The sequence below is a fragment of the Streptomyces sp. NPDC022910 genome (assembly GCF_055561075.1).
Genome location: NZ_JBVHHL010000025.1, coordinates 1 through 54,317, shown reverse-complemented (window position 1 = coordinate 54,317; position 54,317 = coordinate 1). Strand labels below are relative to the sequence as shown.

Sequence of the window (54,317 nt, the reverse complement as noted above, 5' to 3'; positions counted from 1 at the left end):
CAGCGGCAGCTCGAAGCCCGGCGGCAGGGCGTCGCGCGAGGGCCCGATGATTCCACCGCCGCACGTCTTGTATCGGGGCAGCTCCGCCTTCTCCAGCAGCAGCACGCTGCGTCCAACGACCGCCGCCGCGTATGCTGCCGAGGCTCCCGCGGGTCCCGCGCCCACCACGACGACATCCCACACCCGCTGCACGCCGTCCGCCGAAGAGTTCTCGCTGCTCACGATGGTCTACTGCTCCCGATCAAGCCGCTTGCCGCACCTGTCTCCCGCATCCTACGGCGGCGTCGTCGCAGGCCGCTGTGGGAGGATCGGCAGCGTATGCGCACTGCACACCAGTACGCGCCTACGCAAATCCGTACAGGAAGTACTCATCGGTACAACGTCGCACCTACAAGGAGCGTGCCCATGTTGTCGAATCCGGTCGCCGAGGCCGTCGCCTCGCTGATGCCCAGGGCGAAGGAGGAGCTCACCGAACTGGTGGCCTTCAAGTCGGTGGCGGACTTCGACCAGTTCTCGAAGAGCGAGAGCGAGGGCGCCGCGCGGTGGGTCGCCGACGCGCTGCACGCCGAGGGCTTCCAGAACGTGGCGCTGCTCGACACCCCGGACGGCACGCAGTCGGTGTACGGCTTCCTGCCCGGACCCGAGGGTGCGAAGACGGTCCTGCTGTACGCGCACTACGACGTGCAGCCGCCGCTCGACGAGGCCGGCTGGACCACCCCGCCCTTCGAGCTGACGGAGCGCGACGGCCGCTGGTACGGCCGCGGCACCGCCGACTGCAAGGGCGGTGTCATCATGCATCTTCTGGCGCTGCGGGCGCTGAAGGCGAACGGTGGCGTGCCCGTGCACGTCAAGGTCATCGCCGAGGGCTCGGAGGAGCAGGGCACGGGCGGTCTCGAGCGGTACGCCGAGGAGCACCCGGACCTCCTCGCCGCCGACACGATCGTCATCGGCGACGCGGGCAACTTCCGCGTCGGCCTGCCCACGGTCACCTCGACGCTGCGCGGCATGACCCTGGTCCGCGTCCAGGTCGACACGCTCGAGGGGAACCTGCACTCGGGCCAGTTCGGCGGGGCCGCGCCCGACGCGCTGGCCGCGCTCATCCGCGTCCTGGACTCGCTGCGGGCGCAGGACGGTTCGACGACCGTCGAAGGGCTGACCTCCGAGAACCGGTGGGACGGCGTCGAGTACGCCGAGGAGCAGTTCCGCAAGGACGCCAAGGTGCTCGACGGCGTGCAGCTGATCGGCTCGGGATCGGTCTCCGACCGCATCTGGGCACGTCCGGCCGTGACCGTTCTCGGCATCGACTGCCCGCCGGTCGTGGGCGCGACCCCGTCGGTCCAGGCGAGCGCCCGCGCGCTGATCAGCCTGCGGGTGCCGCCGGGCGTGGACGCGGCCGAGGCGACGAAGCTGCTCCAGGCCCATATCGAGGAGCACACACCGTGGGGTGCACGGGTGCGGACGGAACAGATCGGACAGGGGCAGGCATTCCGGGCGGACACCTCCAGCCCGGCGTACGCGGCGATGGCCGAGGCGATGGCGGTCGCCTACCCGGGCCGGGAGATGCAGTACGCGGGCCAGGGCGGCTCCATCCCGCTGTGCAACACCCTCGCATCGCTCTATCCGCAGGCCGAGATCCTGCTCATCGGCCTGAGCGAGCCGGAGGCACAGATCCACGCGGTCGACGAGAGCGTGTCTCCTGAGGAGTTGGAGCACCTGTCGGTCGCTGAGGCGCTGTTCCTGCGCAACTACGCGACGAGCTGAGCGGCTCCACGCACAGCAAGGGCCCTCGCCTGCGGGCGGGGACCCTTCCAGTGGCTGTACCGTCCCTGCGCGGTGACAGGCGGCCGGCTCCCCTCCGCCCCGGTCGATCCGCTCCAGGAGCTGCCCGACGCAGGACGTACTCCCGCTCCCGTCAGCCGATGGGCGACCGTTCAGCCCACCGGGACGCCCGCCTCCAGATAGAGCGCCGCGCCGCGTTCGCGCGCCCGCAGCGCCCAGCGCAGCCTTTCGTAGCGCACAGGCGGTAGCAGATCGGCCGCTTCCGTCTCCGTGACGAACCGCCAGTCGCGCAACTCGGGTCCGGGCAGCAGGAGACGGCCGGCTTCGGTGCTGTCGAGGCGGCCGCCGTCGAAGAGGAGGCGCAGCCCGCCGTAGCCGGGCGGCGCGGGGGGCTCCCAGTCCACGACCAGTAGCCGGGGGACCTCGTCGAGTGTGATGCCGGTCTCTTCGGCGACCTCGCGTATACCGGCGCGGGCGGGGGCCTCGCCGGGCTCGACGACGCCGCCGGGGAACTCCCAGCCGGCCTTGTAGGTGGGATCCACGAGCAGTACGCGGTCCTGCTCGTCGAAGAGGAGCACCCCTGCGGCGAGGGTCTCGGCGGTCGGCTCGGGGGTCTGCACGATGTCGCACACGGGCGCGGCATCGTTACGGACCGCCTCGGCGATCCGCAGAGCGGCCTCGTACGAGGTGAGGGCACTGGTGTCGACGGGGTAAGCGTCGGCGGTGAGCCAGGCGGCCAGGGCGGCACGGTAGGGCTCGATGTGGTCGTACGACCACTGGCGGACCCGCATCTCGCCGTCGGGGAGGTCTAGTGGAACCTCACGACCGGCTATTCGCTCGCGCAGGATCGTTTCGGCCGGGGCGAGGAGGACATGGCGTACGGGGATGCGCCGGGCGGCGAGGCCTCCGAAGATCTCGTCGCGGTACTCCTGGCGCAGCAGGGTCATCGGGACCACGAGCACGCCGCCGAGCTCGGCGAGCATCGCGGCCGCCGTGTCGATCACGAGCCGCCGCCAGATCGGCAGGTCCTGGAAGTCGCCGACCTCGGCGAGGTGTTTCGGCGGCAGCAGGTGCGTGAGCGCTCCACCGATGACCTCGGGGTCGAGGAGCGTGCTGTTCGGGATCAGTTCGATCAGTTCCCGTGCGGTAGTGGTCTTCCCCGCACCGAACGCACCGTTGATCCAGACGATCACGGTTCCCCCTCTTCTGTTTGGCCCCCTGTGGCTTGCCCGCTCAACCCTGCCACGGAAACCCGGCGCTGATGAGGGCGCGTCCGGCCGCCGGTGTGCCACGGCGCCGGTCCCCCGGCCTCCGGGGGCGCCGACGCCGCGGTGCGGGCTCCCCGTCAGCCGTTCTGCCCCAGGGCGTCCTCGTCCACGGCGAGACCGTCGTGGCTGATGGTGTGGTCGACGGTGCCGATCGTGTCCTTGACGTTGAGATCGCCGAGTGCGTCGTGGCCGGCGGCGTGCGACGGGGTGACGGCGGCCACGACGAATCCGGTGGCAAGGGAGGCGATGGCGAGCATGCTGCGCTTGTTCATGCCCGGTTCAACTACGGAATGAATCAGGGGTCACGCACCGGCTGATGGGCAGGCTCACGCGCCGAGGCGGCCCGCCGTGTCCGGCGGCGGGCCGCCATGCCCCTAGCCCTTCGTCGACCCCAGCGTGAGCCCTGCGATGAAGTGCCGCTTGGTGAACAGGTTCTTGTAGTTGTCCGTCCCGACCCAGTGGATGTCGCCGATGCCGTCCCAGGCGGTGAAGGAGAGCCCGATGGAGGCGAGGGTCGGACCCCAGACGATGGCGATGTCCAGCAGGACGGGAATGCCGAGGAGCACGCCGAGGACGACGACGTCGCGGCGGGTGAACCGCCGCAGCCGTCGCCGTCCGGCGCGCCGTGGGATGTTGAGCGCCACGGAACGTGTCCCCAGTGATCAGCCGACGGGCTGCGAGAAGATCGTCTTCTTCTGCCGTTCGATCTTGTTGCACAGCCCGTCGACGTCGTTCGGGTTGCCGATGAAGTCCTGGATCGCCTGGATCATCGCGGTGGAGGCGAAGTCGGGCCGGGTGTCGCGGTGCATGAACTGCGAGATCTGCTTGGCGCTGGAGACCAGCTGGGCGGACTTCTTCTGCAGGGCGCTGTACTTGGAGGTGTCGGCTCCGGAGTTGACCGCCACGTTGTTGGGGTCGTACTGCAGATAGATGTCCTCGGCCTTGGGTGTGCCGAGCCATTTCAGCAGGTCCTTGGCGCCGGAGACGTTCTTCGACTTCCTGGCGATCAGGAATCCGTCGATGAGCGCCTCGACGGCGTCTGACCGTACTGCGCGTCGATCTCGGGGAAGGCGAAGAAGTCGATGTCGTCGCGTTCGTTCTCGGGGAAATGGGTGCCAGGGTGCGGCATGCCGAAGACACGCCTCGTCGCCCGCCATCAGGGACTTGTGGAAGTCGTACCCGTTGAGGCGCATGTTGATGTAGTCGAAGGTGCCCATGGCGGGCCAGCCCTCCTTGTCACAGAAGGCGACCGGAGTGCCGTCCTTGGACATCCGTTTGGCGAGAGCGACGAACTGGTCCCAGGTCCTGGGCTGCTGATAGTCCTTCTGCTGGAAGAGGCTCTTCCGGTGGAAGACGGCCCACGGATAGTAGTAGTACGGCACGAAGTACTGCTTGTCCGCGTGCGTCGACTGCGCCTTGAGGGCGTCGTACTTCCTTCTTGTTACCGCCCGGTCCGCTCCCGCAGGCGGTCAGCAGGCCGGGCAGCGTGACCGCGCCGGCCCCGACGGCCGCACCACGTAAGAGATGCCGTCGGGACATCCGATGTCCTGGCACGTTGCCGGAGGCACCAAGACCCTTCAACGATGACTGTGCCATGGCCCCTCCTCGGGGCGCCATCCCACACAACCGAACGCGAGGCTTGGATCTCACTCCCATGTGGGGCCGGAGTCAAGGGATCTGACGGGTTATCGAACCACCGTCACCCGTTCTCTTCCACCACAGTCCAACACGGCCTACCGTAAGCGCACATGATTGACGCGCGCATGCAGACATCCTATCTTTAGCGAGGGACGGAGGAACGTAACGATGCGTCACCTTCTCACCCGCACGACCCGCCGAAGAGTGGTCGGAGCGCTCACCGCGGGCCTTTTGTGTACGACCGGGCTCGCAGTGCCGGCCCTGGCCGCACCCGGCGCGGAACCGGTCTCGCCCACGCTCGCGGACGGCCTCGCCCTCACGCCGCCCATGGGCTTCAACAACTGGAACTCCACGCACTGCCGCGCCGAGTTCAACGAGTCCATGGTCAAGGGGATCGCGGACCTGTTCGTGGACAAGGGCCTCAAGGACGCCGGATACCAGTACGTCAACCTCGACGACTGCTGGGCGCTGCCCTCGCGGGACGCGGACGGCAAACTCGTACCGGACCCGGTGCGGTTCCCGAACGGAATCAGGGCCGTTTCGGACTACGTGCACTCCAAGGGACTCAAGCTCGGGATCTACACGAGCGCGGGCACGAAGACGTGCAACAGCGCCGGCTTCCCGGGCGCGCTCGGCCACGAGTACAGCGACGCACAGCAGTTCGCCGACTGGGGCGTGGACTACCTCAAGTACGACAACTGCAACAACCAGGGCGTGGACGCCAAGCTGCGTTACACGACCATGCGTGACGCGCTCAAAGCCACCGGCCGCCCCATCGTCTACAGCATCTGCGAGTGGGGCCAGAACAAGCCATGGGAATGGGCGTCGGACGTCGGGCATCTGTGGCGCACCACCGGCGACATCAGTGACAACTGGGGCTCTATGCTGTCGATCCTCAAGAAGAACCTGCCGCTGACGCCGTACGCGGGTCCCGGACACTGGAACGACCCGGACATGCTGGAGGTCGGCAACGGCGGCATGACCGACACCGAGTACCGCACCCACTTCTCCATGTGGTCGGTGATGGCCGCTCCTCTGCTCATCGGCTCCGATCTGCGCAAGGCCTCCCAGGCGACCTTCGACATCCTCGACAACAAGGAGGTCATCGCCGTCGACCAGGACCCGCTGGGCAAGCAGGGCACGGTGGTCTCCTCCGAGGGCGGGCGCTGGGTGATCGCCAAGGAGATGCAGGACGGCAGCCGGGCCGTGGCCCTCTTCAACGAGACGAGCAGCGCCCAGCGGATCGCCACGACCGCCGCAGCCGTCGGTCTGCCGCAGGCGAGCGCGTACACGCAGCGCGACCTGTGGCAGCACCGCAGCTACAACACCGCCGGCACCATCTCGGCGACGGTGCCCGCACACGGCACGGTCCTCGTGCGCGTCACGGCGGACCGGCACTGGGCGCAGTACCCGCCCGCCGTCGAACTCGGCCTGGACGGGACCCCGTTGGTCGAGGCGGGCAAGACGGCGGCGTTCCGGTCCACGGTCACCGACCTCGGCCGTACTCTCGCGAGGCAGGTGTGGGTGTCGCTGAGCGGGCCCGCGGGGTGGACGGTCCGGGCGACGTCCGGGACGACCGCGCGCACGCTGCCGACCGGCCGTTCACTGCGCACGTCGTGGCAGGTGACGCCGCCTCCGGGCACGGCGACGGGGTCGTACGACCTGACGCTGAGGACGGCCTACCAGTCGCCGACGGGCGTGCGGGCACAGAGCACGGCGCCGATCACGACGACCGTGGTGGTGCCGCCGCCCTCCGGGGTCTCGTACTTGAGCGATCTTCCGTGGCTGTCGACGGCCAACGGATACGGACCGGTCGAGCGTGACACCAGCAACGGGGAGAGCGCCGCGAAGGACGGCCATCCGATCACGATCGGCGGGGTCGTGTACGCCAAGGGCCTCGGTGCGCACGCCGAGAGCGACGTGGCCTACTACACGGGCGGGGCCTGCAAGACGGTCACGGCCGACGTCGGCGTGGACGACGAGAAGGGCAGCAAGGGCACGGTCGCCTTCGCGATCAAGGCCGACGACACCACGGTCGCCTCGACCGGGGTGCTGACCAACGCGATGGCCGCCCAGCCGCTCACCGCGGACGTGACGGGCGCTCAGGTGGTCCACCTCGTCGTCACCGACGGCGGCGACGGCATCGACTCGGACCACGCGGACTGGGCGGACGCGAAGCTCAGTTGCTGAGCACGGCGCTGCGGCGTCCCCGGCGCGGGCCGCGCCGGGGACGCCTCCTCGACCCGCACGGACGACGACAGCGAACCCGCGCGCCATTGCGTCACCAGCCCCCTGCCGACCCCGTCACGCACGCATAGCGGCTCACCCTGACGGGCCGGCACACCGCGCCCCGTCGGCTGCGCTCCGCTCCGTCGCCATGAGGAGGGGAGGGCGGCGGGCACGTGCCGAGCACTGCCCGCGATCGCTGCCCCGACCCACGCGCCACAACCTGCCCGCGGCGGCCCGGCCCGCGATCAGGTCGCGAGGCCCACCGTCGGCGCGTTCTCCCGGCCGCGCAGGGCAGCCGCGGCCGCGCCCACAAGGCCCGCGTCCGTGCCCATCAGCGCGGGCGTCACGGTCAGGCGCTGTACGAAGGACAGCGTGGCGTAGTCGGCCAGCGCCTTGCGCAGAGGGCTGAAGAGGACGTCGCCGGCCTTGCCCACTCCCCCGCCGATGACGGCGATGTCGATCTCGACGAGCGTCGCGGTCGCGGCGATGCCCGCGGCAAGCGCCTGGGCGGCCCGCTCGAAGGATGCCACGGCCACCGGGTTGCCCGCCCGGGCAGCGGCGGCCACCGCGGCGGCAGAGGTGTCCCCGTCGGGACCCGGCTGCCAGCCGCCCTCCAGGGCGCGACGCGCGATGTTCGGCCCGCTCGCGATCCGCTCCACGCAGCCCCGCGACCCGCACGGGCACGGATCGCCGTCGAGGTCGACGCTGATGTGCCCGATGTGACCCGCGTTTCCGGTCGGGCCCGGGTGCAGGCGTCCGCCCAGCACCAGTCCGCCGCCGACGCCCGTCGACACCACCATGCACAGCGCGTTGTCGTGCCCGCGCGCCGCGCCCTGCCAGTGCTCGGCGGCGGTGATGGCCACACCGTCGCCGATCAGCTCGACGGGCAGGCCGCCCGTCGCGGCACGGACCCGCTCGACCAGCGGATAGTCGCGCCAGCCCGGTACGTTGACAGGGCTCACCGTACCCGCGGAGGCGTCCACCGGACCGGCACTGCCGATGCCGACGGCGTGCGCCCTGTCCCAGAACGAGGAGTCCGTCAGCTCTCCGAGGACGTCCTCCACGGCCCTCATCACGGTGTCGCCGTCCTCCTGCGCGGGCGTCGCACGCTGCGCGCGCAGCAGGATCCGGCCGTGGCCGTCCACCAGCGCTCCGGCGATCTTGGTGCCGCCGATGTCGAGCGCGGCCACGAGGTCGGTGTGCATCAGTGTCAGGTCTCCCAATGCTTCGGTCGTACCGGCCAGGCGAGCGGCGGCCGCCGCCACGGGTCCGGTTTTCCCCCGGCCGGGCACAGGCAGGAAGCGCCCCTGGGGGAAGCGCAGGCCGGAGATTGCGGTGGACAGTGTCCCCCGCATCTGACAACGTTGTCCAGGCCCTATGCTCGACGCCACATCCACATACAACCCCATGGACCGACGCACCCCCGTGGACGACAGGACAGGACAGCGCATCGTGCCCGACACCGCCCGCCGACCCGAGAACCGCTACGGCAACCGTCCGACCATGAAGGACGTGGCAGCGCGGGCCGGAGTCGGCCTGAAGACGGTCTCGCGCGTGGTCAACGGCGAGCCCGGGGTCACCCCGGACACCGAACGCCGCGTCCAGGAGGCCATCGAGGCGCTCGGCTTCCGCCGCAACGACAGCGCGCGGGTGTTGCGCAAGGGCCGCACCGCGAGCATCGGCCTGGTCCTGGAGGACCTCGCGGACCCGTTCTACGGGCCGCTGAGCCGCGCGGTCGAGGAGGTCGCCCGGGCCCACGGCGCGCTGCTGATCAACGGCTCCAGCGCGGAGGACCCGGACCGCGAGCAGGAGCTGGTGCTGGCGCTGTGCGCGCGCCGCGTGGACGGACTGGTCGTCATCCCCGCCGGTGACGACCACCGCTATCTGGAGCCCGAGATCAAGGCGGGTGTCGCCACGGTGTTCGTGGACCGCCCCGCCGGCAGGATCGACGCCGACGTGGTGCTGTCCGACAGCTTCGGCGGCGCCCGCGACGGAGTCGCCCACCTCATCGCGCACGGCCACCGCCGGATCGGCTTCATCGGCGACATGCCGCGCATCCACACCGCGGCGGAGCGCCTGCGCGGCTACCGGGCCGCCATGGAGGACGCGGAGATACCCGTCGAGCGCTCCTGGATGTCCCTCGGTGTCACCGACCCCGAGCGGGTGCGACGGGCCGCCGAGGAGATGCTGTCGGGTCCCGCCCCCGTCACCGCGATCTTCGCGGGCAACAACCGCGTGACGGTCACCGTCGTCCGTGTCCTCGCCGAGCACAGCCGCCCGGTCGCCCTCGTCGGCTTCGACGACTTCGAGCTGGCCGACCTCCTCGAGCCGGGTGTCACGGTCGTCGCCCAGGACGCCGCCGCCCTCGGCCGCACGGCCGCCGAGCGCCTCTTCCGCCAGCTCGACGGCACCCTCATCGCCCCCGAACGCATCGAACTCCCCACCCGGCTGATCACCCGCGGCTCGGGCGAACTGCCGCCCGCCGACTGAAGAGTGGCGCTCCGCCGGGCCGACGGGAACCGTGCGGGGCGTCAAGCGCCATGGAGGGGCGGGTCGTTAAGGGCGCCGTTACTCACCCGAGATCGTGAGATCTCCCCGCCGCGGTGCCGCAAAGCCTTCCAGTTCCGCTCGGGTCAGGCCGCTGGCCTCCGCCACCTCCTCGATGTCCAGCGCGCCGCAGTCCAGCCCCCGCAGCAGATAGCCGCTCAGCGCCTTGGCGGTCGCGGGCTCGTCCATCACATCGCCGCCGGTGCGGTTGGCGTAGCGGGCCAGGCGTGCCGCGGCCTGTTCGAAGCCCTCGCGGTAGAACGCGAAGACGGCGGCGTACCGGGTCGGGAGGTGGCCGGGGTGCATGTCCCAGCCTTGGTAGTAGGCGCGGGCCAGCGCCCGCCGGGTGAGGCCGTAGTGCAGCCGCCAGGCGTCGTGCACCTTGTCGGTCGGGCCGACCGGCAGGACGTTCGTGGAGCCGTCGCAGACTCGTACCCCGGTGCCGGCGGCCGCGACCTGCATGACCGCCTTGGCGTGGTCGGCGGCCGGGTGGTCACTGGCCTGATAGGCCGCGGACACGCCGAGGCAGGCGCTGTAGTCGAAGGTGCCGTAGTGCAGTCCGGTGGCGCGGCCCTCGGCGGCCTGGATCATACGGGCGACCGTCGCGGTGCCGTCTGCGGCGAGGATGGCCTGGCTGGTCTCGATCTGGATCTCGAAACCGATGCGCCGGGGCTCGAGCCCGCGCGCCTTCTCGAAGGCCTCCAGCAGCCGCACCATGGCGGCCACCTGCTCGGCATACGTCACCTTGGGCAGCGTGAGCACAAGCCCGTACGGCAGACCACCGACCTCCATCAGGCCCGTCAGGAAGATGTCGAGCGTGCGGATGCCGCGGTTGCGGACCGGCGCCTCCATGCACTTCATGCGGATGCCCATGTACGGAGCGGCCGTGCCGTTCCGGTAGGCCTCGGCCACCAGCCGGGCCGTGCGCGCGGCGGCCTCGTCCTCCTCGGCGTCCGGGCGCGGCCCGTAGCCGTCCTCGAAGTCCACGCGCAGGTCTTCGATCGGCTCACGCTCCAGCTTCGCGCGCACGCGGTCGTGGACGGGCCCGGCGAGGTCGTCGGCGAGACCCAGGACGGCGGCCAACGAGGCGGCGTCCGGGGCGTGTTCGTCGAGGGAGGCGAGGGCCGCATCGCCCCAGGAGCGGATGGTGCCGGCGGCGAAGACGTCACCGGGGACGTAGACGGTGTGGACGGGCTGACGGGTGCCGGGGTCGCCGGGGTAGCGGCGCTCCAGTTCGCGGTCGACCGGGGCGAGAGAGGCGCTGATCTCCTCGCTGATGGCGCCCGCGAGGCTCGTCGCCACCCGCTCCTGCTGCCCCTGACGCATCCCACAGCCTCCCGTTTTCCGCTTTATGGAATCAACAATCCGTAGAGCGAAGCTATCCGTGGATCTTGTCGCCGGTCAACACCCTCTTGCATGCCGGGCACTCGTCGATTTCCATGGGAGACACGCCCACCTTTGCCATGTTCACGCCCACCTCATACGGCTCTGTCACACTACGGTGCGCCCGGCTCGTCCGGCACCCGCCACCCAAGGAGCCCCTCGTGCCCCACCACAGCCGAGTCACGCGCCGCCTGGGCCTCAAGACCGCCGTGGCAGCCGCGGTCACCCTCCCCCTCTCCAGTACAGCACTGTCCCTGCAACACGCCTCGGCGTCGGACCTGCACGACCGTCATCTGGAGGTCATGTCGTTCAACCTCCGCTTCGCGAGCACCGCCGAACCCAACAGCTGGGCGGTCCGCCGCCCGGTGATGCGCACGCTCCTGCGCCGGGAGCGGCCGCACGTCATCGGCACCCAGGAAGGCATCTACCATCAGGTCCGCGACATCGCGGCCGACCTCGGAGCGGACTACGCGTGGATCGGTACGGGACGCGCGGGCGGCAGTCGCGACGAGTTCGTCACCGTGTTCTACGACGCGGGCCGGCTCGCCCCGGTGGAGTACGACCACTTCTGGCTCTCCGCAACCCCCGAAGTGATCGGCTCCAACACATGGGGCGGCGCCTGCATCCGGATGGCCACCTGGGCCCGCTTCCGTGATCTGCATTACGACGGGCGGGAGTTCTACGTCCTCAACACCCACCTGGACAACGCGAGCCAGTACGCACGCACCCATGCCGCCTCCCTCATCGCCGACCGCGTCGCCGGACTCGACCGCTCCCTTCCGCTCGTCATGACCGGCGACTTCAACGCGGTGGCCCGCAGGAACCCCGTCTACGACACACTCATCGGCGCAGGTCTCGTCGACACATGGGACACGGCCGCCGAGCGCACCGCCCTGTACGGCACCTTCCACGGCTACCGGCCACTGAGACCGAACGGCGACCGCATCGACTGGATCCTGGCCACGCCTGGAGTGACGGCGCATTGGGCGTCGATCAACACCTTCTCGCACGAGGGCCGGTTCCCCAGCGACCACCTGCCCGTGCAGGCGTCGCTGACCCTGGGATGAACGAGGCCCCCGCGACCGCGGCGCGGTCGCGGGGGCCTCGTCCCCGTGGAGTCGCTCAGCCCTTGCGGGACTTGATCTCCTCGGTCAACTGCGGGACGACGTCGAAGAGGTCGCCCACCACGCCGTAGTCGACCAGGTCGAAGATCGGCGCCTCGGCGTCCTTGTTGATCGCCACGATCGTCTTCGAGGTCTGCATACCGGCGCGGTGCTGGATCGCACCCGAGATGCCCGAGGCGATGTACAGCTGCGGCGAAACGCTCTTGCCGGTCTGGCCGACCTGGTTGGTGTGCGGGTACCAGCCCGCGTCCACCGCGGCGCGCGAGGCACCGACGGCCGCACCGAGGGAGTCGGCGAGCGCCTCGATGAGCGGGAAGTTCTCCGCGCCGCCCACACCACGGCCACCGGAGACCACGATCGCGGCCTCGGTCAGCTCCGGACGGCCCGTCGACTCACGCGGCGTACGTCCGGTGACCTTCGTGCCGGTCGCCTTCTCGGAGAACGTGACCGACAGGGCCTCCACCGCGCCCGCGGCCGGGGCGGCCTCGACCGCCGCGCTGTTGGGCTTGACGGTGATGACCGGGGTGCCCTTGATGACACGGGACTTGGTGGTGAACGAGGCGGCGAACACCGACTGGGTGGCCACCGGGCCCTCGGCGCCGGCCTCGAGGTCGACAGCGTCGGTGATGATGCCCGAGCCGATGCGGACCGCGAGGCGGGCGGCGATCTCCTTGCCCTCGGCGGAGGACGGCACCAGAACGGCGGCCGGGGACACGGCCTCGTAGGCGGCCTGCAGGGCGTCCACCTTGGGCACGACCAGGTAGTCGGCGTACTCGGCGGCGTCGTGCGTGAGGACCTTCACCGCGCCGTGCTCGGCGAGCGTGGAGGCGGTGTTCTCCGCGCCTGCGCCGAGGGCGACGGCGACCGGCTCGCCGATGCGGCGGGCCAGCGTGAGCAGCTCCAGGGTGGGCTTGCGGACGGCACCGTCCACGTGGTCGACGTAGACGAGAACTTCAGCCATGGGAATGGATCTCCTTGCGGATTGCGAAGTCTTCAGGGGCGGTCAGGCTGAGGAGCCTTAGATGAACTTCTGGCTCGCGAGGAACTCAGCGAGCTGCTTGCCGCCCTCGCCCTCGTCCTTGACGATCGTGCCCGCGGTGCGCGCCGGACGCTCGGCAGCGGACGCGACCTTCGTCCAGGCACCGTCGAGGCCGACCTCCTCGGCCTCGATGTCCAGGTCGGACAGGTCCCAGGACTGAACCGGCTTCTTCTTGGCCGCCATGATGCCCTTGAAGGACGGGTAGCGCGCTTCACCCGACTGGTCGGTGACCGACACGACCGCGGGGAGCTGCGCCTGGAGCTGCTCGGAGGCGGTGTCGCCATCACGGCGGCCCGTGACGACGCCGTCCTCGACCGAGACCTCGGACAGCAGGGTGACCTGCGGGACGCCCAGGCGTTCGGCCAGCAGCGCGGGGACCACACCGGCCGTGCCGTCGGTGGACGCCATACCGGAGATCACCAGGTCGTAGCCGGCCTTCTCGATCGCCTTGGCGAGCACCAGCGAGGTACCGATGATGTCGGTGCCGTGCAGGTCGTCGTCCTCCACGTGGATCGCCTTGTCGGCACCCATGGACAGGGCCTTGCGCAGCGCGTCCTTGGCGTCCTCCGGGCCCACCGTCAGCACGGTGACCTCGGCGTCGTCGGCGTCCTCCGCGATCTGCAGCGCCTGCTCGACCGCGTACTCGTCGAGCTCGGAGAGGAGACCGTCCACGTCGTCCCGGTCGACGGTCAGGTCATCGGCGAAGTGCCGGTCGCCAGTGGCGTCGGGCACGTACTTCACAGTGACAACGATCCTCAAGCTCACGCCGGCTCTCCTACTGCATCGTCATTTCTGGGCTGCCTTCTTGCAGGCAGCATAGGCGCCTGAAGCGGCCGATCCCGGTCGGGGCGACCCCGCGCTCCGAACGAAATATTACTCGCCAGTACACCCAGTACATGCCCACTGAGCAAGCGCTTTGAACTGTGACCTTGACAACGCTGTGTAACCGGCCGGGAGACCTGCCCGGAGGCCGACGGAGCCGACTCAGTCACGCAGGCCGTTGAAGCGTCCTTGGTGATAGAGCAGCGGGCGCCCCGCCCCGGAGGGATCGCCGAGGACCACCTCGGCGAGGACGATGCGGTGGTCCCCCGCGGGCACCCGCGCCACCACGCGGCACACAAGCCAGGCGAGCACGTCGTGCAGCACGGGAACCCCCTGGGGACCCTCGCGCCAGCTGGTGGGCGCGCCGAAGCGGTCGGCACCGCTCTGGGCGAAGGTGTCGGCCAAGGCCTCCTGGTGTTCGCCGAGTATGTGTACGCCGACGTGGTCGGCCTCGGAGATGACGGGCCAACTCGATGCGCCGACCCCGATGCCGAACGAGACGAGCGGGGGTTCGGCGGAGACGGAGGTGACGGAGGTGGCGGTGAAGCCCACCGGCCTGCCGCCGCCTTGGGCGGTGATCACGGCGACTCCCGCCGCGTGCCGCCGGAAGACGGAACGCAGCAGGTCCGGGGAAGCGAGCTGAGGGGTGCCGAGGTCGGGCGTGGCCGTCATGGAGTTGTCCTTCTGCGAGAGGTCGTGGGGGCCCGTGACTGCTCAGCAGGCCGGACAGCGCGCACTCGCGGTGCGGGCCAGGTCCACGTGGACACGCTCGAAGAGAAGGAGTTCCGGAGGCATACGGTCAGGCTGACGATAGATGGTGGGCACAGTCAAGTGTGTTCCGGCATCTGGGAGATCCGTCATCGGCTGCCTCACGGTCACCTCACAGTTTTCAGGAGGGCCCGGCCGTGTCGGCCGAGGGGGCGTCAGACGGCCTCGCCGAGCGCGGCGATCACGTCCGCCTTGCGGGGCTGCCCCGTCGCCCGCCGTACGATTTGTCCGTCCGCGTCGAGGACGAGCACGGTCGGCGTTTTCAGGATGTCCAGGGCACGGACGAGTTCGAGCCGCTGCTCGGCGTCGATCTCCACATGGGTGACGCCGGGCACCATTGCGGCCACCTCGGTGAGGATCCGTCGCGTCGCCCGGCACGGGGCGCAGAAGGCGCTGGAGAACTGGACCAGCGTCGCCCGCTCGCCGAGCCCCTGTCCCAACTCGGCGGCGCCGAGCCGCTTTCCGTCGTCCCGCCCGCGCACTCTCACTCTCCCGCTCCGCCGCCGGTGCAGCACTCCGTACGCGCTCGCCAGCGCAAGCACGGTCACGCACACCATCAATCCCGTCATCGTCCGCTCCAGCGTTCATGAGACTGCAAAGATTCCCGACTCCACGAATCGTTTCCGCTGCGGAATGCTTGATTCATGGACATCGACGTGAGAGGGCCCCGCTTCGGGGCGGCCGTGACGACCGTAGTGCTGGCCGTCGTCCTGGTCACCGGCAGTGCCTGGCTGCTGGCTTGGCAGCTCCTGGCATTCGCCCTCGGCGCGGCCGGAGGCGTGGCGCGCTCACCCTACGGCTGGTTGTTCCGGATGCTCGTCCGGCCGCGGATCGGGCCGCCGACGGAGTTCGAGGCGCCGCAGCCACCGCAGTTCGCGCAGGCGGTCGGCCTCGTCTTCGCCGTCCTCGGACTCGCGGGCTACACCGCGGGACCACAGTGGCTCGGGCTCGCTGCAACGGCAGCCGCGCTGGCGGCCGCCTTCCTCAACGCCGCTTTCGGGTACTGCCTGGGGTGCGAGTTGTACCTGCTCGTACGGCGGGTGGCGGTACGCGCGGAGTAAGGAGAGATCCACGAGGCGGTGCAGACGGGTGACGTGACGAGGATCTCGCCGCTCACCGGCACCAGGACTGGCCCCGCGTCCGTTCTTCGGGCACGATCTGCGAGATGCCGTAACCCTACGGCTGCGTAACTTCCGCTGGGAGCCCCTTCCCAGACAGACAGAAGGGTCGTCCCGTCCATGGCTGAGCTTGTCTACCGTCCCGTCATCGGTCTCGCCCTCACGATGTTCAAGGCGTGGGACCTGCGGATCGACTGCAAGGGGTCGGAGAACATCCCACGCTCGGGCGGTGCGGTGCTGGTGAGCAACCACATCAGCTATCTGGACTTCATCTTCAACGGACTTGCGGCGCTCCCGCAGAAGCGTCTGGTGCGCTTCATGGCCAAGGAGTCCGTCTTCCGGCACAAGGTCTCCGGCCCGCTGATGCGCGCCATGAAGCACATCCCGGTAGACCGCAAGCAGGGTGAGGCGGCGTACGCGCACGCGCTGGACTCGCTGAAGTCGGGTGAGGTCATCGGGGTCTTCCCGGAGGCCACGATCTCGCAGTCGTTCACCCTGAAGGGCTTCAAGTCGGGTGCCGTACGCCTGGCGCAGGAGGCCGGCGTCCCGCTGGTCCCGATGGCTCTGTGGGGCACGCAGCGGCTGTGGACCAAGGGACACCCGCGCAACTTCCGGCGCAGCCACACCCCGATCACGATCCGGGTCGGCGAGGCGGTCGAGGCCTCGCGCGACACCTACGCCGGCGCGCTCACGCGCCAGCTGCGCGAGCGGGTCCAGGAACTGCTGGAGGCCGCGCAGCGTGCGTACCCCGTGCGTCCCAAGGGCCCGGAAGACACCTGGTGGATGCCCGCCCACCTCGGCGGCACCGCACCGACCCCGGAGCAACTGCGCGCCGCCGAGGCGCACTGACGCACATCAGGCGGGGGCGTGGACGGTGATCCGGGCCCCGGGGCTGAACTTCTCCAGCAGCTCGGCCAGTTCGGCAGCGGCCTTCTCGACGTCGGCCACCGGCATCGGAGCCAGGCTCTCCAGCAAGAAGAGCGCCGAGTTGGACTGCTCCGTGAGGCGGGTGCGCGGCCCCTGGCGCCAGTTCCAGCGGCGGCAGGTCACGCCGGCCTCGTCGCGCCAGACCACCTCACCGGCATCCGGGTGCTCGACGGTCTCCTCGCCCGCCTCGACGGTCACGAACTCCTCGTCCCCCGTGGCCCGTACGAGGTGCATGGCGCCCTGGATGAGGTCGAGGTCCTCGCCTCCGACCGGGATCAGATGGGCGACGCTGATCGCGTTGTAGACGTCGACGAGCACATTGATCCGGGGCAGACCGGCATCCGACAGGGCCCGCTTCGCCAGCGCCTCCGCCGAGTTCCGGGTGCGCGACGGCTTGGCGCCGAAGGCCGTGTACATCGCGCGCCAGGCCGCCATGTGCGGGTCCTCGTGCGGGGCGCGCCCTTCCAGGCGCACCGCGAGCCGGCAGGCAGCGTCCTCGAGCAGGGCCGACGTGCCGTCGGTGCTGGGGCCGTTGACCAGGCCATGCGCCTCGATCGCGACGTGGGTGAAGCCGGGCGCGAGAGCGCGCACCGCGTCGGACACGGTCAGGGTGGGAGTCATCGCCTGCCTCAGAGTGCGGTGGGGAGCGTCTTCCAGAGGGTCGGCCGGTCGGGCGCGGCCTTGAGGACGCTCAGCACAACCGGGTGAGGTTCAGCATACAGGACTCGATAGTCCTCTTCATTGGACTTCTCGTCGGGGATCCAGGCCAGCCGTTCACCGTCGAGAGAGAACCGGGCGTCGACGCCCGGCTTGTTGCCGCGGGGATCCTGTCGATGCCAGGCGCCGTGGAAGCGAACCGCGACGAGACCGTGCACCACATCGAACCTCTGATAGCAGAGGGCGGTCGGGATGTCCTCGGCCCGCAGCAGGGCCGCGAGCGCGTGTGCCTTGGCGTAGCAGATGCCGGTGCGCTGCTCCAGGACGTCGGAGGCACGCCAGGTCACACGAAGATCGCCCGAGTCCTGGGAGTGAGGGATCTCGTCCCGCACGAACTCAAACGCCGCGTGCGCATAGTCATACGAGTTCGTTGCGAGGGCGGCGAGGCGCGCGGCGGTCTCCCGTACCAGCGGATGATCGTGGTCGATGACCTTGTCGGCAGCCAAGTAGGCGGACAGATCGGGGGCGCTCTGGATCAGCTCCATGCCTGCAGAGCATAGAAACGCGATCACCGAGAGTCAATGACTTTTCGGGAGACCACATATCTATGCAGGCGTGGGCGCTCGACTACCGCGCCATCTCCTCCTTCAGCGCGGCCACGAACGCGTCCACGTCCTCCTCCGTCGTGTCGAACGCGCACATCCAGCGCACCACACCGGCGGCCTCGTCCCAGAAGTAGAACCGGAACCGCTTCTGGAGCCGGACGCTCACGTCGTGCGGGAGCTTGGCGAAGACCCCGTTGGCCTGGACCGGGTAGAGGATCTCCACACCGTGGACCGCGCGCACGCCCTCCGCCAGCCGCTGCGCCATCTCATTGGCGTGACGGGCGTTGCGCAGCCACAGGTCCTTGGCGAGCAGTGCCTCCAGCTGCACCGACACGAAGCGCATCTTGGAGGCGAGCTGCATGGACAGCTTGCGCAGGTGCTTCATGTGGCTGACGGCGTCCTGGCTGATGACGACGACCGCCTCGCCGAACAGAGCGCCGTTCTTCGTCCCGCCGAGCGAGAGGATGTCGACGCCGACGGCGTTGGTGAACGTCCGCATCGGCACATTCAGGGAAGCGGCCGCGTTGGCTATCCGGGAGCCGTCCAGATGCACCTTCATCCCGTGCGCGTGGGCGTGCTCGCAGATCGTGCGGATCTCGTCCGGCGTGTAGAGGGTGCCCAGCTCGGTGCTCTGAGTGATCGAGACGACCTGCGGCATCGCGCGGTGCTCGTCCTCCCAGCCGTAGGCCTGCCGGTCGATGAGCTCAGGCGTGAGCTTGCCGTCCGGGGTGGGCACGGTGAGGAGCTTGAGGCCACCCATGCGCTCGGGGGCGCCGCCCTCGTCGACGTTGATGTGCGCGCTCTCGGCGCAGATCACCGCGCCCCATCGGTCGGTGACCGCCTGGAGCGCGACGACGTTCGCACCGGTGCCGTTGAAGACCGGGAAGGCCTCGGCCGTCGCGCCGAAGTGGCTGCGGACGATGCCCTGGAGGTTCTCGGTGTACGCGTCCTCGCCGTACGCGACCTGGTGGCCGCCGTTGGCCACGGCCAGGGCGGCGAGCACCTCGGGATGGGCCCCGGCGTAGTTGTCGCTTGCGAAACCGCGGACCTCCGGGTCGTGATGGCGACGCGCGTCGGTCTTGGGAGGGTTCACGGCTTCTCGGTCAGCCACAGACGGTTTCCGTTCACTTCGGCGGCGGGCTTCTCCCAGATGCCGGCGATGGACTCGGCCAGGTCCTTGACGTCGGTGAAGCCCGCGAACTTCGCGTTGGGACGCTCGGCGCGCATCGCGTCGTGCACCAACGCCTTCACCACGAGGATCGTAGCCGCCGACGTCGGCCCCTCGGCGCCCCCGGCCTTGCGGAAGAAGTCGGCCATGGCCAGCGTCCACGCCTCGGCGGCGGCCTTGGCGGCGGCGTAGGCGGCGTTGCCCGCGGTGGGCTGGCTTGCGCCCGCGGCACTGATCAGGACGTACCGGCCACGATCGCTGTGCTGCAGCGCCTCGTGGAAGGCCAGTGTGGTGTGCTGCACGGTGCGGATGAGCAGCAGTTCGAGGAAGTCCCAGTCGTCGAGGCTGGTCTTGGTGAAGGTCTCACTGCCGCGCCAGCCGCCGACGAGGTGCACGAGACCGTCGACGCGGCCGAAGTCCTTCTCGATGTGGGTGGCCCAGTCACGGGTGGACTGCAGATCCAGCAGATCAACCGTGTCCCCGACGACAGTGGCGCCACCGTGCGCGTAGCGGGCGGCGTCCACGGCCTCCGAGAGCCGCTCGGGGTCGTTGTCGGAGGCGACGACGGTCGCTCCGGCCTCGGCCAGGCGCAGCAGCGTCGCCCGGCCGGCGGGTCCGCCAGCGCCGGCCACCGCGATCACCGCACCGCTCAGTACCCCGTTCCCGTTCCCCATCTTTGCCTCCCGCTGAGCAGTGTTGGTGCGGTCGCTCACGCAGCGATCCGCTCGACGCCGTCCGCCGTGATGCCCTTGGTCGAGGCGATCACGTTCTTCAGTTTCTTGGACAGTGCCTCGTAGAACATGCTCAACGGAAACTCGTCCGGAAGCACGTCATCGACGAGCTTGCGCGGCGGCTGGGTCAGGTCGAGGGCGTCGGGGCCCTTGGCCCACTTGGAGCCCGGGTGCGGGGCGAGGTAGGTGGAGACCAGCTCGTAGGCCTTGAACCAGTGCACGAGCTTCGGGCGGTCGATGCCCTCCCGGTACAGCGTCTCGATCTCGCCGCACAGCTGGTTGGTGACCTGCGGGGCGCGCTGCCAGTCGATGGAGAGCTTGTTGTCCGTCCAGCGGACCACGTCGTGTTTGTGCAGGTAGGCGAAGAGCAGCTGGCCGCCGAGACCGTCGTAGTTGCGCACGCGCTCGCCGGTGACCGGGAAACGGAACATGCGGTCGAAGAGCACCGCGTACTGCACGTCGCGGCCCTGCGGAAAGCCGTCGGCCTCCAGCTTCACGGCCTCCTTGAAGGCGGTGAGGTCGCAGCGCAGCTCTTCCAGGCCGTACATCCAGAACGGCTGGCGCTGCTTGATCATGAACGGGTCGAACGGCAGGTCGCCATGGCTGTGGGTGCGGTCGTGGACCATGTCCCACAGTACGAACGCCTGCTGGCATCGCTCCTGGTCGTGGACCATCGCGGAGATGTCCTCGGGCAGCTGAAGGCCCAGGATGTCGACGGCGGCCGCGGTGACGCTGCGGAAGCGGGCGGCCTCGCGGTCGCAGAAGATGCCGCCCCAGGAGAAGCGCTCGGGGGCCTCGCGCACGGCGATGGTCTCCGGGAAGAGGACGGCCGAGTTGGTGTCGTAGCCCGCGGTGAAGTCCTCGAAGGTGATGCCGCAGAACAGCGGGTTGTCGTAGCGGGTGGCCTCCAGCTCGGCGAGCCAGTCGGGCCACACCATGCGCAGCACGACCGCTTCGAGGTTGCGGTCGGGGTTGCCGTTCTGCGTGTACATCGGGAAGACGACCAGGTGCTGGAGCCCGTCCCGGCGGTCCGCGGCGGGCCGGAAGGCCAGCAGCGAGTCCAGGAAATCCGGCACCTTGAAGCCCTCGTCGGCCCACCGGTGCAGGTCCTTCACGAGTGCCTCGTGGTAGGCGGAGTCGTGAGGCAGCAGCGGGGAGAGCTCCGTGACGGCGTCCGCCACACGGTGCACGGCGAGCTTCGCCTCCTCGGACGCGGGCCCGCCCTCGGCGTCGAAGTCGATCGAGCCGTCCTTGGCCTGCCATGGCCGGATCTGTTCCACGGCACCCTTGAGCACGGGCCAGGCGGGATGGTCCACCACCCTGCCCTGCGGAGGAACCCGCTCCTCCAGACCCGCCTGCACAAGAATTTCCGTCATGACCCAACCTCCACGGGAGAACCTCGCGTAAGGACACCGTATGTGTACCCGGTTTCCTCCAGCAAGTGGAGGGTCGGGAAATTATCCTGCCCTCCCTCCGATTCACCGCTCTTTTTCCTGTCGGTCACCCTGGGTGCAAAGAGTTCCTCTACCCAAGGTCGAGCTGCGCGAACGTCGCCGCGAGCGGCTCTCCGGCCACGAAGGCCCGCTCACGGTGACGGGGCCGGGCGGACGGCAAGGACCACGCGGCGGAGTTCGAACGGCGAAGTTCGGCCATGAGCCGTGGAACATGGCACGGGTCAACATCGGCGCGACGCGCCCACCCAGGGGTGACACGCGGTCGGCGGTGGGATCCGTGTTCGCACCGCGCCGCGCGCTCATTGCCCCGTGTACGAGTGGGTTCAGCACGGAGTCGGGCCGTTAGGCTGCGGCCGTGCCGCGCCCGCACGGGAGCGCCGCGCGGCAGCCGAGCCGCCGTCGACGGAAGCGAGTTGAACCTTGAACTTCCTCACCATCGGTCACCGCGGAGTCATGGGTGTCGAACCCGAGAACACCCTCCGTTCCTTCCTCGCCGCCGAGCGTGCGGGCCTCGACCTGATCGAACTCGATCTGCATCTGAGCAAGGACGGCAGCCTTGTGATCATGCACGATGCCGACGTCGACCGTACGACCGACGGCACGGGGCCGATCGCGGACAAGACCCTCGCCGAACTGCGCACCCTCGACGCGGGCCGCGGTGAGCGTGTCCCCGTCTTCGAAGAGGTCCTGGACGCGGTGAAGGCGCCGCTCCAGGCAGAGATCAAGGATGTGGCGGCGGCGCGGGCTTTGGCCGAGGTGATGAACCGCCGGGACCTGGTCGACCGGGTGGAGGTGTCGTCGTTCCACGACGAGGCGATCACCGAGATCGCCCGGCTCGTACCAGGTGTGCGCACCGCGCTGGTCGCCGGCCGCTACGGTACCGACGTCGTGGAGCGCGCCGTCCGGGCCTGTGCCCCAACGGTCTGCCTGGACATCCGCCGGCTGACCCTCGAGGTCGTCGAGCACGCACGCAAGGCGGATCTGAAGATCATCGGCTGGGTCGTCAACACCCTGGACCATCTGCGGCTCGTCCGTGCCCTGGAACTGGACGGCGCGACCACCGACTACCCGGAGATCAAGCGCACCGGCCGGTTCACCGCATGAACGTCTCTCCGGGATGAATGTCGCTTCGGGGATCGTGCCCGCAGTCAGACCAGCGGCTTGACCAGGAGCTCGAACTGCAGGTCGTCGCGCTGCGGGACACCGAAGCGCTCGTCGCCGTACGGGAAGGGGGTCATCCGTCCCGTACGGCGGTAGCCCCGCCGCTCGTACCAGGCGATGAGGTCGTCCCGGACGGAGATCACGGTCATCTGCATCTGGGAGACACCCCAGGCCGCGCGGGCCGTCCGCTCCGCCTCGGCGATGACCGCCTTGCCAAGGCCCCCGCCCTGGAGTGTGGGACTGACCGCGAACATGCCGAAGTAGGCGTGGTCATCATGGTGTTCCAGCTGGCAGCAGGCGATGATCGCCCCGTCCCGCTCCACGGTGAGCAGCCGGCTGTCGGGCGACTTGATGACCTGGAGCACGCCCTCGGGGTCGGTGCGCTGCCCCTCCAGGATGTCCGCCTCGGTGGTCCAGCCGGCCCGGCTGGAATCACCGCGGTATGCCGACTCGATCAGCGCGACCAGCGCCTCGACATCGGCGTCGGTGGCGTCGCGGAACGTCAGGCCGGTCGTGGCGGTGGCGGCGCTGGCGGCGCTTTCCATGGGTCGCTTCTCCGATTCAGTGGCGCGGCGCGGGCATCGCCGAGAGTAACCCTCCCGCTAGGCTCCGGATGCATGGTCCACGTACTGAGCAGCCGCATCCTGCTGCGTCCCACCGACCCGGAGCGCTCTCGGGCCTTCTACGGCGAGAAACTCGGCCTTCCGGTCTACCGGGAGTTCGGCACCGGACCGGAGCGCGGGGTCGTGTACTTCCTCGGCGGCGGCTTCCTGGAGGTGGCGGGCCGCGGTGACGTGCCGCCCTCCCCCGCACTGAAGCTCTGGCTTCAGGTACCGGACGCGGCGGCCGCGCACAAGGAGCTGACAGACGCCGGGGTCGGAATCGTACGGCCGCCCTTGAAGGAGCCGTGGGGCCTGATCGAGATGTGGATCGAGGACCCGGACGGCACACAGGTCGTGCTCGTGGAGATCCCGGCCGACCATCCCCTGCGGTACCGCCCCGGGATCTGATGCCTCGGCCCGGGGGCGGGACTAGTCTGCTGAAGGGGAGGCAAGCGGCGGGAGGCACTCCATGAAGCTCGAGAAACCGGTGCCCGGAGGACCCTGCTGGACAGAGCTCGGGACCAACGACCTGGAGGCGGCCAAACGGTTCTACGCCGACCTGTTCGGCTGGCGTCCGGAGACCGACCCTCGGCAGGAGGCGGGCGGCTACACGGTCGCGCATCTCGGTGACGCGCCGGTCGCGGCCCTCTCCCCCCTGTACCAGGAGGCGCAGCCGGTCGCCTGGAACGTGTCGTTCGCGGTCACCGACGCGGACGCGTCCGCCGAGGGGGTGCGGGCTGCCGGCGGGACGGTGGTCCTCGGACCGATGGACGTCTTCGACGCGGGCCGCTTCACGGTCGCCCTCGATCCCGGAGGCGCGGCCTTCCAGATGTGGCAACAGCGGACCTTCCCCGGTGCGGGGCTGTTCAACGCGCCCGGGGCGCTCGGCTGGGTGGAGCTGCTCACCCGCGAGCCGGAGAGAGTCACCGACTTCTACACGACGGTCTTCGGCTGGACCGTGAACGCCTCCGAGGAGTACACGCAGTGGGGGATCGACGACGCCGACTTCGGCGGCATGCTGACGATGGACGACCGGTTCCCGCCCGAGGTGCCGTCGCACTGGCTGCCCTACTTCGCGGTCGAGGACGTGGATGCCACGACGGCCGCCGCGACGCGGGCGGGCGCGAGGGTCCTGATGGAGCCGACCTCGGTCCCCGACGGCCCCCGCATCGCGGTCCTGAAGGACCCGCAGGGCGCGGTGTTCGGTGTGTACCTGGCAGGTCAGGAGGGCTAGCCGCACGGCGGCACCTCGATGACCGGGGCGTACGTCGAGCTCTGTCCGTAACGGTTGAAGGTCCTGCCGCGAAGTCGGGCAGCTCGTCGGCGGTGAACGTCAGCGTGTCCACGCCCTCCGCCGGGGTCACCGGGACGGTGAGGTCCCGGAAGGCGTTGAAGTGGAAGGTGGTGGGGAACAGGACGCGTCGTACCGTGCCCCCGTTCACCGACAGGTCCGCGTGGCGGCACACCGGGTCCGGGTTGTAGTGGGTGGCGGGGGCCTGCCCGCCGTCCGAGTAGCGGACCATGAGCGCCTACCGTCCGCTGCGAGTGGCCGTGAGGGTGAGTGTGAGCGCGTTCGCCGGACCCCGGCCGACGCCGCAGACCGCCTTGCCGCCGGTGGCGAAGGCGTATGCGCCGGTCACCTTCGCCTTGCCCGTCACGGTGCCCTCCTCGACCGGGTACACGGTGGTCGTGAGGCGCTCCTGCCGTCCCGCGTCTTGGTGGCGACCGTCCGCAGGCACATGCCTTCCGACGACCGCGCGACTGGGTACGCCGTCGCCGTGCGGACCGTAGAGCGTGCCGCTCGCACCTCCGTGGAAGGCCCTGGTCTCGGTGCCGAGGTCGACGGTGAGCGTCTCGGCGGCGTCGGACCGGTGGGACATGGTGAGCGACCCCCAAGAAACCGCGTGGTTCGATGCTTGGCACGTCGGTCGGATGGGCGAACCGTCCGTAGGAGGGCGGTTCGACCGGTGTCGACGGTCGTTGATCGCAGTTTCCCACGGTGCGCGATCAGCCCCGCGACGCGCCGAGCCTGCCCTCCAGCTGGACGAGCAACTCACCGAGCAGAGCGGCCAGTCCACGCTGTCCGTCCAGGTCCAGGCCGGACAGGACGGCCGCCTCGTACGAGAGCTGTTCGGGCAGGATGCCGTCGACGAGGTCGCGGCCCGCGTCGGTGAGGCGGACGTGGGCGACTCGGCGGTCGCGGGTGTCGCCGCGCCGTTCGACCAGACCGCGTTCGGTCAGCTGCTTGAGGCGTTTGGTGACGGCGGCGCCGGAGGAGAAGGTCTCGCGGGCGATCTCACCGGGCGTCAGCTCGTGGCCCGTACGCCGCAGCGTGCCGAGGACGTCGAACTCGGGTCGGCTGAGCCCCACGCGGCGCAGTGGTGCGTCCTCGGCCTGCTGCAGCAGGGCGGAGCAGCGGTTGATGCGACCGATGATCTCCATGGGACCGGTGTCGATGTCGGGGAGGACGGCGTGCCACTGGCGCACGACGGCGGCGACGATGTCGTCCGCCGGCCCCTGCCCGGCGGTGCCGCTCCCCGTGGCCCGCCGTCCGCCGGCCCCGGCGCCCGCGTCCTTTCGTCCGACCGCGCCGTTGTCCGCGCCCTCCCGCCCGGCGCCACGGTTCCCCGTCGTCGCCGCCCGTCCGTTCGGTGCCGTCATGCCCGTGCGCCTTCCGAGGTGTGCAGTCCCTGCCGTCGTACCGTCGCGGCGAGCGTACGGTGCCCGTCCTGTTCGACGCGCACCACCCGCTCCTCCGGCAGGGCGCGCTGCCACCACTCACCGGCCGCGGCGTCGGCCGTTGCGCGCAGGTCCACGACGGCGGCGGCCAGACCACGGCGGGCGGCGTCCAGGGCCCCCGGTTCGGGGCGCTCCGCAGCCAGGACACCGTCCGCGCGTTCACGGGCCCGCTCCACGGCGGCGAGGGCGTGTTCGATCTGGTCACCCGCGCGCCGGTTGGTGACGGCGATCGCGGCGACGAAACCGACCAGCGCCCCGATGAGGGTGTCCAGGACCCTGTCGGCCATCAGAGCGCCGGGCTCCTGATAGTGACCGAACTCGGTGATGAGCAGGGCCATAGGGGTCACACAGACGCTGCCGATCCAGTAGTTGCGGCTGATCAGTGCCTCGGCGCCGAAGTTGAAGGCGAGACCGCAGAGCACGAGGGCCAACTGGCTCAGGTGGGCGACCGGGGCGATGGCGGAGAAGAGCAGCACGCCGACGAGGTTTCCGACGACGCGCTGGACACCGCGGCGCCAGGTGAGGGTGACGTTGGCCTGATAGAGCGAGGCAGCCGTGACCAGCGCCCAGTAGGGGCGGCCGACGCCGAGCGCGAGTGAGGCGTATCCGGCGAGGGCACAGCCGAGCGCGGTACGCAGGGCGATGGGGGCGAGCGGGCCGAGCCGGTGGCGCAGCGGGCGCCGCGGGCTGTCGAGTTCGACCTCCACACCGAGGAGTTCGTCGGCCGCGTCCCCGAGGTCGCCGGGCCGCGGTACCGGCCCGGTGCCCCGCAGGGCGCGAGCCCGGGCGCGCAGCCGCTCGGGGTCGGTGTCGGCGGGTGCCGCGAGTGCGACTTCGGCCCGCACGACGAGCCGTTCGAGAGCGCGCCGGGGCGCGGAGCGGGCACCGGTGGACAGCAGTGACTGCCAGGCGGTGTGCACGGCGGCCGCGGCACCGGCCCGGGCGGCGGCTTGCCCGGTCTCGACGAACGCGGCTGCGGCGCTCAGGGCGTGGGCGGTGGCGCGGCGCTCGGGGCCGTGCGGCCGCAGCAGACCGGGGGCCATCCCGACGATCCAGGACCACGCGCCCGCCACGGCGGCGAGGGCGATGTGGCCGGGAACCTGGCCGAGGGACTGCGGGACGAACAGGGCTGCCGAAGTGATGAAGGTGAAAATCACGTTGCCCGGCGGTCCGATACGCGTCGCGTCGCAGAGCGCCTTCTGAACGGCCGCCAGCAGGGCACCGACGGTCACCAGGACCACCGCGTTCGCGGTCAGCGACGCGGCGACCAGGGCGATTGCAAGACCGCCGAGCATGCCGAGGACGACTCGGGCGAGGACTCCGGCCCTGGCCGCGTACGGACGGTTGTGCGCGTAGAGGGCGCAGAGGGAGCCCGCCATCGTGTAGACCGCCAGGTCGAGGCGGCCGAGGACGAGCAACGTGAGGTTCGGCGGGGCGACCGCGGCGACCACACTCAGCGCGGGCTTGAACCAGATGTCGGAGGGCCTGCCGGGACGCAGGAGTCCGGACAGGGGAAGAGGGCGCACACGGGAGGTTCTGGGGGTCGCACTGCTCATGGGTACAAGTTTAGCAGATGTTTTACTCATAAATGATTCTAGCGCCAGGGCTCCGGCCTGCGGCTCGGGCTTCGCGCTCCCCCCTGTACCCCTGTGCGCTCGGTTGCACACCGTGCGTGACGGGCATGCCCCATGCGACCGTCCGAGACCGTCGAGCGCGGAGGTGCGCGGTGCACGGACCGGCTTCACCCGGCTGGTTGCTCGTCGCGCTGTGCGCGGCGACCGGGGCCTACTGTCTGCTGCGCATGCGCAGCGCCTTTGAGGAACAGCGCCGGGCCGCGGGCGGCGAGGCGCTGATGGCGTTCGGAATGGCGGTGATGGCCGTCCCCGCGGCGGTCGCCACGCCGACACGCGGGGCTTTGATCGCCTATGTGGTGGTCTTCGGCGGGGCGGCCGTGCACGCGCTGTGGGCCGCCCGTTCGAGCGCCCACCATCTGCACCATCTGGTGGGCACGTCCGCGATGGTCTACATGGCGGCGGCGATGACCGCCTCTCCCGGACACCACGGCCATGGCGGCGTCGCACCTCTCACCGGGGTCCTCCTGATCTACTTCGCGGCGTACGTGCTGTGGTCCGGAGTGCGGTTGGTGCCGGCCGCGGCGTCGGCCACGGCGGTGGCCACGGCCGGGGACGCACGCACCGTCGGCTGGGGTGACCGGCCGGAACTCGCGCGCGCGTGCCGACTGTCGATGGCCATCGCGATGCTGGCCATGCTCCTCACGCTCTGAGGGGGAGCCCCGCGCAAGCACCTCGGCCGTCGGCCGGTGCCGCACCGAATGGTGGCGTGCGTCACTTTGCCGCGACAGTACGTATCCCGTGGCGACGCCCGGCTCATAGGCTTCGGCCCATGATGGTCCCCGCGGCACTGCTGCTGCTCGGCGCCCTGACCGCCGTTCTCGCTCCGCGGCTGCTCGCCCGGGCGGACTGGCCGGACCGAGAACCGGTGGTCGCCCTCTGGGTCTGGCAGTGCGTGGTGGCGGCGGTACTGGTGTGCTGCGCGCTGTCGATGACACTGAGCGCGGCCGCCGCCTGGGTGGCCGTGCGGGGCCATGTGTTCGCTTCCGCGCCGCACTCGGTCGTGGACGCCTACGCGTTGGGCACCGGGAGCGCGTGGGCCGCGACCACCGCGGTGGCGCTGGCGTGCGGCGGGGTGTGGAGCGCAGCGATGCTGGTCCGGGAGTTCGCCCGGGCGCGGGCGCGACGGCGGCAGAGCCGGGCCGAACTGGTCGTACGCGCCCCGCTGTTGCCCGGCGAGGAGCTCGGCAGCGACCGGCTCGTGGTCCTGGAGGGAGAACGCCCGGACGCCAAGTGGCTGCCCGGCGCCTCGCCCCAACTAGTGATCACCACGGCCGCGTTGCGTCGGCTCAAGGGCAAGCAGCTGGACGCGGTGCTCGCCCACGAGCAGGGGCACGCGCGGGCCCGGCACGACTGGCTGCTGCACTCCTCGGCCGCGCTGGCCAACGGTTTTCCGCAGGTACCGGTCTTCGCCGCGTTCCGGGACGAGATGCACCGGCTGGTCGAACTCGCCGCCGACGACATGGCGTCGCGCCGTCACGGCCGTCTCACCACCGCTCTGGCACTGGTGGAACTCAACGAGGACCGGGGCGTGTTCGGACCCTGCCCCACCCCACAGGCCCATGTTCCGCAACGTGTCCACCGTCTCCTCACTCCCCCGGACCGGCTGCCGGCGAAACACCGGCTGCGGCTGACCGCGACCGCGGCGCTGGTTCCCGTGATTCCGGTGCTGGTGGCGTTCGTACCGGGGCTCCGGGCTCTGGGATAGCCGCCGAACGAGTGGGACGCGTTCCTGGTTGGCTCGGGCCCCTGGCATCGGGGAGGATCACGGTATGCAGCCCGTGCCTGTCGACTCCCCGCCCCACCGGCCGAACCCAAGGGGCGCGACGCTCTCCGCCGTGGCCCTTGCCGTCACGGCGGTGTTGCTCCTGTTGCTGGTCGCCGTCTCCTGGCACCCGCTCATGGCGCTGGACGACGACATCGCTCACACCACACACCGCTGGGCGGTCGGCCACCGAGGGATCACACATGTGTGCCGCATCCTGACGGACTGGGTGTGGGACCCGGCGACCATACGCCTTCTGTGCGCGGCCGCGGTGGTCTGGCTGCTGTGGCGGCACCGGGCCTGGTGGCTCGCGCTGTGGGTGGCCGTCACCTGTGCGCTGGGCGCCCTCGCGCAGAACTCCCTCAAGGCGGCGGTCGGCCGGACACGCCCCGTGTGGTCCGACCCCGTCGACTCCGCCCACAACGCGGCCTTCCCCTCCGGTCACGCCATGACGGCGGCCGTGGTGTGTGGCCTGCTGCTGTGGCTCCTCCGCCGGTACGGCGCCGGGCGCGTCCTGTGGCGTACGGCGCTGGCGGTGGCGGTGATCTCCGTCGTGGGCGTCGGGGTGACCCGGGTCTGGCTGGGAGTGCACTGGCCGTCGGACGTGGTGGGTGGCTGGTTGTTCGGGGCGCTGCTGGTCGTACTCGCGCTGGCGTCGTACGAGCGGTGGAGCGGCGCAGAGGCCCCGGGGACGCGGAGCGGGCATTCTTGACCGTGCGGAGCGCCTCGAGAAAGATCGTCCCCATGGCGGCCAAAGGCGTGCTCTTCGATTTCTCCGGGACCCTCTTCCGTATCGAGTCGGCCGAATCGTGGCTGCGCGCGGTGCTCGCGGAAGCCGGCGTCGCGCTGCCCGAGGCGGAACTGGTGCGCACGGCCGAGCGGCTGGAGTCGGCGGGCGCGCTGGCCGGCGGCGCCTTCCCCGAGGGGCCGCTGCCGGACGACCTCGCCTCGCTGTGGGCCGTCCGGGACCGCAGCGCCGACGCGCACCGGGCCGCGTTCACCGGCCTCTCCCGTCGGGTGCCGCTGCCGGACCCCGGGCTGCACGACGCACTGTACGACCGCCATATGACGCCCGCCGCCTGGCGCCCCTACCCCGACGCGGCCGAGGTGCTCGGCGCGCTGCGCGAGCGCGGGGTGGCCGTCGGCGTGGTCAGCAACATCGGCTGGGACCTGCGCCCGGTCTTCCGCGAGCACGGCGTCGCCCCGTACGTGGACGCGTACGTGTTGTCCTACGAACACGGCATCCAGAAGCCCGACACCCGGCTGTTCGCCCTCGCCTGCGACGCGCTCGGCGTCGCGCCGCAGGACACGCTCATGGTCGGCGACGACCGCCGCGCGGATGGGGGCGCGGCGGACCTGGGCTGCGCGGTGCACTTCGTCGACCACCGCCCGGTGACCGAACGCCCGGACGGACTCCGTCCCGTGCTGGACCTGATCGGCTGAGGCGGCTCTCCCTGTTGGTCAGCCCTGGTACCCCTCGACCTGCGACGCCGGGCGGACGCGGGCGTCGTCCGGGTTCTCGCCGAACTCGGTCTTCGCACGACGCTGGCGCAGCAGGTCCCAGCACTGGTCCAACGCGCTTTCGAGCGCAGCGAGCCGTTCGTGTTCCGTCGCGCTGTCGATCCGGCCGGACGACACCGCCTCACGCAGGCCGCGCTCCTCGTCCACCATCGCAGTGATCCTGGCCAGGATCTGATCTTCAGCCATGTGCGTTACGCCTCCTCGGGACTCCTGCCCACTCTAGGGACGGTTCAGCGGCTCTGCGACACCTGAGCCAGGGTCCTTGTCATGCGCGGGCGGCCGTGCAGTGCGGCACGCAGGGCCGGGCCGAGGGTTCGCCGTACGTCCGCCGCATCCAGCGCGACCACGGGGCCCAGCGGGTTGAGATAGCGGGTGAAGATGAGGCCGCCGATCACGGCGACCGCGGCCGTGGCCCGCTCCGTGGCGTCCCGGCCGCCGAGGTGGTCGGCGATCCGGCCGAGGACCTCGCGTTCCAGGAACTCGCGGAACACCCGCATCACGTCCTCGTCCCGCAGAGCCGTGCCGTCCATCGCCGAGAACCCGGTACCGGACGGGTCCTCCCACAGGGCGGTGACGGCGTCCAGAAGACGGTCGGCGAGTCCCGCCGGATCGCCCTTCAGGGCGCTCACGATCGCGTTCGACTGGCCACACCGCAAATTCAGCGACTCACCGAACAGCCCCTGCTTCGAGCCGAAGTGATAGCCGATGAGCGCCACGTCGACATCGGCCTCGGCGGCGACCGCGCGCAGCGTCGTTCCCTGGTAGCCACGCTCCAGGAAGAGGCCCCGGGCGACGCGGGCGATACGGGCCTTGGTGGCGGGGCGGCCCGGTGGACGGCCGCGGCTTTTATTCATCACTGTTGAATATCCCGCCCCCGGAGAACCAGTGTCAAGACACGAACGAACCATGGACCCAAGGAGAGAAGTCATGCGGATCGTCGTCTTCGGAGCGAGCGGACCCACCGGGCGCGAACTGGCCACGCAGGCGCGTGCGGCAGGCCACGCGGTGACGGCGGTGACCCGTCGGCCGTACCTGCTGGCCGGCAGCCCGGGCCTGACCGTCGCCGACGCCGACGCCACCGACCCGGACGCGGTCGACGCGGTGGTCGAGGGTGCCGACGCCGTGCTGTCCGCGCTGGGAGTCCGGCCCGGGAGGGCACCGGTGACGCTCTACTCGACCGCTGCGCGCAACATCGCCGACGCCATGGGGCGGCACGGCGTGAAGCGGCTGGTCGTGGTCAGCTCCAGCGTCCTCGACCCGGCCTGGCGGCCCAGCGGGGCCTTCTTCTTCAACCATGTGCTGGACCCCTATGTGAACCGGGTGGTCGCCCGCACCGCGCACGACGACATGCGCCGCATGGAGGCCGCGCTCCGGGAGAGCTCACTGGACTGGACGGTCGTCCGCCCGGCCGGTCTCTTCGACCATCCGGAGCCCACCCGCTACCTGGTCGAGGAGGGCAGCGCGGACGGCGTGTTCACGGCGCGGGCCGATCTCGCGGCGGCCATGCTGCGTGAACTGGTGGACGAGCGATATGTGCGCAGGGCGATGGGGGTCGTCACGAAGGACGTGAAACCGGGCATTCCGCGACTGATCTGGCGTGAGGCCGTGCGCAAGCGGTAGAACCGGCGGCCGCCCTGGACCATCCCCCGCGTGGCCCAGGGCAGACGCCGATCCGGAACCGACCGACGGGACGGGTCCGGACAGCGTTGAGTATAGTTGGCTGACAGCCAGTCAACGCAGGAGTCCAGGATGTCGCCGCGCAGCGCCTCGGTCAATGAAGAATTGCGGCGGCGTTCCCGCGAACGGCTCCTGCAGGCCGCGGTCGAACTGGTCAGCGAGCGCGGCTACGCCGCCACGACGCTCGGCGACATCGCGGACCGCGCAGGCTCGGCGCGGGGCCTGGTGTCGTACTACTTCCCCGGCAAAAGACAACTCCTGCAGTCGGCCGTTCACCGGCTGATGCACCGCACCCTGGAGGAGGCCCTGGAGCGGGAGCCGCGCACCGAGGACGGCCGGGAGCGGATGGCGCGGGCCATCGACGCGATCCTGGGCCTCACCGTTCATCACACCGTACTCATGCGGCAGCACATGGCGGGGATCCTGCAGGCCGAGGGGTTCGTGCAGTGCCCCGAACAGCAGCGGCTGGCAGAGCTGTTGCGGGACACGGTGGCACGGCACGGGTCGACGGATGCGGACACCGACTACCCGATGCTGCGGGCCCTGTTGATGGGCGCGGTCTACGCCGCCCTGGTGCCGGGCGCTCCGATGCCGCTGCCCGTGTTGCGGGCCGAGTTGTTCGAGCGGTATGGCCTCGACCGGGAGATGGGCGCCCCACCGGACCCGGAGGCGACCGGCGAGGCGTACGACACGGATCTGTCGCGGTTCTTCGCGACGGAGAGCCGCCATCCGGAGACCAACGACCTGGCGAAGCAGCCCGGCCACGCCTGAACGTTCCTTCACAAGCACGCGCAAGGCGCCCGCTCAGCGCCGGGCGTGACGTGACGTGAGAAACCCGGTGTCGCGCGCCTCGGCGATCAGCTTCAACGCTCTGCGGCGGCTGCGCCCCGTAACGCGCATCACAGCGAACACCGGGTCCGCACCCTCGCCCAGGGCCGCGCGGTACTCCTCTGCCACGAGACGCCATCCCTCGGTACCACGCGGCCAGGAGGGCCGGTCCCGGGACCCCGGCGCTCCCGCGGGTTCGCACGAGCGGCCGGGCTCTGTGCCGTACGCCTCGAGCAGCGGTTCCTCGATCCAGTCGGCGAGCGCCACCAGGTCGTCGAACGACAGGGGCGGCTGGGCCCGCACCTCTTCGATCGCCACGCATCCGCCGGCCGCGACCGCGAGGACGTCGACCCGTCCCCCGTCGGGCAGGTCGAGCCGGACGGCGAACCATGTCGTGACGCTCCCGTGCTCCCGCACTTCCCACGCGGGCCACACGGACACCGCCCCGTCCGATCCGGTGTGATCGGAAAAATCCTGAAAGGACACTTCGAGCACGCACGCAACGTATGCGAGTGATCACATACCATGCGAATGCCACGCACGGCAGAAGCGCGCACCGCACCCCGTCGGCCCAGTGCCGCACCCGTTCGCCCCCTCCCTTCAAGCCGTGCGCGGTGCAATGCTGGAGCCACCAGCGATCTCCTCAACGAGGGAGTTCCGCCGTGCTGCATGTCGCCGTCGTCGGCTCCGGGCCGAGTGGGGTCTACACCGCCCAGAGCCTTGTCCAGCAGGATCCAGAGGTGCGCGTCGACGTCCTCGACCGGCTGCCGTGCCCGTACGGCCTGGTGCGGTACGGCGTGGCGCCCGACCACGAGAAGATCAAGTCGCTGCAGAACAACCTGCGCGCGGTCATGGAGCATGAGCGGATCCGGTTCCTGGGCGGCGTCCAGGTCGGCGCGGGCGGAGTGCCGCCGGCTCGGCTGCGCGAGCTGTACCACGCGGTCGTCTACTGCGTGGGTGCCGCGACCGACCGGCATCTCGGCATCCCGGGCGAGGAGCTGCCCGGCAGCTGGTCCGCGACCGAGTTCGTGTCCTGGTACAGCGCGCACCCGGACTGCCTCGCCGACGGTTTCGTGCTCGGTGCGCGCACCGCGGTGGTGATCGGCGTCGGGAACGTCGCCGTCGACGTAACCCGGATGCTGGCCCGCGGGGCGACGGAGCTGAGCCCCACGGACATGCCGCAGGCGGCGCTCACCGCGCTGGCCGACAGCAAGGTCACCGAGATCCACATGGTGGGGCGGCGCGGACCCTCGCAGGCCCGGTTCACCACGAAGGAACTGCGCGAGCTGGGCGGGTTGCCGGACACCGAGGTGGTCGTGGACGAGGCGGAGTTGGCGCTCGATCCGGCGTACGTCGATCCCTCAGGGCTCCCGGCCATCCAGCGCCGCAACGTCGAGGTGCTGCGCGGCTGGGCCGCCACACCGCCTCGGGGTGCCCCGCGCCGGATCCGGCTGCGCTTCTTCCTGCGCCCGGTCGAGCTCGTCGCCGAGGGAGGTCGCGTGGGCGCTGTGCGTTTCGAGCGGACGGCCCTCGACGGACATGGCGGGGTCAGGGGCAGCGGGCGGTTCGAGGACATCGAGGCACAACTGGTGCTGCGCTCCGTCGGCTATCGCGGAGTGCCTCTGGAGGGGCTGCCCTTCGACGCGGGGTCCGGCACCGTGCCGCATCTGGCGGGGCGGGTGCTGCGCGACGGCGCGGTCTCCCCGGGGGAGTACGTGGCCGGGTGGATCAAGCGGGGCCCGACGGGCGTCATCGGCACGAACCGGCCGTGCGCGAAGGAGACAGTGACCTCGCTGCTCGAGGACATGCCCGGGCTCGTACAGCGCGATGCTCCCCAGGACGCGCTCCCGGCGCTGCGAGCGGACGGGCTCACCCCTGTCGAGTGGGCGGGCTGGCTGGCGATCGAGCGTGCGGAAGCGGAACTCGGCGCGTCACTGGGGCGAGGGGTGGTCAAGCTCCCGGACTGGCAGTCACTGATGACCGCCGCGAAAGGCACCGCCCTCCAGGACACAGAGCAGCAACACCCACGAAATCAACAAACTGTTTAAGCGGCTTACGGTCTCCACATGACCACACCCGTTCATCCCGTGGACGAAGTCCCGCCCATACGCCAACTGGCCGCCTTCGGCCTCCAACACGTACTCGCGATGTACGCCGGCGCCGTGGCCGTTCCGCTGATCGTCGGCGGTGCCATGAAGCTGTCGGCCGCGGATCTGGCCTATCTGATCACGGCCGACCTACTGGTGTGCGGCGTGGCGACGCTCATCCAGTGCATCGGCTTCTGGCGCTTCGGCGTGCGGCTGCCGATCATGCAGGGCTGTACCTTCGCCGCCGTCACCCCGATGGTGCTGATCGGGACGACGGGCGGCGGACTGCCCGCGATCTACGGCTCGGTGATCGTGGGAGGACTCGCGATCATGCTGCTCGCCCCGGTCTTCGGCAGGCTGCTGCGCTTCTTCCCTCCGCTCGTGACCGGCACGGTGATCCTGATCATCGGTGTCTCGCTGCTGCCGGTGGCGGGCAACTGGGCCGCGGGCGGCCAGGGCTCGAAGGACTTCGGGGAGCCGAAGAACCTGGTGCTGGCGGCCTTCGTGCTCGCGGTGGTGCTCGGCGTGCAGCGGTTCGCGCCGGCGTTTCTGAGCCGGATCGCCGTGCTGATCGGCATCGCAGTGGGGCTCGCGGTCGCGGTGCCGTTCGGGTTCACCGACTTCGGTGGCGTCGGCGACGCCGGCTGGGTCGGGATCAGCACGCCCTTCCACTTCGGCACGCCGACCTTCCACACCTCCGCGGTGGTGTCGATGCTCGTGGTGGCGCTGGTGACGATGACCGAGACGACCGGCGACCTGATCGCGGTCGGCGAGATGACCGGGCGGAAGGCCGACCCGCGCTCGCTCGCGGACGGCCTGCGGGCCGACGGGCTCTCCACCGTCCTCGGCGGGGTCTTCAACACCTTCCCGTACACGGCGTACGCGCAGAACGTCGGCCTGGTCGGAATGACCCGGGTGCGCAGCCGCTGGGTCGTGGCGGCTTCCGGGGGCATGCTCGTGCTGCTGGGCCTGCTGCCGAAGCTGGGCGCGGTGGTCGCGGCCGTACCGGCACCGGTGCTGGGGGGCGCGGGCCTGGTGATGTTCGGGACGGTCGCCGCGAGCGGACTGCGCACTCTGGCGGAGGTGGACTTCAAGGGCAACCACAACCTGACGGTGGTGGCCGTCTCACTGGCGGTCGGCATCCTGCCGGTCGGCGTGCCGACGGTGTACGAGAAGTTCCCGGACTGGTTCCAGACGGTGATGAACAGCGGGATCAGCGCCGGCTGCCTCACGGCGATCGTCCTCAATCTGCTGTTCAACCACTATCCCTCGAAGGCCGGTTCAGCGGTCCCCCAGGGCGGGGTCGGTCTGGTGAACGGCGGCGGCTAGGAGGGTGGCTGGTGACGGGCAGGTCGAAGTGCGAACAGGAGAGCTCGTCGCCGTCGGCGGCAAGCTCTTGCACGATCCGCAGCCGCATGGGATCGGACAGCACGTGCAGCACGCTCTCCAGACGGATCTCCTCGCATGCCGGGTGCGGAAGGTCGCGGCTGCTCGTGGCGGCGGGGGTCACAACAGCCCCGGTCCCGGCCATCCTGGAATCGGCACCCGGTGGACTCGGAACGAGGGCCGTCATGGCGTACGACGAAGGGCTGGCGGAGCGGATCAGGGAGCGTCTCGGCTCGGATCCGGACGTCATGGAGAAGCGGATGTTCGGCGGGATCGCCTTTCTGTGCCGCGGCAACATGGCGGTGGGGGTGACGGGCGACGACCTCATGGTGCGGGTAGCGCCCGACGGCACGGACGCGGCACTGGCCCGACCGGGCGCGCGGCTGTTCGACATGACAGGCCGTCCGATGCGCGGCTGGGTCGTGGTCGCGGCGTCCGCGGTCGCCGAGGACGACGTGCTTGCGGAGTGGATCGACGAGGGCTGTGCCTTCGCGGCCGGGCTCCCGCCCAAGTGACGAACGGCCGGCGTCGACCGTAAGTGCCCCCACCGCCGGTGCGACCCGGTCCGCGTCGGTGTCCGCCCGTGCGGCGAGGCGCACGGGCGGACTCCGCGTCAGCGCTCGCGCAGAGGGGCGAGCGTGACGTCGAGACCGGCTCCGCGCGAACGGTTGTGCGGCAGCTTGCCCAGCACGTAGGCCATACCGCAGGTGTCGCTGACCGCCGAGTAGACCAGGCCGCCGGCGACCCCGGCCGACAACAGCCCGAACGCCGGGTGGACCAGCAGACCGAGCCCGAGGCCGAGCAGCACGAGTGAGCCGGCCGCGAACCGCACCTGTCGCTCCATCGCCCAGACCGTGCGCGCCGCCCCCTCGGGGCGGTGCAGTTCGTGACCGGCGGCGGCCCAGGCACTCGTACCGCCCACCAGCGTGGCGGCGGTGATCCCGTGCTCGGCGAGGATGCCGCACGCGTTCGCCGAACGGTTGCCGGAGGCGCACACCATGAGCAGGTCGGCGCGGGAAGCGGCCTGACGCAGGGCGGGCAGAGCGCGCCGCAGTTCGTCGAGGGGGATGTTGAGCGCGCCGGGGACGTGTCCTGAGACGTACTCCGCGGGTGTCCGTACGTCGATGACGGTCAGCTCGTCGAGCCGGGCACGGGTCCGGGCGACGTCGAGGGTGAGCGGGACGGACGGAGTGTCGATCAGCGGGTCGGACATGAGTGTCATCCTTGGTTGTCGTTGCTTCCCCGAAGCGGGGTAGATTACCCCTAGGGGTATTTTCGAGGAGTGGATCGTGGACCTGGATCTCGCGGGCGCCGAGCTACGAGCCGTGCTGAACCGACTGCGTCGAGCGCAGGGCCAGATCTCCGGCGTGATCCGGATGATCGAGGAGGGCCGCGACTGCGAGGACGTGGTCACCCAGCTCGCCGCCGCGTCCCGGGCCCTCGACCGGGCGGGCTTCGCGATCATCGCGACCGGTCTGCAGCAGTGCCTCACCGACGACGAGGGCGGCACGAAGACGCCCGAGGACCGCGAGGAGATGCGGGCGCGGCTGGAGAAGCTGTTCCTGTCGCTGGCGTAAGACGGCCGCGGGGTCCATGGCGGCGCGAAGCGCGGGCCGGCCGCGGTGCGCCGCCGTGTTCACGTCCGCGTTCATCCGACGGCCCCGATCAGCATGAACACGGCCACGGCCAGCAGCACGGCCGCGAAGGCCCGCTGCAGCAGGCCGCCGGACACCTGGGCGCCGAGCCGTCTGCCGTCCCACGCGCCGAGGATCGCCGCCCCGGCGAAGGGCGCGACGACGGACCAGTCCAGCCCGTCGGCCGTACCTGTGCGGGCCGCGAGTGCCGCCAGTGAGTTGACCGTGATGACCAGCAGGCTGGTGCCCACCGCAGGCCGCATCCGCAGCCCGAGGACGCTCACCAGCGCCGGTACGGCGAGGAAGCCGCCGCCCACCCCCGAGGAAGCCGGTGACCGCGCCCAGCCCCGCACCGGCCGCGGCGGCCGCGGCGGCCGGGACCGGCCGTACCTCCCGTGCGGTGTGGGCCACGGGCCGCGGCAGCAGCATGCGCAGCGCGGCCGCCAGCGCCACCAGGGCGAAGGCACCGGTCAGGACGGCATCCGGCAGCCGGGCCGCCAGCACCGCGGTGAGCATGGCGGGGACGATGCCCGCCGCGGCGAACAGGCTTCCGGTCAGCCAGCGGACGTTGCCCTCGCGGGCGTGCGCGACCAGGGCGGTCGCGGAGGTCGCGGTCACGATGAGCAGGCTCGCGGTGGTGGCGGCAACTGAGGTGAAGCCGAGCAGATGGATCAGGGCGGGGACGGCCAGAACACTTCCGCCGCCGCCCAGCGCTCCGAGCGCCAGTCCGATGACCGCACCGGAGGCCAGGGCGAGGATCAGGGTGCTCACGTGGCCGGGCCGCCGTCGCCGCCGCTCCCGCGCACTGTGAGCCCGGCCGCCACGGCCGCCTGGAATCCGTCGTCGACGGCGACGACGTCACGGCCCGCGGCATCGAGCAGGGACGCGGCGATCGCGGCGCGCGCGCCGCCCGCGCAGTGCACCCACACCTCACCCGGTGGGACCTCGTCGAGGCGCCGGTACAGGGTGTGGACGGGGATGTGCACGGACCCCTCGACGTGCCCGCGGGCGCGTTCGGAGTCGCGGCGGACGTCCAGGACGACGACGTCGCCGCCCGCGCGCCGGTCCGCGATGCCGACGAGATCGGCGAAGGAGGCACGCCGGAAGGAGGCCGGCGTCTCGTCGTCCCGTATCCAGGATGCGGGTCCGCCGACCGCCCCGGCAGCCGGGCGGTCGATTCCGACACGGGTCAGCTCGCGCTGCGCCGCGGCCAGTTGCTCGGGCGACTCGGCGAGCAGGGTGACGGGCCTGCCCCACGGGATCAGCCAGGCCAGATAGGTGGCGAGCTGTCCGCCGGCCTCGAAGTTGAACGAGCCCGCCACATGCCCCTGCGCGAAGGCGACACGGCTGCGCAGGTCCACCGCCCACTCCCCCGCGGCGAGGCGTGCGGCGATGTCCTCCGCGTCGGCGACGGCGGGCGGGGTGAGGTCGACCGGTGCGGGACCTACCGCGTTGGCGGGACCCATGTGTGCGTAGTACGCGGGTATGTCCTCGAGGCCTGCCAGCAGGTCCGCGACAAAGGTGTCGACGTCCCGCACGAGGGCCTCGTTGACCTGCTTCTCCTTGCCGATGGTGGTGGCGGCCACGCCGGTGGCCTGCGCGGAGGAACAGAAGCTGCCGAAGCCATGGGTGGGCAGGACGGGCGTCTCGTCGGCGAGTTCGGCCGCCAGCCGGTGCACGGAGGCGTGCTGGGCGCGGGCGAGGGGCTCGGTCAGCCGCGGTTCGACCAGATCGGGGCGCCCGACGGTGCCGATGAGCAGTGAGCCGCCGGTGAACACCGCCACGGTCGCATCCGATTCCTCCAGGACGTACGAGGTGTGGTGCGGCGTGTGTCCGGGGGTCGCCACGGCGCGCAGCGTCAGGCCGGTGTCGATCTCCACCGTGTCGCCGTCGTGCACGGCGGTCCGCTCGTAGGAGACGTGTGCGGCGGCCGGGACCAGGTAGGCGGCACCGCAGACGCGGGCCAGCTCCAGCCCGCCGGAGACGTAGTCGTTGTGCAGGTGGGTCTCCACGACGTGGGAGATGCGCACACCGCGCCGCGCAGCCGCGGCGATGACCTGGTCGATGTCCCTGGGCGGATCGACGGCCACGACCGTGTGCGCACCGCCCACGAGATAGCTGCGGTTGCCGAGCCCCGACAGCTCGATGGTTTCGACGAAGAACATCGGTCGCTCCTTCCCTGCGAATTTACCCCCCGGGGTATACGTTGGGAGGCTAGCAGATTACCCCCGGGGGTATCCGGCGAGAGTCCCTGGAGGGAGGTGGCAGGGGACGCCTCCTCAGGGGGTGACCGACGATCGACCAGGTCGACTGGGCCTCGATGGAGCAGAGCGCTCGACGGCATGTACGGCGCCGTCCACCACCAGAGCGATGTACACGACTCGAGGCGCCCTGTCGGCAGCGGTTGAATTTGGAGCCAGTTCGAACGGTTCAATCGTGAGCCACCTGCGGCTCGGCGGTTCGTGTCAGTTGTTGTCGGTGGCCGTGGGGACGCGGCCGAGTTCCCGGCCTCGCATGCGGTAGGACTCGCCCTTGAGGGAGTAGACCTCGGCGTGGTGGACGAGGCGGTCGATCATCGCGGCGGCCACGGTTTCGTCGCCGAAGACCTCTCCCCAGCGTCCGAAGGGTTTGTTCGAGGTGACGATCAGGCTGGCCCTCTCGTATCTGTTCGAGACGAGCTGGAAGAACAGGTTCGCGGCCTCGGCCTCGAAGGGGATATACCCCACTTCGTCGATCACGATCAGTGGGTAGCGGCCCAGCTTGACCAGCTCGTCCTGGAGCCGGTCGTTCTGGTGGGCGGCGGCCAGGCGGTCGACCCACTGGGCGGCGGTGGCGAACGCGACCCGGTGGCCTGCCTGGCAGGCCCGGACGGCGAGTCCGGTCGCGACGTGTGTCTTGCCGGTGCCCGGGGGACCGAGGAAAACGGCGTTCTCCTTGGCCGCTATGAAGTCCAGTGTTCTCAGGTGTGCGAGTTGTTGGCGTGTCAGTCCGCGCAGGTGGGTCAGGTCGAGTTCCTCGAGGGTCTTGATGGCGGGGAAGCGGGCGGCGCGGATGCGTCCCTCGCCGCCGTGGGCCTCGCGGGCGGCGACCTCGCGCTGGAGGCAGGCGACGAGGTATTCGAGGTGGGTCCAGGACTCGGTGTGGGCGCGTTCGGCCAGGCGCTCGGCGGCGTCCAGCAGGGCAGGGGCCTTCATGGCACGGGCGAGGAATGCCAGGTCGGCGGCGGTCTGCTGGCCGGTGCGGGCGGCCTGGCCGTCCATCGTCCGACCCGCAGTGGGGGTTTTCTGGCCGGCCAGGGCGCCGGTGGTGCGGGACATCAGGTTTCCTCCTTTCCGCCTCCGCCCTCGATGAGGGTGAACATGCGGTCGTAGGTGCCCAGCTCGCGCTGTTCGACCTCGATGCCGAGGCTGTCCGCGGCGAGGAGTGCGGCTCGGGCGGCGTGCGTGCGAGCGGCCTGCTGCTGCCAGACCTGCTCGCGCAGGTGCCGGGCCGCGGCTGCGTGCTCGGGGTCGGTGATCGACTGGTGTCTGGCCCAGCAGCGGGCATGGCGGGCCACCAAGTCCTCGCCGCAGGTCACGGTGATCTCTTCGGTGTCGCTGCGGACCGTGATCACGTGGCCGATCGCGCGGGGGTGGACGGAGTAGTCGTTGGTGGCGAGGCGGATGTAGTGGTCGCGGCCCAGACGCGTGCGAAGCGGCCACCAGTTCGGCGGATCGACCGGTGGGATGGTGAGCATCGCCGCGCGGTCCGCTTCCAGCGATCTGCCGGCCGGGCGTCAATGACACGGTGATGGCGCCGGTTGGCGACCTGCAGCCAGGCGGTCAGCTGGGCGTTGAAGTCGTTGGGGCCGGTGAAGACCCGGCCGGGCAGGAAACTGCTCTCCAGATAGCCGTTGGCGCGCTCGACCAGGCCCTTCGCCTCCGGATCCCGGAGCCGGCAGAGGTGGACCCGGATGGCGAGCAGGCCCGCAAACGCAGCGAACTCGCTGGTCAAGCGCCCTTTGCCGATGCCGGGCTCGTTGTCCCAGACCAGCGTCTTGGGCACGGCCTGCCAGCCGGTCAGCAGGCGCCAGTGCCCGTCGATCAGAACCGGCCGCCGCCCGCAACACGGTGTTCCTGGAGATCCCCAGCTGTCGGGCCACCGCCCGTGCCGACAAGCCCTCCATCCGGTGCTCCGGCGAATCTCAGCCCAGTCCCCCACGTGGATCACCCTCGCTTCCTCCTGACTCCAGACCAGTGAAGTCAGGATGATCAAGAGATCGCGGAGTGGCTCACTTTTCATCCGCCGTACGTGGCCCTCGTTTCACCCGTTGCCGAGACGCCCGCTTCATTCCCTTCCTGCTCGACCTGACCGCGAGCGCAGGGCGTCGTACTGCCCCTGCTGCAAAGGGAGTTGCGAGCCGATCAGGGGCAGAACACGGACGCGCGCGGCAGCTTCGCGCATGCCCCGCGGAGATGGGGCCGGCCGCCGCCCCGGCCCACGATCTGCTGCGGGCGGGACTGGCCACACCGCGTCGGCGCCGGGCACGGTCCGGTGGATAGGGAATCGATGACGTCCTGGAGGATGAACGGCTCCCAGGCAGGCCGCAGGCCGCAGGCCGCAGGCCGGCTGATCACCAGGAATCGTGCCCGGCGAGGCGACTCTCACCGCTCGATCGCGCCATGGCCCGGACAGCGTCCTTTGCGGCAGCTCTCCCGGTCGGCGACCGGGCGAGGCGCGACCGCCACAGAAGACCCTTTCATCGGTGTCGAGCCTGCGGGGCCCGCCGTACGGGGGCCGACCGGCCTCCGGGTCAGCCCGTCTTCCGCCCCCACATCGGCCCGAACCGCGCCCAGGCCTCGTCCCACTGCGCCAGGCGCCGCCGTTCCAGACGTTCGCGTGCGATGCGACCGCCCAAGAACGGCACCGCTGCCGCACCCATCCCCACCAGTACGCCGACCATGGCAGCGCGCACCTGTGCCTGGGACGCGGAGGCCGGCTGCGTCACCAGAAGGCCGTCACGGTCCGTCCACACGGTGACGGCGCTGCCCGTCGGACTGCCGGCGGCCACCCGGGCCTGTCCGGTGTGGGACGAACCGTCCGTCCCGGTCCGGCGCACCTTTGCCCACACCCCTTCCGAGCCTGACGCGGTCGCGGCGGTCGCCTTCGGCGCGTCCTGGGTGAGCAGGGCCACGACCGGGCGCCACTCGGCACGCTCCCGGGCCAGACCCCGCTCCACCGAGTGCGTCGCCGCCAGTCCCGTCAGCACTCCCCCGACCACGGTCACAGCCCAGACCGTCAGCACGATCCAGGCCTCCAGAGCATCACTGCGGCGCCGCAGCGGATTGCGCCGCCACCGCCACAGCCACACCCTGGGACCGCGGAACGCCGTCATCGATGGCAGCCACCTCATCGATGGCATCCTCCTCACGCACGCACGGACACCCCCCGACCTCACTCCCATACGGGTGCCGGGGCCGCGGTGCTCAGGTGACGTCCGTCGGTCGGTTCTCCGGCGCGCGCTAACCCCGATGCCGTGAGCGCCGACGCACGGTCCCGCATCCGTCGGACATCCCTCTGCCTCTCCGCAACGCGGCCGCTGACCTGCGTGGACGAGATGTCCGTGGGTGACTGTCAGTGGCGGGGTGCAGACTGGCCCGTGTCTGGAACACCGGCGTTTCGGAGGTGGTCGGCATGGCCGACGTATTGCTCACCGTGGGCACACGCAAGGGACTCTTCATCGGGCGGCGACGGGGCGGCGCCTGGGAGTTCGACGAGAGTCCGTACTTCAACGCACAGGCCGTCTACTCGGTCGCCATCGACACCCGGGGCGCCACCCCGCGCCTGCTGGCCGGAGGGGACAGCTCGCACTGGGGACCGTCCGTCTTCCACTCGGACGATCTGGGCCGCACCTGGACCGAACCGAAGCAACCCGCCGTCAAGTTCCCGAAGGACACGGGCGCTTCGCTGGAGCGCGTATGGCAGCTGCACCCGGCGGCCGCCGAACCCGACGTGGTGTACGCGGGCACGGAACCGGCCGCGCTGTACCGGTCCGAGGACCGGGGCGAGAGCTTCGACCTCGTGCGGCCGCTGTGGGAGCACCCCACGCGCGACAAGTGGGTGCCGGGCGGCGGTGGCGAGGGCCTGCACACCGTGCTCACCGACAGGCGGGACCCGAAGGCCGTGACGGTGGCCGTGTCGACGGCAGGGGTGTTCCGGACTCGGGACGGCGGCGCGAGCTGGGAGCCGTCCAACTCCGGTGTCTCCGCCGTGTTCCTGCCCGAGCCCAACCCGGAGTTCGGTCAGTGCGTGCACAAGATTGCACAGGACGCGGCGACCCCGGACCGGCTGTATCTGCAGAACCACTGGGGGGTGTACAGAAGCGACGACGCGGGCGGCCACTGGACGGACATCGGTGCGGGACTGCCGTCGACGTTCGGGTTCGCCGCGGCCGCCCATCCGCACCGCGGGGACACTGCGTACGTCTTCCCGATCAACGCGGACGCGGACCGCGTCCCGGCCGACCACCGCTGTCGGGTCTTCCGCACAGCGGACGCGGGCAAGAGTTGGGAACCGCTCATGGCGGGGCTGCCGGGCGAGAACCACTACGGCACGGTGCTGCGCGACGCCCTGTGCACGGACGACGCGGACCCCGCGGGTGTCTACTTCGGCAATCGCAACGGCGAGTTGTACGCCTCGTCGGACGACGGCGACAGCTGGCAGCAGCTGGCGTCGCATCTGCCGGACGTGCTGTGCGTACGGGCGGCGGTGATCGTCTGATCCGACGTCCGCCCCGCGCACCTTCCGTACGAGGGACACGACCTTCTCGGGATCAAAGGCACAGCGGTCATGACCGCCCCCGCCGAGCCCTGTTCGTCCACCACGCGATCATTCCCGGTCGTCCTTGGGCCACTGGTTGATCGTCGGCGTGTGCGCAGCAGTAGGTGACGCCCGGGGCACCACGACCGTTGCATGAGATCGTCGAACCCGGCTGGGCGAATGCCCTCGAACCCGTGGCCGGACGGATCGCCGAGATGGGGGACTTCCTTCGCGCGGAGATCGCCGCGGGGCGCACCTACCTCCCGGCGGGCCCGAATGTCCAGCGGGCCTTTCAGCAACCCTTCGACGAGGTCCGCGTCCTGATCGTCGGACAGGATCCGTATCCCACACCGGGGCGCCGGCGAGCTCCCCGTTTTTGAAGGCACGTTGATCCGCCTGGAGGTCGACCGCCTGCCCGGCGGCCAGGATCCACTTCCCGTCAAGCTGTGTATGTCGGCCACCGGCCTGTCGGCCGAAGACGTCGACCTGCGCTGGCAGGCGTTCCTGCGCAGGTTCGACCTGGAGCACACGTTCCGGATGATCAAGCAGACGCTGGGCTGGACCAGACCGAAGCTCCGCACGCCCGAGGCGGCGGACCGGTGGACCTGGCTGGTCGTCGCGGCCCACACCCAGCTCCACCTCGCCCGGCCGCAGGCCGCGGACCTTCGCCGCCCCTGGGAAATACCGGCCGCGCCCGGGCGGCTCACCCCCGCCCGGGTTCGCTGGGGGTTCGGGAACCTCCGCCGGAACTTGCCCTGTCCGGCCCGTGCGCCGAAAGCCAACAGGCCCGGCCCCGGACGGCCTCTCGGCTCGAAGAACCGGCACCCCGCCACTCGCTACGACGTGGGCAAAACCGCCAGGCGGCCCGAGACCAACGCCGAACGTGACCAGGTCAGACCATTGTCGATCCGGATCCTCCACGGCCCGGTGCCGGCGGTGCAGGGCCGTGACTCTGGCTCTACCTGGTCGCCGTGTCCCTGTCGGGAGCCGGCTCCGGGCTGCTGTTCAAGGGAGGCGTCGAACGTGCCGGTTCAGTGGCCGAGCCCGCCTCACGCGCGGGGGTCCTCGCCGTGTTCTTCGTCGTCGCCTACCTCGGAATGGGCCTGCCCTCCGTCCTGTTCAGCATCGCCCTGCGGCACTTCGCTGTGCAGACCGCGATGATCGGCTTCGCGGCGGTCCTCTCCTGCGGGGCCGTTATGTCGGTCGCCGTCGCGTTGCGCGACCGCGCACCCGGTCCCGGCGCGCTCTCGGCGCAGTCCGCTCGCCCCTCCTGACCTCCCTGCGGCGCATGCGACACCGGTTGACTGGGAGGCTCGGACCTGGGCACTCGGTGCGGGTGCGCGTGACACGGATCCGCGGCAGACGGGAGGCACGAGATGTCTGCGGAATCGGCCAGAACGATCGCACTCCCCTCCGGTGAGCAGATCGCGGCGCTCGGGCAGGGCACCTGGTACCTGGGCGAGGACCCGGCCTGGCGTGAACAGGAGATCGCCGCGCTGCGGCTGGGCGTGGACTTGGGCATGACCATCGTCGACACGGCGGAGATGTACGGCGACGGCGCAGCCGAGGAACTCGTAGGGGAGGCCCTCCGGGGACGCCGGGAGGAGGTCTTCCTCGTCAGCAAGGTGCTGCCCGGCCACGCCGACCGGAAAGGCACCGTCGCCGCCTGCGAGGGCAGCCTGCGGCGGCTCCGTGCGGAACGGCTGGACCTCTACCTGCTTCACTGGCGGGGACGGTGGCCACTCGAGGAGACCCTTGCGGGATTCACCGACCTGATGGAGGCGGAGAAGATCCGTTACTGGGGCGTGAGCAATCTGGACGTCCCCGACATGGTCGAGCTGACCACCCTCCCCGGCGGCGACGTCGTGGCCGTCGACCAGGTGCTGTACAACCTCTCCCGGCGCGGCATCGAGTGGGATCTGCTCCCCTGGTGCCGCGAGGCCGGGGTGACGGTCATGGCCTACTCCCCGATCGAGCAGGGGCGGCTGCTGAAGGTCGAGGCTCTGGGTGCCGTGGCCCGGGCCCTCGGAGCCACGCCGGCCCAGGTGGCACTCGCCTGGGTGCTGGAACAGGGGGTGGCCGCGATCCCGCGTTCCGGATCAGCCGACCACGTTCGGGAGAACCGCGGCGCGGCGGACCTCCACCTTCCTACCGAGGCGCTCGACGCCCTCGACGAGGCGTTCCCGCCGCCCAGCGGGCCCACGCCCCTGGAGATGCTCTGAAGGAGTTGACAGGATGGCGCGCCCCCGCTCGTCGTCGGAATGCGGGGGTTCGCCGCGCACCCCGTCGACCAGCCTCACCGCACTGTGTGTGGCGGCCGAGGCGGGCGCCGACACCCAGGTGATCGACCTCAAGCGGCTGGTCTTCCGTTCTACACGTCCGAGCACGGGATCCCTCCGTCCGCCCGTCGGCTTGCGGACACCGTTCAGGCCGCCGACGCACGCGGTCGGGGACGCCTGCACCGCAGCGCGGACACGTATGGAACTCGAAGTCGTTCAGAGCGGTTGGCCACCGCCTGCGGCCACGGCCGGCGGATTGTCGTCCTGCGGTAGCAGCGTGCGGGATTCAGCGTGCAGGGCGGTGTTGGCCGGTGCCAGTCTGGCCAGAGTGCGAGCTGTTGCCACAGGGCCCGATCGCTGTCTGCGCCGGGCGGCCCCGGGCAAAAGTAGCTCCGGACCGCTCCCGGGCCAACGACTCCGACGAGCTGTCCATGGCCACTGTGCCCGCAGGTCGAGGATACGCTGCCGCTGTACCACCTGCAGACGAAGAAGCTGCTGGCACTTCGGCAAGAGACTCGGCCGCTGCGACGGCCATGCCCTACGGTAGGCGCCAGTCCACCGGCTGGGCACCCTGCTCGACGAGCAGGTCGTTGGCCCGGCTGAACGGACGGGAGCCGAAGAAGCCCCGGTCCGCCGACATCGGGGACGGGTGTGCGGACTCGATCGCCGGCAGATCCCCGAGCAACGGCCTCAGATTACGCGCGTCACGCCCCCACAGAATGGACACCAGCGGCTTACCACGCGCCGCCAGCGCTCGGATCGCCTGCTCGGTGACCTCCTCCCAGCCTTTGCCACGGTGGGCGCCGGGGCTGCGCGGGGCCGTGGTCAGCGCCCTGTTGAGCAGCAGCACACCCTGCTGGGTCCACGGCGTCAGATCACCGTTCGACGGCCTAGCCAGCCCCAAATCCGCATGCATCTCCCGGAAAATGTTCTCCAGACTGCCTGGCAGCGAACGCACCTCGGGCGCCACCGCGAAACTCAACCCGATCGCCATCCCCGGCGTGGGGTAAGGATCCTGGCCGACGATCAGGACGCGGACGTCGTCGAAAGGCTGCTGGAAGGCCCGCAGGACATTCGCCCCAGCCGGAAGGTAGGTCCGGCCGGCCGCTATCTCGGCCCGGAGGAAGTCCCCCATCGCAGCGATACGTTCGGCCGCAGGTTCCAGAGCCTTCGCCCAGCCTGCTTCAACAAGTTCATACAAGGGTCGTGGTGCCACAGCGCGTCACCCTACTGGCACACAACCGGTCCCCGCACAAACACAGAAGTCCCCCACACACGGACGCCGCCCACAGCGCTACTCTTCCTCCTCATCGAGGTCATCGAGCTGGTCCAGCAGATCGCCCAGTCGGTCACCGGGAAGGAGGGGAGCCTGTTGCATCCAGTGATCAAGCCGCTCCGCCATGGTCATCACGCCTTGCCAGCCTCTCGTCGCCGACACCCAGATCCCGGAACTCCCGCACACGCGGTGGGGTTGTCGTTCTCCGTCGCTCCGGAGGTACGGCCGCTCCCGGGCAGCCTGATCAACATCTTCCAGGAGCTGAACACCGACCTGGGTCTGCCCCACCCCTCCAGCGGCGATCTCACACCGTGGACCCAGCAGGGCGTGCTGTTGCTCAACAGGGCGCTCACCACGGCCCCGCGCCGTCCCGCGGCGCCCCGGGGCAAGGGCTGGGAGGAGGTCACCGAGCAGGCGATACGGGCACTGGCCGCGCGCGGAAAGCCACTGGTGTCCATCCTGTGGGGGCGTGACGCCCGCAATCTGCGGCCGCTGTTGGACGATCTGCCGTCGGTCGAGTCGGCGCACCCGTCGCCGATGTCGGCGGACCGCGGCTTCTTCGGCTCGCGCCCGTCCAGCCGGGCCAACGACCTGCTGGTCAGGCAGGGCGGGCAGCCGGTGGACTGGCGTCTGCCGTGACACCGTCCGGTGCCGTGGACGACTCGGCGGCGGGCGCACACGGCCCGGTGCCGGAGGCCGTCCTCGCCGTGGACTCCGGAGGGTCCGGCCTGCGGGTCGCCCTCGTCCCGCGCGGTGGACCGGCTTCGGCCGCGCCGGCCCCGCTCACCTCGCGGGAGCCGGTCCGTACCGGTCCGCGCGGGATCGATGCCGGGCATCTGCTGGAACAACTCCTGCCTATGGCACGCCAGTTGCAGACCGCTGTCGGCGGTGCCGAGATACGGACCGCCGCGATCGGGGCTGCCGGTCTGGCCACCCTGGGCGACGATCTGCGCGCCGCGCTCTTCCCGGCGCTGGCCCGTGAGCTCGACGTGCGCAGGGTCGCGCTGGCCGCGGACGCCGTCGCCGCTTATGCGGGCGCGCTCGGCGCCCACCCGGGAGCGGTGGTCGCGGCCGGCACCGGTGTGATCGCGCTGGGCACAGATCTCAAGAGCTGGCGCCGGGCGGACGGTTGGGGGCATCTGCTGGGCGACTGTGGCAGCGGCGCATGGATCGGCCGGGCCGGGCTGGAGGCGGCGCTGCGCGCCCACGACGGGCGGCCCGGCGGCTCGGTCCGCCTGCTGGCGCAGGCGGAGACGGTGTTCGGCCCGGTGACCGGGCTGCCCGGCAAGTTGTACCCGCGTACCGACCGGCCCGCGGTGCTGGCCTCGTTCGCGCCCGAAGTCGCCGGCTGCGCCGCCGTCGATCCGGTCGCCGCCGGCATCCTGCGTGCCGCGGCCCGGCACATGGCCGAGTCGGCGGCCGCCGTGTGTCCCGCCTCGGGCGAGCCCCGAGCCGCCCTGACCGGCGGCCTCTTCCAGCTGGGCGAGCCCCTTCTCGTACCACTGCGGGAGGAGTTGGCGCGGCAGCTGCCGCAGGCGCGCCTGGTCCCGGCGGAGGGCGACCCGCTGGACGGTGCCGTACGCATCGCGCTCGCGCTCGCGGGCGACGAGCTCAAACTGCCGTACGACGAACGGCTGCTGTATGTCGCGACCGAAAAGGGTGACTGATTCCCCTTGTCAGGAGAGGGAAGTTGATCCTGGTATGTGATGGAAAAGTCAGACGGTATCGACCACTTCTCATCCGTACGTAACTCATCAGACAAAACCGGACGGAAACCGTTCACCTGCACCCTCCCCGAACAGGGGAGCCCACAAAGTGAGTAGCATGCGCGCCATGAGCTCCCCCACTGGGCCCGCGTCCGGCCTGCCTGTACGAATGCCGCGACCCCGCCAGCCCGGGCGGCACCGCCGTCCGGAACCCCTGGCGGCTCCCGAAGGCGCGCCCGCGCTCGTCCTCGCAGTGCCCGGCGCGCCCAGCGCCGCCACGCGCAGCCTCGCTGAGGAGGTCGTGAGCATCGCACGTTCGGAGCTGCCCGGCCTCGACGCCCGGATCGGCTACCTGGACGGGGACGACTCCGAGTTCCCCACACTGCAGTCCGTGCTCACGCACACCGCCGAAAAGCGCACCGCGCGCTACGAGCAGGCCGTCGCCGCCGGCGTGGAGGCCAAGCAGCCGGACGGCCCCGTGGCCGTGGTGGTCCCGCTGCTGGCCGGTCCGGACAGCGCGCTGCTGCGCCGGGTCCGCCAGGCCGTCATGGACAGCCGGATCGCCGCTGATCTGACCGACGTCCTCGGCCCGCACCCGCTGCTCGCCGAGGCGCTGCACGTACGGCTGTCCGAGGCCGGTCTGGCACGCGCCGACCGCGCCCGGCTGTTCACCGTGGCGACCGCCGCGGACGGCATCATCCTCGCGTCCGTGGGCGGTGACGAGGCCGTGCAGGCGGCCGGAATCACGGGCATGCTGCTGGCCGCGCGGCTCGCAGTGCCGGTGATGGCGGCGGCGCTGGACCAGGAGGGCTCGATCGCGGCCGTCGCCGAGCAGCTGCGTTCCTCGGGCTCGCAGCAGTTGGCGCTGGCCCCGTACCTGATCGGCCCGGAGCTCGAGGCCGGGCTGCTGGAGGCGGCCGCCACGGAGGCGGACTGCGCCGCCGCCGAGGCGCTCGGCCCGTACCCGGCGATCGGCAAGCTGGCGCTCGCCAAGTACACGACAGCGCTGGGCATCGCCCCGCAGCAAGCGCAGGGCACGCCGGTGCGCTGACTTCCGCCGGACCACATTCGTACGGCCAAGGGCCCGCCCCTCTCATGGAGCGGGCCCTTCGCTCTGCCGGGGCCGGGCGGGCCGAAGACTCCTGCGCGTGGTCAGGCCGGGCCGCTCCCGGCGTCCGGACCAGCCCTGGCACGGCCCGGCCGCCCCTCAGCCGAAAACCACGCAGGAGGCCGCGGGTGCGTCCACCGAGCCGCCCCGCTGGGGGACCCCCGTCTCGGGATCCAGGGCGAACCAGGTCACGTCCCCGGACCGTTCGTTGGCGACGTACAGGAACCCCTCCGCCAGGGCGAGCGCGCGCGGCCAGACACCCCCGCACGGCAGCGTGGTCACCCGCGCGAGTCCATGGTCCTCGACGGCGAGCACGGACAGCACGTCCTGCCCCCGTGTCGCGGTCCACACGAAGCGTCCGTCGGGCGAGGCGACGATCCCCGACGGGTAGGCGTCGCCGACGGAAGTGTCCGGCAGCACCTGCGTCTCGGAGACCGGCTCGAGCACGCCGGCTTCGGAGTCCCAGCGGCAGACGGTGACGGTCGGCGTCAGCTCGTTGAGGACGTACGCGCTCTTCCCACCCGGGTGGAAGGCCAGGTGACGCGGTCCGGAGCCGGGAGGCAGCGCGGTCTCGCGATGCAGCGAGAGTGTGCCGTCCTCCAGCGCGCACACGCGGACGGAGTCCGTGCCGAGGTCGACACTGACGACCCACCGGCCGCTCGGGTCGGGCTGCACCTGATGGGCGTGCGGAGACCGCTGCCGGTGCGGAACCGGCCCGGAACCCTGGTGCCGGAGCACGGCGGACGCGCCGTCGGCGAGGGTGCCGTCGGCGCGCAGCGGGACGGCGGTGACGCTGCCGGAACCGTAGTTGGCGGTGAGGACGTGACCGGCGTGCAGACTCAGATGGGTGGGCCCGCTGCCGCCGACGGGGACCGGCGGACCCGTGAGTTCCGGCCTGTCGCCGTCCAGACGGTACGCGGCGACCGCGCCGTCTGCCGTCTCGCTGACCGCGTACAGCATGGTGCCGGACAGCGCCAGGTACGACGGGTCCGGCACTGCGTCAACGGCGCTCAGGACGCTCAGCGCGCCACTGTCCGGATCGACGGCGGCCACGAGGACACCTCGCCCTCCCGCCGCCGTGAACGAGCCAATGTACGCCCGTCGTCGCCCGCCGCCGTCCGCCACTGCCGATCCCCTCTCGCCGACACTCTGCGGGGAGCACGGTAGCAGCAGGTCTAGACCAGCAAGCGGCAGAGGCGCCTGCCGACAACTGATGTCAGGCCCGGGCCGGCGACGAGCCGCGCAGCGGTGCCGCCATCGCCACGAGGGCGCGTTCCAGGGCGTGGAGGTGGCTCAGCGCTTCTTCGGCGCCGGGGTGGTGGCCGGGAACACCCCGATGGGCTGCGACAGCGCGTTCGGGGACCGCGCCGAGCAGTGCCTCCACGGCGGTCTCGACACGTCAGCACGCGGCCGTGAGGCGGACGTCGTGCGAGGCGTCCGGATCGGCCGCGACGGCGACGAGGCCGCGCGTCTGCCAGGCGCACTCGTCCAGCAGGGCGAGCACCTGACGGGCCCGTTCCTTGCGCGCCCGCAGCGGGTTCAGCGGGTGCACCAACGGCGCGAGCGCCAGGCGTACGCGCCCCAGAAGCGCTTCGAGCTCCGCAGCACGGGACGCGGGGTCCGCCTCTGCGTCACCCGCGAGCCGCCGGGCCGCCGCCGCGGTGCAGCCGTGCACGGCGTGCAGGGCGCGGCGGACCCACTGGTCGGTGACCGTGTGCGTGGTGATCGGCAGGACGAGAGCTACGGCGAGCGCCGCGCTCAGTGCCCCGACGCCCGTCTCCGCCAGTCGCAGGGCAAGCAGCCCGGGATGCAGGACGCCCAGGAGCCCGTACAGCAGGCCCGCCATGACTGTGACGAAGAACATCATCCAGCTGTACGACGGCGCCGCCGTGTAGAAGACCCCGAACACACAGACGGCGATGAGCGCGGCCGTGGGCGCGGGAGCGCCGTGCAACGGCACGGCGGTCAGCAGTCCCGCGACGATACCGGTCACGGTGCCGACCACGCGCCGGAAGCCGCGCACGAGCGTCTCGCCGCGCGAGGCTGTGTTCACGAAGATCCACCAGGAGGTGGCGACCGCCCAGTACCAGCGCTCGTGCGACACCATCTGTCCCGCGGCGATCGCGAAGGCGCAGGCAGCCGTCGCCTGGAAGGCCTGGCGGGTGGCGGGCCGACCCAGGCCCCGTCCGTCGAGGGGGATGGGCGCGGCGGGCAGTGCCGTACGACGCTCGACGCACCAGGCGCCGAACCGCACCGCCGACGCGACGGCGAGCGACAGCGCCACGGCCGCGTACAACTCCGGGATCCGGGCCGGTACGGCATGCAGGAACTGGGCGACGAAGAACGTCATGAACGCGAAGATGCCCAGCGCATGGCCCCTCGGGCCGCAGCGGCGGGCGTACACGCCGGCGAAGACCACCCCGAGCCAGACCGCGTCCCGCACCGGCGGCACCCCGTGCAGGGCGGTCGCGAGCGCGAGGACGGGCAGGCCGACGGCGGGCAGCAGCGCGGTGGTGACCGCCTGGCCCCGCACCGTCGGATCGGCAACGGTGAACAGTGCGAGAAGCGCGGCGAGGCCGCCGGTGATCGAGGCGGGCAAGGACAGCCCGGCCGCCTCGCACACGGTCACGGCGAGGCCGATACCGAGCACCGCGCGCAGCGAGATCCGCAGCCGGAACAGCCCCGGGTCAGGAGCCGTGAACATCTTCTTCACCGTCGGAAATCCACCCTCATCACATGCCGACCCACCGACCGTCGGGACATGGGAGTGACTCCACCCGCGCGTAAACGCGCGGGCTTCCTGTGTCGGTGGCTAGGCCACGTCGCAGAGGGCCAGCCCGGCCCTGTTGAGGACGTTCGTCG

53 protein-coding genes and 8 pseudogenes (1 of these 61 running past the window's edge) are annotated in these 54,317 nt (G+C 70.8%); 27 read left to right on the top strand and 34 right to left on the bottom strand.

Annotation, left to right across the window (positions count from 1 at the left end; all coding sequences use genetic code 11):
- On the bottom strand, window positions 1-222 hold the start of the coding sequence (locus tag ACZ3TS_RS23405) for a geranylgeranyl reductase family protein (RefSeq protein ID WP_467620965.1). 1,011 nt of this gene lie to the left of the window's left edge; the window shows 222 of its 1,233 coding nt (coding positions 1-222); it begins with the start codon at window positions 220-222; its stop codon lies off the left edge, out of view.
- Window positions 223-405: 183 nt separating this feature from the next.
- On the opposite strand from ACZ3TS_RS23405, the gene ACZ3TS_RS23400 reads away from it, so the two are divergent.
- A complete protein-coding gene (locus ACZ3TS_RS23400; RefSeq protein WP_467620962.1) occupies window positions 406-1,761 on the top strand; it encodes a M20/M25/M40 family metallo-hydrolase in 1,356 nt (451 codons plus the stop codon).
- Window positions 1,762-1,931: 170 nt separating this feature from the next.
- Here the strand turns inward: ACZ3TS_RS23400 and ACZ3TS_RS23395 are convergent, their stop codons facing one another.
- The 4 genes and pseudogenes from ACZ3TS_RS23395 to ACZ3TS_RS23380 form a co-directional block, all read right to left on the bottom strand.
- The gene (locus ACZ3TS_RS23395; protein WP_467620959.1) at window positions 1,932-2,972 is read right to left on the bottom strand and encodes an NUDIX hydrolase; all 1,041 of its coding nucleotides are present in this window, start codon (window positions 2,970-2,972) and stop codon (window positions 1,932-1,934) included.
- A 152-nt stretch (window positions 2,973-3,124) separates the two neighbouring features.
- Entirely contained in the window at window positions 3,125-3,319 is a 195-nt protein-coding gene (locus tag ACZ3TS_RS23390) for a hypothetical protein (protein ID WP_467620956.1), read from the bottom strand.
- Between the two features lie 150 nt (window positions 3,320-3,469).
- A pseudogene (locus tag ACZ3TS_RS23385) lies at window positions 3,470-3,691 on the bottom strand (sugar ABC transporter permease); the annotation flags it as partial.
- A gap of 18 nt (window positions 3,692-3,709) precedes the next feature.
- Window positions 3,710-4,586, bottom strand: a pseudogene (locus ACZ3TS_RS23380) (extracellular solute-binding protein).
- A gap of 267 nt (window positions 4,587-4,853) precedes the next feature.
- Between ACZ3TS_RS23380 and ACZ3TS_RS23375 the strand changes: the two are divergent.
- Window positions 4,854-6,875, top strand: a complete 2,022-nt coding sequence (locus ACZ3TS_RS23375) for an NPCBM/NEW2 domain-containing protein (RefSeq protein ID WP_467620953.1) — start codon at window positions 4,854-4,856, stop codon at window positions 6,873-6,875.
- 284 nt (window positions 6,876-7,159) lie between these two features.
- Here ACZ3TS_RS23375 and ACZ3TS_RS23370 read toward each other — a convergent pair whose 3' ends face one another.
- The gene (locus tag ACZ3TS_RS23370) at window positions 7,160-8,119 is read right to left on the bottom strand and encodes an ROK family protein (RefSeq protein WP_467621100.1); all 960 of its coding nucleotides are present in this window, start codon (window positions 8,117-8,119) and stop codon (window positions 7,160-7,162) included.
- Window positions 8,120-8,321: 202 nt separating this feature from the next.
- Between ACZ3TS_RS23370 and ACZ3TS_RS23365 the strand changes: the two genes are divergently transcribed.
- Window positions 8,322-9,404 carry a LacI family DNA-binding transcriptional regulator gene (locus tag ACZ3TS_RS23365; protein ID WP_467620950.1) on the top strand — a complete coding sequence of 361 codons (1,083 nt, stop codon included), beginning with the start codon at window positions 8,322-8,324 and terminating at the stop codon, window positions 9,402-9,404.
- A 78-nt stretch (window positions 9,405-9,482) separates the two neighbouring features.
- Here the strand turns inward: ACZ3TS_RS23365 and ACZ3TS_RS23360 are convergent, their stop codons facing one another.
- A complete protein-coding gene (locus ACZ3TS_RS23360; protein ID WP_467620947.1) occupies window positions 9,483-10,787 on the bottom strand; it encodes a DUF6986 family protein in 1,305 nt (434 codons plus the stop codon).
- A gap of 218 nt (window positions 10,788-11,005) precedes the next feature.
- Here ACZ3TS_RS23360 and ACZ3TS_RS23355 point away from each other — a divergent pair, with 218 nt between their 5' ends.
- Complete coding sequence (locus ACZ3TS_RS23355) at window positions 11,006-11,911, top strand: endonuclease/exonuclease/phosphatase family protein (protein WP_467620944.1); 906 nt, start codon at window positions 11,006-11,008, stop codon at window positions 11,909-11,911.
- 55 nt (window positions 11,912-11,966) lie between these two features.
- Here ACZ3TS_RS23355 and ACZ3TS_RS23350 read toward each other — a convergent pair whose 3' ends face one another.
- The 4 genes from ACZ3TS_RS23350 to ACZ3TS_RS23335 all read right to left on the bottom strand — a co-directional run bounded on the left by ACZ3TS_RS23350 (window position 11,967) and on the right by ACZ3TS_RS23335 (window position 15,166).
- Entirely contained in the window at window positions 11,967-12,929 is a 963-nt protein-coding gene (locus ACZ3TS_RS23350; protein WP_467620941.1) for an electron transfer flavoprotein subunit alpha/FixB family protein, read from the bottom strand.
- A 57-nt stretch (window positions 12,930-12,986) separates the two neighbouring features.
- A complete protein-coding gene (locus tag ACZ3TS_RS23345; RefSeq protein ID WP_467620939.1) occupies window positions 12,987-13,772 on the bottom strand; it encodes an electron transfer flavoprotein subunit beta/FixA family protein in 786 nt (261 codons plus the stop codon).
- A gap of 219 nt (window positions 13,773-13,991) precedes the next feature.
- Window positions 13,992-14,501, bottom strand: a complete 510-nt coding sequence (locus ACZ3TS_RS23340) for a flavin reductase family protein (protein WP_467620937.1) — start codon at window positions 14,499-14,501, stop codon at window positions 13,992-13,994.
- Between the two features lie 251 nt (window positions 14,502-14,752).
- Window positions 14,753-15,166: a TlpA family protein disulfide reductase gene (locus ACZ3TS_RS23335; protein WP_467620934.1), complete on the bottom strand. Its 414-nt coding sequence runs from the start codon at window positions 15,164-15,166 to the stop codon at window positions 14,753-14,755.
- 75 nt (window positions 15,167-15,241) lie between these two features.
- Here ACZ3TS_RS23335 and ACZ3TS_RS23330 point away from each other — a divergent pair, with 75 nt between their 5' ends.
- Together ACZ3TS_RS23330 and ACZ3TS_RS23325 are read left to right on the top strand one after the other, a co-directional pair.
- On the top strand, window positions 15,242-15,658 hold the full coding sequence (locus ACZ3TS_RS23330; protein WP_467620931.1) for a DUF4395 domain-containing protein: 417 nt from the start codon (window positions 15,242-15,244) through the stop codon (window positions 15,656-15,658).
- A 177-nt stretch (window positions 15,659-15,835) separates the two neighbouring features.
- The gene (locus tag ACZ3TS_RS23325) at window positions 15,836-16,564 is read left to right on the top strand and encodes a lysophospholipid acyltransferase family protein (protein WP_467620928.1); all 729 of its coding nucleotides are present in this window, start codon (window positions 15,836-15,838) and stop codon (window positions 16,562-16,564) included.
- Window positions 16,565-16,570: 6 nt separating this feature from the next.
- On the opposite strand, the gene ACZ3TS_RS23320 is transcribed toward ACZ3TS_RS23325, so the two are convergent.
- The 5 genes from ACZ3TS_RS23320 to ACZ3TS_RS23300 form a co-directional block, all read right to left on the bottom strand.
- Entirely contained in the window at window positions 16,571-17,263 is a 693-nt protein-coding gene (locus ACZ3TS_RS23320) for a B3/B4 domain-containing protein (protein WP_467620926.1), read from the bottom strand.
- A gap of 8 nt (window positions 17,264-17,271) precedes the next feature.
- Window positions 17,272-17,844 (bottom strand): transglutaminase domain-containing protein, encoded by a 573-nt coding sequence (locus ACZ3TS_RS23315; protein ID WP_467620923.1) that lies wholly within the window; start codon window positions 17,842-17,844, stop codon window positions 17,272-17,274.
- 82 nt (window positions 17,845-17,926) lie between these two features.
- Entirely contained in the window at window positions 17,927-18,997 is a 1,071-nt protein-coding gene (locus ACZ3TS_RS23310) for a threonine aldolase family protein (protein ID WP_467620920.1), read from the bottom strand.
- Window positions 18,994-19,746, bottom strand: a complete 753-nt coding sequence (locus tag ACZ3TS_RS23305) for an SDR family NAD(P)-dependent oxidoreductase (protein ID WP_467620917.1) — start codon at window positions 19,744-19,746, stop codon at window positions 18,994-18,996. The genes ACZ3TS_RS23310 and ACZ3TS_RS23305 overlap by 4 nt, the downstream gene beginning before the upstream one ends.
- Before the next feature lie 35 nt (window positions 19,747-19,781).
- Entirely contained in the window at window positions 19,782-21,179 is a 1,398-nt protein-coding gene (locus tag ACZ3TS_RS23300) for a DUF6421 family protein (protein WP_467620915.1), read from the bottom strand.
- A gap of 498 nt (window positions 21,180-21,677) precedes the next feature.
- Here ACZ3TS_RS23300 and ACZ3TS_RS23295 point away from each other — a divergent pair, with 498 nt between their 5' ends.
- A complete protein-coding gene (locus tag ACZ3TS_RS23295) occupies window positions 21,678-22,361 on the top strand; it encodes a glycerophosphodiester phosphodiesterase (protein ID WP_467620912.1) in 684 nt (227 codons plus the stop codon).
- A 44-nt stretch (window positions 22,362-22,405) separates the two neighbouring features.
- Here ACZ3TS_RS23295 and ACZ3TS_RS23290 read toward each other — a convergent pair whose 3' ends face one another.
- Window positions 22,406-22,963: a GNAT family N-acetyltransferase gene (locus ACZ3TS_RS23290; RefSeq protein WP_467620909.1), complete on the bottom strand. Its 558-nt coding sequence runs from the start codon at window positions 22,961-22,963 to the stop codon at window positions 22,406-22,408.
- A 72-nt stretch (window positions 22,964-23,035) separates the two neighbouring features.
- On the opposite strand from ACZ3TS_RS23290, the gene ACZ3TS_RS23285 reads away from it, so the two are divergent.
- A complete protein-coding gene (locus ACZ3TS_RS23285) occupies window positions 23,036-23,428 on the top strand; it encodes a VOC family protein (RefSeq protein WP_467620907.1) in 393 nt (130 codons plus the stop codon).
- Between the two features lie 61 nt (window positions 23,429-23,489).
- The gene (locus tag ACZ3TS_RS23280) at window positions 23,490-24,254 is read left to right on the top strand and encodes a VOC family protein (RefSeq protein ID WP_467620904.1); all 765 of its coding nucleotides are present in this window, start codon (window positions 23,490-23,492) and stop codon (window positions 24,252-24,254) included.
- Window positions 24,255-24,549: 295 nt separating this feature from the next.
- On the opposite strand, the gene ACZ3TS_RS23275 is transcribed toward ACZ3TS_RS23280, so the two are convergent.
- The 3 genes from ACZ3TS_RS23275 to ACZ3TS_RS23265 form a co-directional block, all read right to left on the bottom strand.
- Window positions 24,550-24,900, bottom strand: a complete 351-nt coding sequence (locus ACZ3TS_RS23275; protein WP_467620901.1) for a hypothetical protein — start codon at window positions 24,898-24,900, stop codon at window positions 24,550-24,552.
- A gap of 127 nt (window positions 24,901-25,027) precedes the next feature.
- On the bottom strand, window positions 25,028-25,681 hold the full coding sequence (locus ACZ3TS_RS23270) for a MarR family winged helix-turn-helix transcriptional regulator (RefSeq protein WP_467620898.1): 654 nt from the start codon (window positions 25,679-25,681) through the stop codon (window positions 25,028-25,030).
- Window positions 25,678-27,315, bottom strand: a complete 1,638-nt coding sequence (locus tag ACZ3TS_RS23265; RefSeq protein WP_467620895.1) for an FUSC family protein — start codon at window positions 27,313-27,315, stop codon at window positions 25,678-25,680. The genes ACZ3TS_RS23270 and ACZ3TS_RS23265 overlap by 4 nt, the downstream gene beginning before the upstream one ends.
- 170 nt (window positions 27,316-27,485) lie before the next feature.
- On the opposite strand from ACZ3TS_RS23265, the gene ACZ3TS_RS23260 reads away from it, so the two are divergent.
- The 4 genes from ACZ3TS_RS23260 to ACZ3TS_RS23245 all read left to right on the top strand — a co-directional run bounded on the left by ACZ3TS_RS23260 (window position 27,486) and on the right by ACZ3TS_RS23245 (window position 30,598).
- Window positions 27,486-28,043, top strand: coding sequence for a DUF5134 domain-containing protein (locus ACZ3TS_RS23260; RefSeq protein ID WP_467620892.1), 558 nt, complete (start codon window positions 27,486-27,488; stop codon window positions 28,041-28,043).
- A 119-nt stretch (window positions 28,044-28,162) separates the two neighbouring features.
- On the top strand, window positions 28,163-29,098 hold the full coding sequence (locus ACZ3TS_RS23255; RefSeq protein ID WP_467620888.1) for a M56 family metallopeptidase: 936 nt from the start codon (window positions 28,163-28,165) through the stop codon (window positions 29,096-29,098).
- A 64-nt stretch (window positions 29,099-29,162) separates the two neighbouring features.
- Window positions 29,163-29,867 (top strand): phosphatase PAP2 family protein, encoded by a 705-nt coding sequence (locus ACZ3TS_RS23250; RefSeq protein ID WP_467620886.1) that lies wholly within the window; start codon window positions 29,163-29,165, stop codon window positions 29,865-29,867.
- Between the two features lie 32 nt (window positions 29,868-29,899).
- Complete coding sequence (locus ACZ3TS_RS23245; protein WP_467620883.1) at window positions 29,900-30,598, top strand: HAD family hydrolase; 699 nt, start codon at window positions 29,900-29,902, stop codon at window positions 30,596-30,598.
- Window positions 30,599-30,616: 18 nt separating this feature from the next.
- Here the strand turns inward: ACZ3TS_RS23245 and ACZ3TS_RS23240 are convergent, their stop codons facing one another.
- Window positions 30,617-30,862, bottom strand: a complete 246-nt coding sequence (locus tag ACZ3TS_RS23240) for a DUF2630 family protein (protein ID WP_467620881.1) — start codon at window positions 30,860-30,862, stop codon at window positions 30,617-30,619.
- A 44-nt stretch (window positions 30,863-30,906) separates the two neighbouring features.
- Window positions 30,907-31,530: a TetR/AcrR family transcriptional regulator gene (locus tag ACZ3TS_RS23235; RefSeq protein ID WP_467620879.1), complete on the bottom strand. Its 624-nt coding sequence runs from the start codon at window positions 31,528-31,530 to the stop codon at window positions 30,907-30,909.
- 73 nt (window positions 31,531-31,603) lie between these two features.
- Between ACZ3TS_RS23235 and ACZ3TS_RS23230 the strand changes: the two genes are divergently transcribed.
- Window positions 31,604-32,296 (top strand): NAD(P)-dependent oxidoreductase, encoded by a 693-nt coding sequence (locus tag ACZ3TS_RS23230; RefSeq protein ID WP_467620876.1) that lies wholly within the window; start codon window positions 31,604-31,606, stop codon window positions 32,294-32,296.
- Window positions 32,297-32,425: 129 nt separating this feature from the next.
- On the top strand, window positions 32,426-33,124 hold the full coding sequence (locus ACZ3TS_RS23225) for a TetR/AcrR family transcriptional regulator (RefSeq protein ID WP_467620873.1): 699 nt from the start codon (window positions 32,426-32,428) through the stop codon (window positions 33,122-33,124).
- A gap of 33 nt (window positions 33,125-33,157) precedes the next feature.
- Here ACZ3TS_RS23225 and ACZ3TS_RS23220 read toward each other — a convergent pair whose 3' ends face one another.
- A complete protein-coding gene (locus ACZ3TS_RS23220; protein WP_467621097.1) occupies window positions 33,158-33,622 on the bottom strand; it encodes a DUF6214 family protein in 465 nt (154 codons plus the stop codon).
- A gap of 221 nt (window positions 33,623-33,843) precedes the next feature.
- Between ACZ3TS_RS23220 and ACZ3TS_RS23215 the strand changes: the two genes are divergently transcribed.
- Window positions 33,844-35,229 (top strand): FAD-dependent oxidoreductase, encoded by a 1,386-nt coding sequence (locus ACZ3TS_RS23215; protein WP_467620870.1) that lies wholly within the window; start codon window positions 33,844-33,846, stop codon window positions 35,227-35,229.
- An 18-nt stretch (window positions 35,230-35,247) separates the two neighbouring features.
- Complete coding sequence (locus tag ACZ3TS_RS23210; RefSeq protein ID WP_467620867.1) at window positions 35,248-36,597, top strand: nucleobase:cation symporter-2 family protein; 1,350 nt, start codon at window positions 35,248-35,250, stop codon at window positions 36,595-36,597.
- A gap of 10 nt (window positions 36,598-36,607) precedes the next feature.
- Here ACZ3TS_RS23210 and ACZ3TS_RS23205 read toward each other — a convergent pair.
- Window positions 36,608-36,778: pseudogene (locus ACZ3TS_RS23205) on the bottom strand (transcriptional regulator); the annotation flags it as partial.
- Window positions 36,779-36,839: 61 nt separating this feature from the next.
- Between ACZ3TS_RS23205 and ACZ3TS_RS23200 the strand changes: the two are divergent.
- Window positions 36,840-37,169 (top strand): TfoX/Sxy family protein, encoded by a 330-nt coding sequence (locus ACZ3TS_RS23200; RefSeq protein ID WP_467620864.1) that lies wholly within the window; start codon window positions 36,840-36,842, stop codon window positions 37,167-37,169.
- Window positions 37,170-37,267: 98 nt separating this feature from the next.
- Here the strand turns inward: ACZ3TS_RS23200 and ACZ3TS_RS23195 are convergent, their stop codons facing one another.
- A complete protein-coding gene (locus ACZ3TS_RS23195) occupies window positions 37,268-37,867 on the bottom strand; it encodes a rhodanese-like domain-containing protein (RefSeq protein ID WP_467620861.1) in 600 nt (199 codons plus the stop codon).
- Window positions 37,868-37,943: 76 nt separating this feature from the next.
- Between ACZ3TS_RS23195 and ACZ3TS_RS23190 the strand changes: the two genes are divergently transcribed.
- Window positions 37,944-38,231, top strand: coding sequence for a metal-sensitive transcriptional regulator (locus ACZ3TS_RS23190; RefSeq protein ID WP_467620858.1), 288 nt, complete (start codon window positions 37,944-37,946; stop codon window positions 38,229-38,231).
- A 71-nt stretch (window positions 38,232-38,302) separates the two neighbouring features.
- Here the strand turns inward: ACZ3TS_RS23190 and ACZ3TS_RS23185 are convergent.
- The 5 genes and pseudogenes from ACZ3TS_RS23185 to ACZ3TS_RS23165 all read right to left on the bottom strand — a co-directional run bounded on the left by ACZ3TS_RS23185 (window position 38,303) and on the right by ACZ3TS_RS23165 (window position 43,662).
- Window positions 38,303-39,059, bottom strand: a pseudogene (locus ACZ3TS_RS23185) (sulfite exporter TauE/SafE family protein).
- Window positions 39,056-40,453 carry a rhodanese-like domain-containing protein gene (locus ACZ3TS_RS23180; protein ID WP_467620855.1) on the bottom strand — a complete coding sequence of 466 codons (1,398 nt, stop codon included), beginning with the start codon at window positions 40,451-40,453 and terminating at the stop codon, window positions 39,056-39,058. Before ACZ3TS_RS23180 ends, ACZ3TS_RS23185 begins: the two are co-directional and overlap by 4 nt.
- 300 nt (window positions 40,454-40,753) lie before the next feature.
- Window positions 40,754-41,605, bottom strand: a complete 852-nt coding sequence (gene istB / locus ACZ3TS_RS23175; protein WP_467620854.1) for an IS21-like element helper ATPase IstB — start codon at window positions 41,603-41,605, stop codon at window positions 40,754-40,756.
- A complete protein-coding gene (locus tag ACZ3TS_RS23170; protein WP_467620853.1) occupies window positions 41,605-42,024 on the bottom strand; it encodes a Mu transposase domain-containing protein in 420 nt (139 codons plus the stop codon). The genes istB and ACZ3TS_RS23170 overlap by 1 nt, the downstream gene beginning before the upstream one ends.
- A gap of 1,056 nt (window positions 42,025-43,080) precedes the next feature.
- Window positions 43,081-43,662: an Rv1733c family protein gene (locus tag ACZ3TS_RS23165; RefSeq protein ID WP_467621094.1), complete on the bottom strand. Its 582-nt coding sequence runs from the start codon at window positions 43,660-43,662 to the stop codon at window positions 43,081-43,083.
- 299 nt (window positions 43,663-43,961) lie between these two features.
- On the opposite strand from ACZ3TS_RS23165, the gene ACZ3TS_RS23160 reads away from it, so the two are divergent.
- From ACZ3TS_RS23160 to ACZ3TS_RS23140, 5 genes and pseudogenes are all read left to right on the top strand, one after another.
- Window positions 43,962-45,047, top strand: a complete 1,086-nt coding sequence (locus ACZ3TS_RS23160) for a WD40/YVTN/BNR-like repeat-containing protein (protein WP_467620851.1) — start codon at window positions 43,962-43,964, stop codon at window positions 45,045-45,047.
- Window positions 45,048-45,235: 188 nt separating this feature from the next.
- A pseudogene (locus tag ACZ3TS_RS23155) lies at window positions 45,236-45,442 on the top strand (uracil-DNA glycosylase); the annotation flags it as partial.
- Between the two features lie 4 nt (window positions 45,443-45,446).
- A pseudogene (locus ACZ3TS_RS23150) lies at window positions 45,447-45,983 on the top strand (NF041680 family putative transposase); the annotation flags it as partial.
- Window positions 45,984-46,057: 74 nt separating this feature from the next.
- Window positions 46,058-46,360, top strand: coding sequence for a hypothetical protein (locus tag ACZ3TS_RS23145; RefSeq protein WP_467620849.1), 303 nt, complete (start codon window positions 46,058-46,060; stop codon window positions 46,358-46,360).
- A gap of 102 nt (window positions 46,361-46,462) precedes the next feature.
- Window positions 46,463-47,308 carry an aldo/keto reductase gene (locus ACZ3TS_RS23140; protein WP_467620846.1) on the top strand — a complete coding sequence of 282 codons (846 nt, stop codon included), beginning with the start codon at window positions 46,463-46,465 and terminating at the stop codon, window positions 47,306-47,308.
- Between the two features lie 595 nt (window positions 47,309-47,903).
- Here ACZ3TS_RS23140 and ACZ3TS_RS23135 read toward each other — a convergent pair.
- Window positions 47,904-48,581: a uracil-DNA glycosylase gene (locus tag ACZ3TS_RS23135; RefSeq protein WP_467620843.1), complete on the bottom strand. Its 678-nt coding sequence runs from the start codon at window positions 48,579-48,581 to the stop codon at window positions 47,904-47,906.
- 78 nt (window positions 48,582-48,659) lie between these two features.
- Complete coding sequence (locus ACZ3TS_RS23130; RefSeq protein ID WP_467621112.1) at window positions 48,660-48,803, bottom strand: hypothetical protein; 144 nt, start codon at window positions 48,801-48,803, stop codon at window positions 48,660-48,662.
- 12 nt (window positions 48,804-48,815) lie between these two features.
- Here ACZ3TS_RS23130 and ACZ3TS_RS23125 point away from each other — a divergent pair.
- The 3 genes and pseudogenes from ACZ3TS_RS23125 to ACZ3TS_RS23115 all read left to right on the top strand — a co-directional run.
- Window positions 48,816-49,280 (top strand): annotated as a pseudogene (locus ACZ3TS_RS23125) (uracil-DNA glycosylase); the annotation flags it as partial.
- Between the two features lie 14 nt (window positions 49,281-49,294).
- The gene (locus tag ACZ3TS_RS23120; RefSeq protein WP_467620840.1) at window positions 49,295-50,308 is read left to right on the top strand and encodes an N-acetylglucosamine kinase; all 1,014 of its coding nucleotides are present in this window, start codon (window positions 49,295-49,297) and stop codon (window positions 50,306-50,308) included.
- 166 nt (window positions 50,309-50,474) lie between these two features.
- Window positions 50,475-51,398 carry a sirohydrochlorin chelatase gene (locus tag ACZ3TS_RS23115; protein ID WP_467620837.1) on the top strand — a complete coding sequence of 308 codons (924 nt, stop codon included), beginning with the start codon at window positions 50,475-50,477 and terminating at the stop codon, window positions 51,396-51,398.
- Between the two features lie 156 nt (window positions 51,399-51,554).
- Here the strand turns inward: ACZ3TS_RS23115 and ACZ3TS_RS23110 are convergent, their stop codons facing one another.
- Together ACZ3TS_RS23110 and ACZ3TS_RS23105 are read right to left on the bottom strand one after the other, a co-directional pair.
- Window positions 51,555-52,580 carry a lactonase family protein gene (locus ACZ3TS_RS23110; protein WP_467620835.1) on the bottom strand — a complete coding sequence of 342 codons (1,026 nt, stop codon included), beginning with the start codon at window positions 52,578-52,580 and terminating at the stop codon, window positions 51,555-51,557.
- 91 nt (window positions 52,581-52,671) lie between these two features.
- Window positions 52,672-54,159, bottom strand: a pseudogene (locus ACZ3TS_RS23105) (FUSC family protein).
- Window positions 54,160-54,317 lie beyond the last annotated feature (158 nt).

Excerpts from the sequence above, each read along its gene's own strand:
- ACZ3TS_RS23400 (WP_467620962.1), top strand. The coding sequence starts at position 406 with ATGTTGTCGAATCCGGTCGCCGAGGCCGTCGCCTCGCTGATGCCCAGG.
- ACZ3TS_RS23390 (WP_467620956.1), bottom strand. The coding sequence starts at position 3,319 with ATGAACAAGCGCAGCATGCTCGCCATCGCCTCCCTTGCCACCGGATTC.
- ACZ3TS_RS23375 (WP_467620953.1), top strand. The coding sequence starts at position 4,854 with ATGCGTCACCTTCTCACCCGCACGACCCGCCGAAGAGTGGTCGGAGCG.
- ACZ3TS_RS23370 (WP_467621100.1), bottom strand. The coding sequence starts at position 8,119 with ATGCACACCGACCTCGTGGCCGCGCTCGACATCGGCGGCACCAAGATC.
- ACZ3TS_RS23365 (WP_467620950.1), top strand. The coding sequence starts at position 8,322 with ATGGACCGACGCACCCCCGTGGACGACAGGACAGGACAGCGCATCGTG.
- ACZ3TS_RS23360 (WP_467620947.1), bottom strand. The coding sequence starts at position 10,787 with ATGCGTCAGGGGCAGCAGGAGCGGGTGGCGACGAGCCTCGCGGGCGCC.
- ACZ3TS_RS23350 (WP_467620941.1), bottom strand. The coding sequence starts at position 12,929 with ATGGCTGAAGTTCTCGTCTACGTCGACCACGTGGACGGTGCCGTCCGC.
- ACZ3TS_RS23340 (WP_467620937.1), bottom strand. The coding sequence starts at position 14,501 with ATGACGGCCACGCCCGACCTCGGCACCCCTCAGCTCGCTTCCCCGGAC.
- ACZ3TS_RS23335 (WP_467620934.1), bottom strand. The coding sequence starts at position 15,166 with ATGACGGGATTGATGGTGTGCGTGACCGTGCTTGCGCTGGCGAGCGCG.
- ACZ3TS_RS23330 (WP_467620931.1), top strand. The coding sequence starts at position 15,242 with ATGGACATCGACGTGAGAGGGCCCCGCTTCGGGGCGGCCGTGACGACC.
- ACZ3TS_RS23325 (WP_467620928.1), top strand. The coding sequence starts at position 15,836 with ATGGCTGAGCTTGTCTACCGTCCCGTCATCGGTCTCGCCCTCACGATG.
- ACZ3TS_RS23320 (WP_467620926.1), bottom strand. The coding sequence starts at position 17,263 with ATGACTCCCACCCTGACCGTGTCCGACGCGGTGCGCGCTCTCGCGCCC.
- ACZ3TS_RS23315 (WP_467620923.1), bottom strand. The coding sequence starts at position 17,844 with ATGGAGCTGATCCAGAGCGCCCCCGATCTGTCCGCCTACTTGGCTGCC.
- ACZ3TS_RS23305 (WP_467620917.1), bottom strand. The coding sequence starts at position 19,746 with ATGGGGAACGGGAACGGGGTACTGAGCGGTGCGGTGATCGCGGTGGCC.
- ACZ3TS_RS23300 (WP_467620915.1), bottom strand. The coding sequence starts at position 21,179 with ATGACGGAAATTCTTGTGCAGGCGGGTCTGGAGGAGCGGGTTCCTCCG.
- ACZ3TS_RS23290 (WP_467620909.1), bottom strand. The coding sequence starts at position 22,963 with ATGGAAAGCGCCGCCAGCGCCGCCACCGCCACGACCGGCCTGACGTTC.
- ACZ3TS_RS23285 (WP_467620907.1), top strand. The coding sequence starts at position 23,036 with ATGGTCCACGTACTGAGCAGCCGCATCCTGCTGCGTCCCACCGACCCG.
- ACZ3TS_RS23280 (WP_467620904.1), top strand. The coding sequence starts at position 23,490 with ATGAAGCTCGAGAAACCGGTGCCCGGAGGACCCTGCTGGACAGAGCTC.
- ACZ3TS_RS23275 (WP_467620901.1), bottom strand. The coding sequence starts at position 24,900 with ATGTCCCACCGGTCCGACGCCGCCGAGACGCTCACCGTCGACCTCGGC.
- ACZ3TS_RS23270 (WP_467620898.1), bottom strand. The coding sequence starts at position 25,681 with ATGACGGCACCGAACGGACGGGCGGCGACGACGGGGAACCGTGGCGCC.
- ACZ3TS_RS23265 (WP_467620895.1), bottom strand. The coding sequence starts at position 27,315 with ATGAGCAGTGCGACCCCCAGAACCTCCCGTGTGCGCCCTCTTCCCCTG.
- ACZ3TS_RS23255 (WP_467620888.1), top strand. The coding sequence starts at position 28,163 with ATGATGGTCCCCGCGGCACTGCTGCTGCTCGGCGCCCTGACCGCCGTT.
- ACZ3TS_RS23250 (WP_467620886.1), top strand. The coding sequence starts at position 29,163 with ATGCAGCCCGTGCCTGTCGACTCCCCGCCCCACCGGCCGAACCCAAGG.
- ACZ3TS_RS23245 (WP_467620883.1), top strand. The coding sequence starts at position 29,900 with ATGGCGGCCAAAGGCGTGCTCTTCGATTTCTCCGGGACCCTCTTCCGT.
- ACZ3TS_RS23240 (WP_467620881.1), bottom strand. The coding sequence starts at position 30,862 with ATGGCTGAAGATCAGATCCTGGCCAGGATCACTGCGATGGTGGACGAG.
- ACZ3TS_RS23235 (WP_467620879.1), bottom strand. The coding sequence starts at position 31,530 with ATGAATAAAAGCCGCGGCCGTCCACCGGGCCGCCCCGCCACCAAGGCC.
- ACZ3TS_RS23230 (WP_467620876.1), top strand. The coding sequence starts at position 31,604 with ATGCGGATCGTCGTCTTCGGAGCGAGCGGACCCACCGGGCGCGAACTG.
- ACZ3TS_RS23225 (WP_467620873.1), top strand. The coding sequence starts at position 32,426 with ATGTCGCCGCGCAGCGCCTCGGTCAATGAAGAATTGCGGCGGCGTTCC.
- ACZ3TS_RS23210 (WP_467620867.1), top strand. The coding sequence starts at position 35,248 with ATGACCACACCCGTTCATCCCGTGGACGAAGTCCCGCCCATACGCCAA.
- ACZ3TS_RS23200 (WP_467620864.1), top strand. The coding sequence starts at position 36,840 with ATGGCGTACGACGAAGGGCTGGCGGAGCGGATCAGGGAGCGTCTCGGC.
- ACZ3TS_RS23195 (WP_467620861.1), bottom strand. The coding sequence starts at position 37,867 with ATGTCCGACCCGCTGATCGACACTCCGTCCGTCCCGCTCACCCTCGAC.
- ACZ3TS_RS23180 (WP_467620855.1), bottom strand. The coding sequence starts at position 40,453 with ATGTTCTTCGTCGAAACCATCGAGCTGTCGGGGCTCGGCAACCGCAGC.
- istB (WP_467620854.1), bottom strand. The coding sequence starts at position 41,605 with ATGTCCCGCACCACCGGCGCCCTGGCCGGCCAGAAAACCCCCACTGCG.
- ACZ3TS_RS23170 (WP_467620853.1), bottom strand. The coding sequence starts at position 42,024 with ATGCTCACCATCCCACCGGTCGATCCGCCGAACTGGTGGCCGCTTCGC.
- ACZ3TS_RS23165 (WP_467621094.1), bottom strand. The coding sequence starts at position 43,662 with ATGACGGCGTTCCGCGGTCCCAGGGTGTGGCTGTGGCGGTGGCGGCGC.
- ACZ3TS_RS23160 (WP_467620851.1), top strand. The coding sequence starts at position 43,962 with ATGGCCGACGTATTGCTCACCGTGGGCACACGCAAGGGACTCTTCATC.
- ACZ3TS_RS23140 (WP_467620846.1), top strand. The coding sequence starts at position 46,463 with ATGTCTGCGGAATCGGCCAGAACGATCGCACTCCCCTCCGGTGAGCAG.
- ACZ3TS_RS23115 (WP_467620837.1), top strand. The coding sequence starts at position 50,475 with ATGAGCTCCCCCACTGGGCCCGCGTCCGGCCTGCCTGTACGAATGCCG.